We start from the raw sequence: 57,308 nt of genomic DNA, 5'->3' as shown, positions 1-57,308 counted from the left end.
AACGCGCGCTGTCGTCGCCGCGCGGCGCCGCGTAGAGCTCCTCGTCCTCGGCCGCGCCGTCGGCGTTGGTCAGCGGATCGATCGCCGCGACCCGTGCACGATCCCGTTCGGGGTCGACGGTCAGGAACATCACGACGGCGCCCACGATCGCCACCACACCGAAGATCTGGAAGGCCGTCGTATACCCGTCGACCGGATTCTGTGCCGCGTCCACGAGGTACCCGGTGAGCCAGGGAGCCAGAATTCCGGACGTCTGGAACAGCGCGACGAACACACCCAGGGTCGACGCGACCTGACGCTCCGGGCTGATGTGACTCACGGCGACGAACATCAGGGGGAAGGTGGCCACACCGACGCCGTAACCCGTGACGACCAGGACCACCGCGATCCAGGAACTGGTCACGAACGGAATCACGGCCAGGCAGGCACCGCACAACAGCAGTGCGACCGCCGACACGAGCCCGCGCGAGACACGCACCGTCGTACCCCGTCCGGCAAGTCGGTCCGTGACGAACGAACCGAGCAGCATCGCCGCCATCCCGGTCACGCTGGGCAGCGCGAAGAGGAATCCGGAGTTGACTCGGCTGTAGCCGAGCCCCTGCTCGAAGTACGACGGGAGCCAGGTCAGGATCACCGCGACCATGCCGTAGATGGCGAACATGCCGAGCACGCCGCCCCAGAAGGTCGGCAGCGCCGCGATCTCGAGGATGCTCACCCGCTTCACCCTGCCCGTGTCTCCCGACAACTTCGCGCGCTCCCGGGCCGTGTGCACCGAGTAGGGGCCGTCCTTGCCGACCACCAGCCACACCGCCGCCCACACGGCGCCGACGACCATCATCGTGAAGAACGCCGCCTTCCAGCCGTACGCGGCAACGACGAGGGTGAGCGCGGGCGCCATGAGAATCTTGGCCAACGACGTGCCGGACGTGACCACGGCGGAGGGAAGCCCGCGTTTGCTCTTCGGGAACCACCCGAACACCGCCACGTTCGAGAGCGACGAGGCCGGTCCTTCGGCGGCGCCGAGGAGGACCCGGCTGATGATCAACGCCCCGAACGTACCGACCAGCAGGATCGGGATCTGCACCAGCGACCAGAGCAGAGCCATCGCCAGAAGTACCCAGACGATCTTCACCCGATCGGCGATGAAACCTCCCAGCAGACCGGTCACGACGAACAAGACGTAGAAGAGGCTGCCGAGGAGCCCGATGTCGGCGTTCGACAGGCCCAGGTCCTCCGACAGCGGGCGGGCGACGATACCGAGCACGGCCTTGTCGGCGAAGTTCACCGTTTGCAGGATCATCACGAGAAACGTGATGCTCCACGCGGTACGTGCTGTTCGGGCTCCCACCGGATGGGTTGCCTCGGTCATCTCAACCTCGGAACTGCCCGCGCGATTCGGGCCGTTGGTGACAGTCATGAGTGGGTCTCCGTCTCGGCAGCTGTGATTGCGCTCATGAAAGTCAATTCAAATGGCATGTGTGACAGAGATCAAAGACCAGGCCCCTATTCCGACGATCGACAGATCGTATGCCTGACGCAACGCAGATCGTCTATCGAAAGATCCTCGTGTTCAACGCATCTCACGACGCAAGATCTTTCCGCTGGCGGTCTTCGGCAACTCGTCGAGCACCTCCACGGACCGGGGTGCCTTGTATGCGGCCAGACGCTCCCGGCAGAACTCCACCACCTCCTGCGGCTCGACCGCATGTCCCGGCCGCAGACTGACGAACGCGGCAACCGTTTCGCCGCGGTAGTCGTCGGGTATCCCGACGACTGCGGCCTCCCGTACCGCCGGATGCTGATACAGCACGTCCTCGACCTCACGAGGCCACACCTTGAACCCCGAAGCGTTGATCATGTCCTTCTTGCGGTCCACGACATACAACCAACCGTCCCTGTCCATGAAACCGACATCACCGGTGTACAAACGGCCGTTCGGTATCGATTGCGAGGTCGCTTTCGGCAGATTCCAGTAGGCGGGTACGACCATCGGCCCCTCGACAGTGATCTCCCCGACCTCACCGGGCCCCAGGTCACGACGATTCTCGTCCACGATCCGCACCAGCGCTGCCGGGAGCGGCACACCGACCGACAGCGTGCCCGAGTCCAGGTCGACCGGAGCTTCCCTTCCCGCCGGTACAGCGGCGGTCCCCGCGGACGATTCGGTGAGGCCGTAGCCGTTGCGAAGGTACAGCCCGGTCGCGTCCCGGAACCGCTCCACCACCGCGTGGGGCAACGGAGCACCACCAGACGCAACGGTCCGGAACGAACCGAAAGCGTCCCTGGAGAAATCTGGATGGGACATCAGTGCCATGTATGCAGTGGACGGTCCCACCATGAAGGCGGGACGCGCACGCCGCAGGACGTCGAGCACCACACCCGGTTCGAAGCGGTACGCCAGCACGAGCGGGCTCACCAAATCGACCGCGTTGAGCAATTGGCCGACCATGCCGGTGATGTGGAACAGCGGAGCCAAGGCGAATACCGGTGAACCGGAGGGGACACGCGACAGCAGACGCAGGTTGGAGCTGTTGGCACAAAGATTCCCATGCGTGTTGGTGGCGCCCTTGGACCGTCCGCTCGTCCCGGAGGTGTACGACACGAGCGCAATGCTGTCGGGACGCAATTCCGGGTCCGGTGCCGTACGGCCGGCCCGCGACCTCGCGACCTCCAGCAAATCCTCGACACCCCGGCTCCGAATGCGCTCACGGCCCGCGAACAGACGCCGGTCGTTCGATACCTGCAGATCGAGCTCGCTTGCGGTGAGAACGATCCGAATGCCGGCTTCTCCTGCGCGTGACGCAACATGGTCCGCCCACTCGCTCTCACCGCAGACCAGTGCCGTCACCTCAGCGTCCGCGAAGATGTGGACGAGTTCGTCCCGATACATCGGGTTGAGCGGGACCACGACTCCGCCGGCTTTCCACGCCCCGAACAGGGCGAGCACGAACTGCGGGACGTTCTGCAGGTACAGGCCCAGCCGGTCGCCGGGACGGAACCCCTGCTCACGGAGGTAGTCGGCGACGCCGTCGCTGAGTTCGTCGACATCTCGGTAGGTCAGCGTCGCCCCGAGATAGCTCACCGCCGGACCGTCCGGCGACGACGCCACCGCCTCCGCGAGCATCGCGGTCGTCGTTCGCGACGCCGACGACGACGTGGTCTTCGCGATGTCGTCGTAGTGCGCCAGCCACGGCCTGTCGTCATACCAGCTCATCGCCTCGTGCCTGTTCTCTCGATCGATACTCTCGATTGTGCCCGCATGCGGCCGGACGGAACCGGCCGGAACGGTCACCTCGCGCCGCTGACTCCCCCGTCGACGGGAATCACGGCTCCGGTCAGAAAGGCCCCCGCGCGGGACGACAGGAAGATCGCCGCTCCCGCGACGTCTTCCTCGCTCCCGACCCGACCTAGCGGCACCCGGTCGAGAACCTGACGGTGCCGCTCCTCGTCGTCGAATGCATGAGCGGTCATCTTGCTCGGGAACGGCCCCGGCGCGATGGCGTTGACGGTGATCTGGTCGGGTGCCAGCGTCGCAGCCAGCTTGCGGGTGAGCATGTGCACGGCGGCCTTGCTCGCCCCATACGAGAAATTGTCGGTCCGTGAGATCACGAGACCGTCGACCGAGCCGATGTTGATCACGCGGGCGGGATCGGCGTCCGTCGCCGCGGCCCGCAGCCGCGGCAACAGTGCCTGGGTGAGTGCGAATACGCCCTTGACGTTGATGTCGAAAATCTTGTCGAAACCGGACGCGGGGAACTCGTCGACCGGCGCACCCCAGGCCGCCCCGGCATTGTTGACCAGAACATCCACGCCGGGCGCCACGTCGGCCATCCGGGCGGTCAGACTGTCGATTCCCTCCGCAGTCGACAGATCTGCCGGATGCGCCAGGCACGTCCCCGGTCCCAACGCCGACAACTCCACTGCCGTGTCCACACACGGCCCCGCTTTACGGGCGCAGATCACCACCGTCGCATCGGCCTCGACGAAGCCCTGGGCGATCATCCGACCGATGCCGCGCGAGCCTCCGGTAACGACGACGGTCTTGCCCCGCACGTCGAACAATGCATTCGCGTCCACACACACTCCTTGTCGAGTTTTCACCCTGTGAACGGGGAACGAGCGCAGAGACTCGTCAGCCACTCACAGGGGCATGCCGGAAGTCCTTGCCTGGTCGCCGCGCCACGCCGCATTCAACGTGAGCAGGCGGGCGGTATCCCCGTGACTCGGAGCGAACGTCGCGCCGACCACCCACCGCGGCTGTGACCGTGCGGGTGGTCGCCACTCCCCGAGTAGCAGCGGGACGGCAGTATCAGTTCGAGGCGGTCGTCGTCACCGCGGCAACCCCAGGACGCGCTCACCGATGATGTTGCGTTGAATCTGATTCGACCCTCGGGCAATCCGGCGGCCACGGCTCTCGAGAAACACGCGTTGCAGCGCATCCAGCGGATAGCCGTCGCCCTCGGGACGAATCAGCGCGGACGCGCCGATGAGGTCGAGTGCCGTCGAACCGAAGATGCAGTGATACTCCGACCAGTTGACTTTGTCGATCGCCAGCAACTCGTCCACCGGTTGCCCCGCCGCGACTCGGGCGCCGATCACGGAACCGACGACGCGCATGAGTTCGACCTCGACCGCGAGTTCCGCGAGCCGCTGCCGGACGATCGCGTCGCCCAGCCCGCCGACCTTTTCGAGTCTCTCCACCAGCACACCCAGTTCGTGGCGATAGCCGACATACTGCGTTGCCGCCAGGCCCGCCCGTTCGGCACCGAGCGTCGTCATCGCGACCTTCCAGCCGTTGCCGAGCCCGCCCACCACGTCGGTCAGTGGGGCGCGGGCGTCGGTGATTCGTTCCTGTGCGAATCCACTGTCCCCCGAGGGCCTCCGGATGGGATCGACATCGATACCGTTGTCCGCCATGGAAACGAGTACGTAGGAGATACCCCGGTGTCTCGGCGCTTCGCGGTCGGTGCGGCACAGCAGGAACATCATGTTTGCCTGGTCCCCGTGACTGGTCCAGATCTTGTCTCCGGTGATCCGTACTTCATCGCCGTCCACGGTTCCGACGGTTCGCAGCGAGGCGAGGTCGGATCCGGTCTCGGGCTCGGAGAATCCCTGACACCAGATGTCCTCGCCCGACAGAATGCGCGGCAGGAACCGCCGTTTCTGGTCCTCCGTCCCGTGTGCCAGCAGCGCCGGCGCGAGCAGGCTCTCACCCATGCCGAGTTGCGGGCGTCGGAGGCGTGCGTGGGCGAATTCTTCCTCGACCACCAAGTTCTCGACAGGTCCCAGCCCCCGGCCGCCGTGTTCCACCGGCCACGACAGGCACAGCCAACGGCCCTCTCGCAGCAGATCGATCCAGCGCTTCTCCGCGTCGGAGTCTTCGTGGCCGAATGGTTCCTGCGCATATTCGAGGGGCATCCCCTCCGCGCGGTGGTCGGCGAGCCAGGCGCGGACCTCGGCCCGCAGTTCCGCCAGTGGTGCAGGCTCGTCGGCACGAACCAGTGCGTCCGGCATGGCGCCGGCGGTCGCCAGAACTCCATCGAGCAGACGCTCGCGGTGCCACGTCGAGGATCCGAACATCAGTTGGTCAGTCTTGGCCCTCTTGAGATGCAGGTGGGCCTCGTGCTCCCACGTGAAGCCGATTGCACCGTGTAATTGAATCGATTCGCCGGCGATCTGCAGGTATCGCTCACTCCCCGCGACGCTGAGCAGGCTCACGAGTGCCGGCAGTTCCGGGGCGTGGGTATCGGCCGCATGCGCTGCGACATCGACGGCGGCGGCAATCGGCTCGAGCACGCGGACCAGGTCTGCCAGTCCGTGCTTGACCGCCTGGTTCGCACCGATCGGGCGGCCGAACTGGCTACGCGTCTTCGCATAGTCGGTCGTCAGATGGACACACCGGCGAGCTCCGCCGACCCTCTCGGCCGCCTGCACGACCAGTGACTTGTCGAAGGCTCCGGACAGAGCCTCGGATACGTCGGCGTCACCACTGATCCTCTGCGCCGCCGCGCTGTCGAAGGTGAAGGTCGTGAGCGGGCGCGTCAGGTCCAGCACCGGTTGCCGATCCCGCCGAACACCGCGGTCGACCGGATCGGTGAGAAACAGTCCGATTCCGTCGTCGGTACGGGCCGCCACCACGACGAGGTCGGCGCAGTGACCGAAGATCACCTGATGCGCTCGACCGTCCAGCCGCCAGCCGGCACCGTCCCGGCGAGCACGCACAGGCTCCGAGCCCTCGGTCCACCACCCATCGACGTCTGCAAACGCCAAGCACCCGATGCGCGTGCCCGCGGCGAGGCCGGGTAGAAGTTCACTGCGCCAATGTTCCTGAGCGCAGTCCGCAATCGCCGAAGTGGTCAGTACAGAACTGGAAAAGAAGGGACTGCACGCCGCGAAACGTCCGAATTCTTCCGCCACCACAACGAGATCGCCGATACCCGCGCCCGAACCGCCGTACTGCTCGTCGACGAGCATCCCTTGCAGTTCGAGCTGCTCGGCCATCGTGGCCCACATCTCGGTCCGGTATCCAAGTTCGGTCTCCTGGACGGCCAGCACTTCCGCGGGTTCGCTGGTCTCGGCGAGGAACTCTCGAACCGCCTCGCGAAGCGCACGATGTTCCGCGGTGTTCGTCAAACCCATATCATCTTCTCCTTCGAGTCTCGGTCGTAGCGCAGCATCGTTCAGGACACCCGCACAACCAATCGGCCCACGACCGTTCGTTCACCGAGTTCGCACACCGCCTTCGGAACCGCGTCGAAGTCGACCGTGTCCACCAGAGGTGACACCAGTCCACGCGAATGGAACTCGCACAGCGCGTCGTGCACCTCCCGGACATAGACCGGATCGTCGCGGAACGGGCGCGTGCGGAAACCGACCACCGAATAATTTTTCAACAAAGCATGATTCACGGAGAACTGCGGAATCGTCCCGCCCGCGAACCCGACCACGAGCAGCCTGCCCTCGACCGCGATGCACCGACGGGATCGGTCGAAGACGTCTCCACCCACCGAGTCGTAGATCACGTCGGCGCCGCGGCCATCGGTCAGATCCTTCACGACCGCGACGAAATCTTCCTCCCTGTGGTCGATGACCTCGTCCGCGCCGAGGCGGCGGCATACCTCGGCCTTTGCGGGACCGCCGGCGACGGCGATCACCCGCGCTCCCACGGCCTTACCCAACTGCACCGCGGCGCTGCCGATTCCGCCCGATGCGCCGTGGACCAGCAGGGTCTCGCCGCTACGCAACCCACCTCGACGGAACAGCGCCATGTACGAGGTCTGGTACGCGACGAAGAATGCCGCCGCCTGATCGAGCGGCATCCCCTCCGGTGCCGGGAGTATTCGATCAGCCGGAACAACGAGCCGATCGGCCAGCGCGCCGCCGACAGTCGTCCCGGCCGTGACGATCACCCGGTCGCCCACATCCCTGCCGTCCACACCCGGGCCGACCTCGATGACAGTGCCCGCCGCTTCACCGCCGATGGTGAAGGGCAACTCCGGCTTGTCGTGGTAATCCCCGCGGCACAACAGCAAGTCGGGAAACCCCAACGCGGCAGCAGCGACCCGAACCGCGACCTCACCAGGCCCCGGCGCGATATCGGGCGACTCGACGAGTTCGAGGGCATCGTCGGGTTGCCCCAGTCGGGTGATCTGCCATGCTCGCATCTGTGCTCCTCTGACATCGGAAGTGGAGAGATAGTCCACCAATTCAAGGGGCATCGGCCGCGTACTGTCCAAGACGCCTTGTCGTAGGTTGAAATAGGTCGTGAATATGGGCGGACCTTCCACACGTGCCCGCCGCCGTGAACGACATCGCCCAACGCGTGGCTGCGACCTGCGGTGATTATCGGGACCTATCCGATCCGTAAGGCAACGCGTCTTTGACCTCGTCCGCTGGCGCGACGATCGTTCGACTCATTCGTCAAGCATCCTGACAAGACAAGGAAGTGTCGTGGACCTGACCCTGTCATCCCGTGCGCAAGACACCCTCGAACTGGTGGACGCCTTCATGGAGGAGTTCATCCTTCCGAACGAAGAGGTCTACCACCGGCAACGCGCCGAACTCGGCTACGACAACCACGACGTGCCCACCATCGTCGAGGAATTGAAGATCGAGGCCAGAAAACGCGACCTGTGGAACCTGTGGCTGCCCGCGGTCTCGGGTTTCACCAACGTCGAGTACGCGCAGATGTGCGAGTCGATGGGCCGCTCCCTCCGATTCGCCCCGGTGGTGTTCAACTGCGCCGCACCCGATACCGGCAACATGGAACTACTGCACATGTTCGGCACCGAAAAGCAGAAGTCGCAGTGGCTTCGGCCGCTGCTCGACGGCGAGATCCGTTCCTCGTTCGCAATGACCGAACGCAACGTCGCCTCATCGGACGCCACCAATATCGAGACCCGGATCGAACGGGACGGTGACGACTACGTCATCAACGGCCACAAGTGGTTCATCTCCGGCGCCGCCTCACCCGAGTGCAAGGTATTGGTGCTCATGGGCAAGACCGATCCCGACGCCGATCGGCACCGTCAGCAGTCGATGATTCTCGTCCCCATGGACACTCCCGGTGTCACTGTTGTTCGCCCGCTTCCGGTTTTCGGATTCCAGGATCAGCACGGCCACTGCGAAATCGTTCTCGAGAACGTGCGTGTTCCCGCCACGAACCTTCTCTCGGAAGAGGGCAGCGGCTTCACGCTCTCTCAGGCGCGCCTGGGTCCCGGCCGAATCCACCACTGCATGCGCCTGATCGGCTCCGCCGAGCGTGCACTGGAACTGGCGTGCCGTCGCGCACAGTCCCGTATCGCCTTCGGGAGGCCGATCGCCGAACAGGGCACCGTTCGCGCCGACATCGCGAACTCGCGTATCGACATCGATTCGAACCGGTTGCTGGTACTGCAGACTGCGCATCTGATCGACACCGTGGGGGCGAAGCGTGCGCGGCACCAGATCTCGGCGATCAAGGTGGCGACCGCGAACATGGCCTGCCAGGTGATCGACCGCGCCATTCAGATCCACGGCTCCTCCGGCGTTTCCGATGCCACGCCGCTCGCGGACCTGTATGCCCACGCCCGGGGCATCCGCATCGCCGACGGCCCCGACGAGGTCCACCGGCAGGTCGTCGCGCGCCACGAGTTCGCCAAGTACCGGTCGGAGAAGTCATGACCTCCCCGAATCCGGTCGCATTGGTCACGGGCCGTGTCGGCGGAGTCGGGCAGGCCGTGGGGCACAGACTTCGCTCACAGGGGTACCAGGTGGTGTTCGGCGTCATCGCCGCCGCCCCCGCCCGGGCCCGATCCCGGGGCGGTGCGGTGTGAGGTAACCGATACCGTCCGAAGAGTCTGTCGCGCCGACTCTTCGGACGGACATCCCGACAGATCGGTCAGAGCAGCGGTGGGATCACGGCCTCGATGAGGTGTGGGCCGGGCTCGGCGAGCGCGGCGGAGAACTGCGCCGCCAATTCCTCTGCGGTGGTGGCACGCGAGGCCGGGACACCGAACCCCTCGGCTATCTTGACGTAGTCCATGTTCGGCGAAGACAGATCGAGCATCGAATTCGCCGCAGCACCTGCGCCTACCGCCCCGACCCGTTGCAGTTCCATTCTCAGGATCGCGTACGCGCGATTGTTCAGCAGGACCGTGGTGACGTCGAGGTTCTCACGTGCCTGCGTCCACAACGCACTGATGGTGTATATCGCACTTCCGTCGGCCTGCAGGTTGACGACCGGGCGGTGCGGCGCCGCGACAGCGGCACCGGTGGCCACGGGTATTCCCTGCCCGATCGCGCCACCGGTGAGCATCAACACGTCGTGCCGCGGCGCACCGGACATCGCCGCCGGAATTCCACCGCCGGAGGTGTTCGCTTCCTCCGAGACGATCGCGTTCTCCGGAAGCAGCGCGCCGATCACATCAGCCCAGTTACGAACAGACAGTGGGCCACTCGGCAGCGGTGGGCGACGTTCAGCCTGAACTGTCGGCTCCACGCCCGGCGCGACAGTGTCCGCAACCGCCTCGAGCGCGCCCGTCACGTCGTCCCCGACCTCCGCGAGAGTCGTGACGGTGACACCCTCGGGCACCAGGTCGCCGGGCCTTCCCGGGTACGCGAAAAATGACACCGGGGATACGACTCCGGCCAGGATCAGGCCGGACGCCCCTTCCAGTTGCCGTGTGGCCTGCTCGGCAAGATAGCCCAGCCTGTCGAACGCGGGCAGTCCGGCACCGCGCTCGAGTCGGGCCGGAAACGTCTCGACCAGTACCTGGGCACCCGTTGCGGCGGCAATTCTGGCGGCGGCCCGCAGCCCACGCTCGCGGCACGCCTCGCCACCGAGCAGAATGGTGGTTCGCCCGTCCGCGGTTACCTGCGCCGCCGCCGCGCGCACCGCCGCAGATGGGACGGGCCGACGGCCGGCAGGAGTCACCGGCGGTGCGGGTACACCACCGTCGCCCCACGACACATCGGCGGGAAGGATCAAAGTTGCGCATCGCCCCGGCGAATCCAATGCCGCCGCAACAGTATCTGCCGTATCCTTGCCCGCCGATTCGGTGTTGTCCGCGCGACGCGACCAGCCTTCGAGCCAGCCGGCGAGCGCATCGATGTCCGATTCGAGGGGCGCGTCGAGCCGATGGTGGTACGTGGCGTGGTCGCCGACGACGTTCACGATCGGCGTGTGCGCGCGACGTGCGTTGTGCAGGTTCGCCAACCCGTTGGCCATCCCCGGCCCGAGGTGCAGCAGCGTCGCCGCGGGCTTACCGGCGATGCGCGCGTAACCGTCCGCGGCACCGGTCACGGTGCCTTCGGACAGCCCCAGAACACCCCGCATCGCGGGAACCGAATCGAGGGCGGCCACGAAATGCATCTCGGAGGTGCCGGGGTTGCCGAAACACACCTCCACCCCCGAGTCGACGAGGGTGCGGATTATCGACTGTGCACCGTTCATGTGCAGGTCACCTTTCGTCGCTGCCGATCACCCTCCGGCCATTCACCTTCGCATGAATCCGGCGAAAGCCGCTTGTGCTTCCGCGGATTGCCGCCTCTTCCCGAAGTGTACGGACTCGACGTCCAGTGTCTGGAGCACCGCGTCACGGATCGGCCGGCGCAGCAGCAACTTCGTCGCCTCCACCGATTCGGCGGGCGCAGCGGCAAGCCGCTCCGCTCGCTCGAGCGCGACCGCGAGCGCGTCACCATCCGGCACGGCACGGTTGATCAACCCGGCCTCCGCTGCATCGTCGGCGTCGAACTGATCGCCCAGCATCAGCAACTCGGTGGCCCGCTTCAGTCCCGCGACCTGCGGCAGGAGGTAGCTCGACCCGCCCTCGGGGCACAGCCCCAACGGGACGAAGGGAACCCGGAACCGAGTGGCCCGGCCGGCGAAGGCGAAGTCGCAATGCAGAAGCATCGTGGTTCCGATACCGATCGCGAATCCCTCTACCGCGGCGATGATCGGCTTACGCGCACACACCAGTGCACGGAGCAGAACCATCCCGGCACCGGCGCCCTCGGTCTGGACGTCTTGAAAGCTCGCGATGTCGTTTCCGCTGGTGAATACACCGCCGGCCCCGGTGAGCACAGATACGCGCACATCGGGATCGCTGTCGGCACCCTCGATCGCTGTAGCGAGTGCCTGATAGTCGGCGGGATCGAGCGCATTGCGGCGATGCGGGCGATCCATCGTCAGGAGGCGGACGCCGTCTCGAATGGTTTCGGTTCGAATGGTCATGTATACCTTCGTTGTCGTGCGGAACAATGCCGGTTTCGGTGGTGGGAGTACACAGGGACGATCGTCATGACGCGCCGGCGAGGATGTGCCCCAGAGGCGGGCGCCGCAACACGAACCGGCGCCCGTCGGCTGCAGTGATCAGGTCGATTCCGTCATCGCCCTGCCGTCCGTCCGTTGTGTCTTCTGCTGTCATCGTGTCGTCACCCACTCGGGTGTCGCCGGTACAAATCTCAGACGTGCAAGGTGTCGTGCGACAGGATCGCTCGCTTCATGGCGGCGGCGCCGCCGCCGGGGTAGGCCGCCATCTTCTCGGCGAGTTCCGTCGCCCGGCTCAGAACCTCCTCGTCCGGCGTCACCGCGTACGCGAATCCGCGGCGCAACAGGTCCGGACCGTATTGACGTTCACACGCCAACGTGAGCTGTAGCGCCTGGTTCACGTCATACTTCGCCAGCAGCCATCGCAGGTTGTTCGGAGCGGCGACACCCATCTCCGCCTCGCTGACCACGAGGAATGACTTCTCGCCCACTATCAGCACGTCGCAGGCGAGAGCGATCGCCGCCGCACCGTTGACTGCAGCCTTCTCGAGCGCCCCGACCAAGGGCTTCTCGAGACCTGCCAGGCGCACGTGCAACTCGGCGATCGCGGCCGAGATCGCCGGCTCGCCCGGGCGGACCTCGGCGAGATCCAGTCCGGAGCTGAAACATCCGTCTGCGCCGTGCAACAGTACGGCGGTGACGGTGTCGTCGCCCTGGGCGGCGGCGAGAGCTTTCGCGAGCTGGGTCACCATCGGGATCGTCAGGGCGTTCTTCCGGCCCGGGCGGTTCAATTCGATGTCCATGCGGCCACTCTCGTGGCGTCGGACGAGCACGACATCTGCGTCGGGGTGACTCACAGCGCCCTCCTCGCGAGGCTGAAGACCTGACCGGTGGGTCCCGACGACGGCCGCGTGGCCAGCCACAACACCAGCTCAGCCACCTCGTCCGGCGCCTTCACTCGTTCCATCTTCGACATCGCGGGCGCCTCGCCCAAAGTGAAGTTGTCTTTCGTCAGCTCGGTAGCTACCGGCCCCGGCACAATCTCGTTGACGTCGATGCCGTCCCGCCACACCTCCTGTGCCAGCACCTGGACCAACTGCGATACACCGGCTTTCGCCGCGGCATACGCGGACGACCCGGGCGTGGGCGCGTGTCCGGTGCCGGACCCCATCACGAGGATTTTGCCGCTCTGCTGCCCGGACATCACAGGGAGGGCGGCCTGGGCACAGTGGAACACGCTATTGAGGTTGAGCGAGATGGTGTTCGTCCACTCGTCCGCATTACTGTCGCCCAGGCGCCCGGAAGTGAGCCCCCCACCCGCATTACACAGCATCAGGTGTAGGCCACCGAACTCTGCCACCGTCTGCTTGACCATCGCCTGCACCTGGTCTGCGGCCGTCACATCCACCTGCAACGCCAGTGCCCGATCCCCTTCGGCCCTGATCTCTTCCGCCACGGCCTCGACCTGGTCGATGCTGCGGGCGGCCACGACAACCGCGGCACCCGCACGGGCGAGCGCGAGTGCGCTCGCCCGGCCGATTCCGCGTCCGCCACCCGTCACCAGGCTCACGGTGCCTTCCAATGGAGATGATGCGCTCATCGAATCCCTTCCACAATCGGTGTCTACGGTGCTGTCGGCTCAGGACCCGCGGTTCAGACCCTCCCGCTACCCGGCTGGTGCGCCGAACCGATGCGTGTTCGATCATCGCCCCGCTCTTCGGCCGGGACCACGACGAAGTCACGATTCGATCCTTAGGAAAAAGCGATGGCAGACGGCGGCAACCTCGTCCGGCGTCGTGGCATGGGAACGGTGCCGCGTGACGGCGGCGGTCACCTCCGCGAGGATCACATGAGGATGAAGGTGGCGGCACTGCCGCTCAACAACAGGACGCTCAGCGTCAGCAGCAAGTTGGCCGTCAACGCCGGTGGGGCGGTGCCCGCGGAGAATCTCTCGACCCTGCGAGCGTGCTGGGCGCCGGCCGTCGACAACGCCACGACGCCGAAAAGCAGGCACAACCCTCCCACCGCGAGCACCGCCGGCGCCGGTCCCGGCGAGATCCGCGCGAAAAGGATCGCGTCGGCACCGAACACGATCAGGGTGCGAATCCACGAGAGTGTGGTCCGTTCCGGTTGGAGTCCGGGATCGTCGTGCACGGCGACCGGGGCAGCGCTCACGACAGCAGGACGGACACGAAGGTCGCGCACGCGGCTACGACGAATACCGTGACCACCACGAAGATCCCCGGGAGGGGCAGGCTGCCGCCCGTTCTCATCGCGATCTCGATGCGGAGCCAGCGCAGGAGGGCCACCACCACGAGCACCGCGGCGAACACGAGCAGCGCCACCGCCACGATGCCGCGCAGCGAGGCCGGCAACATGTCACCACTGAACGCCTCGATCGCCAGCGCCGCCGCTACGATGCCGAGGGCCGTGCGTACCCACGCCAGGAAGGTGCGCTCGTTGGCCAGGGTGAATCGCGGATCCGGATCGGAACCGCGCCGCAGTGACCGGGTCAACCGGTTCGTTCGGGTGTCGCCGAGGCTGCGCATCAGAAATAGACTCTGCTCACGCTCTCGGCCACGAGAGCCGGCTTGCTCGCCCCGTCGGCCTCGACCGTGTGCGTCACCACCATCTGCACCACGTCGTCCGACACTGCCGTCGCCTCCGTGAGTACCGCTGTTGACCGGACCTTGGAGCCCACTGGTACCGGGGTGGGGAATCGAACCTTGTTGGACCCGTAGTTGACGCCCATCTTCGCATTCGCCACGCGATAGATCTGCTTTCCGAACATCGGCACGAGCGACAAGGTCAGGTAGCCGTGCGCGACCGGGCCGCCGAACGGACTCTCCCGGGTCGCACGTTCTACGTCGATGTGTATCCACTGACGATCGCCGGTGGCGTCGGCGAACTTGTCGACCTGGTCCTGGGTGACTGTCGTCCAGTCGCTGGTGCCGAGCGTCTCACCCACCGACCCCAGGATGTCGTCCGTGTTCTCGAAGACGCGCATGATGTCACTCCTGTCTCTGGATACTCGAATCGAGGAAACCGCATTTCGGAGCCGACGTCCAAGACGAGTTACCGTGCGCTCCGATAGGGATTACCTCACGATCGAGCCACCCCCGTCCGGCACCGGTGACTACCGGTGCCGGAGGCGGCATGGAGCCCTACCTGCCCGGCGCTGCCGTCAACAGCTCGTCGACCTCAGCCTGTGTCGCCGGTATCGACTCGTCGACCCATTCGCTCTGCGGGGGCATCGGTGCGTTGCGGATGTCGCCCATGATGTGCATCCACGTTCGGGCGCTGTCTTCGGAGAACTCGACGTGGTAGAGCGGGACCGATCGCCGCACGAAGTCGGCGAACGCACCGTCGGCGAGCGTGTTCACGTGATACGGCGACGCCGCCATGATGGAGACCAGTTCGTCGCCGTTGGCGGGATCGCGCATCCAGGCAACCGCCTTCGCGAACGCGCGGCGTAGACCATTCACCTTCTGCGGATTCTGTTGCGCCCACTCGCTTCGCGACCAGTACTGCAAGTAGGAGAAGTCGCCCGTCACGGCGCGCACCTCCTCCGGGTACGCGTCGAGCGGGTCCTTAGGGTTCACGAAGTCGAACAGCACCGGGAAGCCCTCGGCAGACAGCGAAGCCGTGGGGACGTCGCTCACACAGCCCGCATCGACGTTCCCCGTGGACAGGGCGGCGCCGGTACCCTGACCGGAACCGGTCGCCACGAAGGTGACATCGTCCTTGTCGACGCCGGCACCGCGCAGCGCGATCTCGCACATGGTCTGATCCGCGCCACCCAACGCGAGGACACCGACGCTCTTGCCCTTCAACTGTTCCAGCGAGCGCGGCCACCCGGTCTGGGTCAACTCCTTCGATCCGACGATCGAGGGGTACGGACCCTTCTGTCCACTGATCAATTCGAGTTTCTGTCCCTGGCTCAGAAGTGGTTCGACCAAGAACGGATTGAGCAATGCAGCGTCGAGAGAGCCGGAGAGAAGAGCATTCGCAGCCTGCGGTCCCGTCGACACGTCGACGATCTCGACATCGAGACCTTCGTTCGCGAAGAAGCCGAGCTGCTTCGTCAGATACGCGAGATAGGTGGATCCGCCGGCGTAATTCTGGAGGCGCACCGTGGTACCGCCGTCTGCGCCGGATCCTGCGGAGGGCGAACCACAAGCCGTCACCACGGAGAGCGCCACGGCGACAATCGCCACCATACCCTTCGCCGCTCTTCTACTCGATCGTGTTTCAACAGACATACGTGTCCTTCATTGGCGCGGAACCGCTCCTGGTCCGCGAAGATTGAGCAATGCAACTGCACAGAGACGCCGCGGTCACAGGCCTTGCAACTCGTAGCTCTTCCAGTGCAGCTGCCTGCGTTCGATGATGCGCATGACGCCCGAGAAGGTGGTGGCCACGATGACCAGCAGAATCAGGGCAGCGAAGAAGTCCGCGGTCCGGTACGACGTCAACGACAGCTGCATCGACGCACCCAGCCCCGTCGATCCCGACAACATCTCACCGACGACGGCGGAGAGGAAGGCGTAGGTCAACGCCAGCTGCAGGCCGGCGAAGATCGTCGGAACAGCGGAGGGAAGAACGAACTTGCGGAACAGGATCATCCGGCGCGCACCGAGGGTCTTCGCCAGCAACAGGTGATCACGGTTCGCATTCTGCAGTCCGGCGTAGGTGTTGAACATGACGATGAAGAAGCACAGCGAGAGAACCAGAACGACCTTCGACGCCGATCCCAGACCGAACCACAGCACGAACAACGGCGCCAAGGCCAGCCGGGGCAGGTTGTTGAACGCGGTGAAGAAGGGCCGAAAAACCGCGTTCAGCAGCGGAAGCTGAGACAGAATCAATCCGACGGCGATGCCCGCGACCGTGGCCAGAACGAACCCCACCAACGTCTCGTACAGGGTTACCTTCAGATCGGTCAGCAGTGCCCCCGAGACGATGCCGTCGCGAAAGGCGGTCGCGATGGCAGACGGTTTCGACACGTACAGTTCCTGCATCGCACCGGCATCGACCACCACTTCCCAGGCCGCGACGATCAGAATGAGGACGCAGGCCTGCAAAGGCCACACGACACACCGCCGTTCGTGGGCACGGCGGCGCGTCCGGGTGAGCAGGCCGTCGAGCTTCGATGCAGCCGGCTCGCGGTCTCCTGCGGACGAGGGCTCCCCCAACTCCGGCCCTGAACTTTCGGTAGCACTTCGGGTTTCGATCGACATGTCAGGCCACCTTCGCTTTCCCCCGGAACGAGGCGTCGTCGACGACCTCTTCCCGTAGGTCGTGCCAGATCGTCTCGAATATCTGATGGAACCGGTCGTTGCCCTGCAGGTTGATCATCGAACGCGGCCTGGGCAGATCCACTTCGTGGATCGATTTGATCCGCCCCGGGCGTCTGGTCATGATGACCACCCGGTCGGCCAGGCCCACCGCCTCCGTCAGGTCGTGCGTAATCAAGGCGACCGTCATCCTGTTGCGCTCCCAGGCGGCGAGGAACGCGTCGTGCACGTTGATCCGGGTCTGCGCGTCCAGTGCGGAGAACGGTTCGTCCATCAACAGGATTCGCGGCCTCGCGGCAAACGACCGCGCCAACGCCACTCGCTGGCGCATGCCGTGGGAGAGTTGCGCCGCGTAGGCATCGGCGAAATCGCCCAGTCCCATGACACCCAGCGCCTCCCTGGCGCGCTCCTCACGTTCGGCTACCGGCACACCCTGCAGTTCCAGTGCGAGAGCCGCATTACCCAGCGTGGTTCGCCACGGCAGCAGCGAATCTCGGGCCAGCACGTAGCCGACCTCGGGATCGCCCGCCCGCGGCACTCGCCCCGCCACCGTCACCTCACCCACCAGGGGCGTGTCGAGACCGGCCATGGCATTGAGCAAGGTCGTCTTGCCGCAACCCGAGGGACCCACGATCGCCACGAACTCACCGTCCGCAATATCCAGATCGATCTCCTCGAGCGCGTGCACCACTCCGTTACCGGGAGTCGCGAACGCATGCGACACCCCTGACACTCTGATCATCGACACCGTTGCACTTCTCCTCGTCGAGTAATTCCGAAACCCGCCCACACAACCGATCTGTGTTGTGGATCACAGGCATGGATAGCCTGCTGGACCCCCTCGGTGTCGTCCAAGACGAAGCGGCACTGTCGTTCATAGGCCCCGCTGATACTCCGGTGCCATATCCGCGGCCTATCGGACATCGTGCGGAGCACGTCTTGGACAGACGGGAGTCTCGACCCTTTGAATCGACGCAGGTAGATCCGAAGGTGAGAGGTGAAAGTATGACAAGTTCCGATGACACCGTGAGATCTGTGAATCTCACTCCGTCGCCACGTGCCCAGGAGCTACTCGGCGCACTGACGTCGTTCATGGACGAATGCGTGTACCCGGCCGAGGCCGAGGTGACGAAGCAGCGCGCAGCCGGGCTTCCCGCGGGACACGAACCGGCGGTGCTGGATTCGCTGCGCGAGGAGGCCAAGCGGCGCGGGCTGTGGAACCTGTGCGTTCCCGGGTTGTCCGGCCTCGGCTACCTCGACTACGCCTACATCGCCGAGATCACCGGGCGGAGCCCCGACCTTGCACCCAAGTCCATCAACGGTGGCGCACCCGACTCCGTGAACATGGTGATGCTCGACGCCGTCGCCACAGCGGATCAGCGCACCCGATTTCTCGATCCGCTGCTCGACGCCAGGTCCGGTTCCGCGTTCGCCATGACCGAGCCGGCGGTGGCGAGTAGCGACGCGTCCAACATCGCCACCACCGTTCGCCGAGACGGTGACGAGTACGTCGTCGATGGCCACAAGTGGTACATCAGCGGTGCTGCAAACCCCCGGTGCAGCGTACTTTTCGTGGTCGGGATGAGCGACCCCACAGCGTCCGCTCACCGTAGACACAGCGTTGTCGCGGTCCCGGCCGATGCTCCCGGCGTCACCATTCACCGTGCGATGTCGGTCTTCGGGTACGACGACGATTCCGCCGAGATCAGTTTCGACAGCGTCCGCGTCCCCGTCGCGAACAGACTCGGCGAGGAGGGCCACGGCTTCGCCGTCGGGCAGGTGCGCCTCGCCGCCGCACGGCTGCAGCACTGCATGCGCATGGTCGGCCTCGCCGAGCGGGCGTTGGAACTGACCTGCCGCAGGGCCGAAGAGCGCGTGGCTTTCGGTGGGACCCTCAGCCAGAAGGGGCAACTCGCCGCGCAGGTCGCCGAATCTCGGATCGCGCTCGATCAGACCCGGTTGTTCGTCCTTCACGCCGCGGCGCTCGTCGACTCGCTCGGTTCCCGCGTCGCCCAGAGCCAGATCTCGGCGGCCAAGGTACTCGCCATGCGGACCGCGGTCACGGTGCTCGACCGCGCCGTCGGCGTGCACGGCGCGATGGGTGTGTCGGCAGACAGCCCACTCGCACGATGGTGGGCACTGGCGCGGGGCCTGCACATTGCCGACGGCCCCGAAGAAGTGCACCTGGAAGTTCTGGCCCGCAACGAACTTGCCGCACAGGAGGCCCTCGCTCGCTAACGGACACAGCCCGAACCGATCGCCCGACCACAGTGATCACAGACGACACCGGGAGGAGCCGCACTGGCTCCTCCCGGTGTCGTCTTCACGTGTTCTGCGTCGGTCAGGAGCCGGCGAGGACGGCGTCACTCCCCGCGCACAGACCGGCAAGGCGGCCCTGGATCAGGTCCTCGGCCTCCGCGACGATGCGCGTGACCAGCTCGGCAACGGTGGGGATGTCGTGAATCAGGCCCTGCGACATACCCGCTGCCCAGACACCGGCCTCCGGATCGCCGAGTTCGTACACCGTCCGGCCACGCGCACCGGCGACCAGGTCACGAACATCGTCGAACACTCCCCCCGCGGAGAGTACGCTGACCACCTCACGGCTGACCGAATTGCTGGCGACGCGCGAGGTATTGCGCAGTTGCCGGAAGATCAGCTCGGTATCGAGTTCGGACGAGTCGACGATCTGCTGTTTGACCGTCTCGTGGATCGGCGATTCGGCCGTGCACATGAACCGGGTGCCCATGTTGACCCCCTCGGCGCCCAGTGCCAACGCTGCCGCCAGCCCACGCCCGTCCGCGAATCCGCCGGACGCGATGAAGGGAATCTTCAGTGCCCGTGCCGCCGCGGGGATCAGGATGAGTCCCGGAACGTCGTCCTCGCCGGGGTGTCCTGCGCATTCGAATCCGTCGATGCTCAGCGCGTCGACGCCCAGCGCCTCCGCTTTCAACGCGTGCCGGACGCTGGTGCACTTGTGCACCACCTTTACACCCGCCGCACGGAAGGCCGGCATGTGCGGCTCCGGGTTGTTTCCGGCCGTCTCGACGATCTTCACCCCCGACTCGATGATCGCATCGCGATACTCGGCGTACGGCGGCGGGCTGATTGACGGCAGGGTGGTGAGGTTGACGCCGAACGGCTTGTCCGTCATTTCACGGCAACGCGCGATCTCCACCGCCAGCGCGTCCGGGCTCGGTTGGGTCAACGCGGTGATGAATCCGAGCGCACCCGAGTTCGCCACCGCGGCCACGAGGTCGGCCCGCCCCACCCACTGCATTCCACCCTGGACGACGGGGTGCGTGACCCCGAACAGCTCGGTGAATCGTGTCTTCAACATCGGTTCTCCTACAGACCCAGCGACTTGCTGACGATCGACTTACACACCTCGGTCGTCCCCGCAAAGATGCGTGTGACACGGGCATCCGCGTACATCCGGGCGATCGGGTACTCCATCATGAACCCGTAGCCGCCGTGCAACTGCAGGCAGCGGTCGATCACTCGGGCCTGCAACTCGGTGCTGTACACCTTGACCTTCGCCGCGTCCGCGGCGGTGAGCGTGCCCTCGTCGAGTTCCTCGAGTGCGCGGTCCACCATCGTGCGGCCCGCCTCGATCTCGATCGCGCACGAGGCGAGCTCGAACTTGGTGTTCTGGAAGCTGCTGATGGTGGTGCCGAACGCCTTGCGTTCCTTGACGTACTCGACGGTCATGTCCAATGCGGCCTCCGCGCTGGCCTGCGCGTTGACCGCGGTGGCGAGGCGCTCCTGCGGGAGGTTGAACCCCAGGTACCCGAAGGCCTTGCCCTCCTCGCCCAGCAGGTTCTCCACCGGCACCCGGACGTCGGTGAACGACAACTCGGCGGTGTCCTGCGCCTTCAGACCCAGCTTCTTCAGGTTGCGACCGCGCTCGAAGCCCGGCATACCGTCCTCGACAACCAACAGCGACAGCCCGTCCCGCCGGTTCTCCCCCTTGCTGGTGCGTGCGACCACCACGACGAGGTCACAGTTGATGCCGCCGGTGATGAAGGTCTTGGCGCCGTTGAGGACGTAGTGATCGCCGTCGCGCACCGCGGTGGTCGCCATACCCGCCAAGTCGGATCCGGTACCAGGCTCAGTCATCGCGATCGACCCGACGATGTGTCCCGTCGCCATGCCCGGGAACCACCGCTGACGCTGCTCCTCGGTCGCGTACTCGAGGAAGTACGGGAGCAGGACGTTGGTGTGCAGCATCAGGCCGCCCAGGCTTGCGTTGGAGCGCACCAACTCCTCGGCGACGACCGCGCTGAACTTGAAGCTCGTGATGCCCGCCCCACCGTACTCCTCGGGGATCTGCAGGCCGGTGATGCCGATCTCGCCGGCCTTGTGGAACACCGTCTTGTCCACCACGCCGGTCTCGGCCCATTCCTCGTAGTGGGGTGCGACGTCGCGGGCCAGGAACTCCCGCACGACCTTGCGGAAGGTCTCGTGGTCCTCGTTGTACACAGTGCGCTTCATGTCATAATTCCTTCTGTTCGGTAGTGGTCAGAGCAGTTCGAGGATGGTGGCGTTGGCCATGCCGCCGCCCTCACACATCGTCTGCAGTCCGTATCGAATCCCGTTGTCCCGCATGTGATGCACCAGTCGTGTCATCAGAACGGCACCGGAACCACCGAGGGGATGGCCGACCGCGATCGCACCGCCCAGTGGGTTCACCAGGGCCGGGTCGGCCCCCGTCTCCGCGAGCCATGCCAGCGGCACCGACGCGAACGCCTCGTTGACTTCGAATGCGCCGATGTCGGCGATCGACAGCCCGGAGCGCTCGAGTGCCTTCGCGGTCGCCGGGATGGGTCCGGTCAGCATGATCACCGGGTCGTCGCCGGCCATCACGGCGGTGTGGATCCGGGCGATCGGCTTCAGCCCGAGCTGACGCGCCTTCTCACTGGTGGTCACCAGCAGCGCACCGGAACCGTCGGAAATCTGTGAGGCGTTGCCGGCGTGAATGACGCCGTCCTCCTTGAACGAGGTCTTCAGTCCGGCCAGCTTGTCGACGGTGGTCCCGCGCCGAATTCCCTCGTCCAGGTCCAGGACACCGGGCAGCGATGCGACCTGGGCAGTCAATGCACCGGAATCGATCGCGGCGGCGGCCTTCTCGTGCGAACTGACCGCGAAGTCGTCGAGCTGTCGACGGGTGAACGCCCACTTCTCGGCAATCATCTCCGCCCCGACACCCTGGTTGAACGTCTCGACCCCGAAGCGGTCCAGAACCGTGTGTCCGAAAGGATGCCCCGATTGGCGACTCGATCCCATCGGCACACGCGACATCGACTCCACTCCGCCGGCAACCGCCACGTCGTACTGACCTGCAATGACCCCTGCGGCCGCGAAGTGCAACGCCTGCTGACTCGAACCGCACTGCCGATCCACGGTCGTCGCCGGCACCGACGTCGGCCAACCTGCGGCGAGCACGCCGCTCCGACCGATGTTGTTCGCCTGATCCCCGACCTGACCGACACAGCCCCATACGACGTCGTCGACGACTGCCGGATCGATTCCGGTCCGCTCCGCCAGTGCCTTCAACACGTGGGCGGACAAGTCCGCCGGATGTATCTCTGCCAAGGATCCGTTGCGTCTGCCGACCGGAGTTCGTACCGCATCGACGATGACTGCATCCCGCATTTGTGGCTCCTTCGCGCCTCGGTTCAATTCACACTCAAATCAATCAGCCTGCGTCGTAACGCACAAAGACGCGAATACGAACAGAGCGATCGGATGGTGCTATGGGTGTCCGCACCGCCGAACGCGGCGCCCGCCCAAGGGACGGGTCAGACTGCGAAGTCTCGGACTGCATCCGGCTGCGCGACAATCCCGGCCTCTATCAACGCGTCGATCTCGGCAATATCCACACCGACGTCCCTCAGCACGGCACCAGAATGCTCACCCAGTTCCGGCGCCGGATCCGTGGACGAACGCGGCACTCCGCCAATGCGGTACGGCAGGCCCACGTATTTCCCGCCGTTCTCATGTGTGTCCGTGCGGAAGATTCCACTCGCGTGCACGTCGCCGGATTCGAGGACCTGCGCGTACCGGCGGACCGCACCCACGACGATGCCGTTGTCCGACAGCCACTTCACACAACGCTCGGTGCTCATGGCGGACAGAGCGTCAGAGAGAATCTGCAGCAGCATCGAGCGATGTCGGACCCGAAGCGGATTCGAGGCGAATCGTGGATCGGTGAGCAGATCGGTGCGGTCGATGAGTCGGCAAAGTGTGCCCCAGTGTTCATCCGTGTACGCGGACATCACAATGTGCCCGTCCGTCGTGCGGATCACATCGGCCGCCGGCGCCACCGTCGGCTGACCATTGCCCATCCGGGTCGGTTCGCGACCGGTGTCGAAGAATTCTTCCCAGTTGGCTGCCTGGAGGTGAATCGCGACCTCCAGCAACGAGATTTCGATCTCGGCGCCTTCGCCGGTGCGTTCACGACGAAACAACGCGGCCAGAATGGCCTGAGCGAGCGAACTTGCCGTCGAGGCATCTACGACGGGCAGTCCCACCCGGAGGGGGTCGCCGCCCGCTTCACCGGTCACGGACATGATCCCGCTTTCCGCCTGTGCCGCGATGTCGAGTCCCGGACGGTTGCGTGACGGACCGTGCATTCCGAAGCCGGTAACCGACGCATAGATCGCTCGCGGATTCAATTCCCGCACAGCTGCCGGACCCAGACCCAGCCGCTCCATCGCACCGGGACGCATGTTCTGCACCACCACATCTGCGTCGGCGACCAACTGCAGAGCCAGCTTCCTGCCGCGCTCGTCGCGCAGGTCGACGGCGAGCGATCGCTTGCCTCGGTTGTATGCCCGGATCATCGCGTCACCGAACGCCCCGATCCGGCGGGCCTGGTCGCCGTACAGCGGCTCGACCTTGACGACCTCGGCACCCAGTTCGGCGAGGACGGCGGTCGCAGCCGGTGCCGCGATGTACTGACCGAAGTCGATCACCTTGACACCCGAGAGCGGGCCGCATTCCTCGGTCGCATGTCGCGTCGGTCGGATCTCCATGCTGTCTTGTCTCCTCGCTGCCGGGCTGCCGCGGGTCCGTCATGGAATCCGCGCCCTCGATCGTCCTTCGCGGATGGCCACAGTGGAAGGTTCCATTTGCGATGGCAGCAATAGGTTTCGCCGATCAGTCGACAGGCGTTCGCTCTGATGGGGTGGTGTGGTCCGCGAAATGCAGGTGATCGTGATCGTCCCGCTGATCTCCGCCGAAACGGCCGCCGCGGGCTGGGACTGTATCGCGAGCACCGCCGGGAGCGGCCGGTGACCGTGGTGATCTTCTCGCACTGCCACATCGATCATTTCGGTGGGCACGAACTGCGCAACGGTCCGGTCGGAACACCGACCGTGACCGCCGCCCCGGACATCATGGGCGCACTGACGGAACTGGCCGGCTATCTGGATGCACCGGACCCGGATTTCGCCATCGTGACGCCGTGACACCGGATCGCCGTCACCACGATCCTGCAGGTCGGCGTAGAGCTTCGCTGCGACAGGGAAGCCGGCAAGGCCAAGCTGTACGCGTCCGAGGTGGCGATGGACATCGCCCACAACGCCACCCGCATCCTCGGTGCTACGACGCGCCTCCGCCACCGACGTCCAGACCGCCTTCGGGCGGAGCTGCGGCCCGCACGTTGAGCGAGGACGTCGAGTTCAGGTTCACGCTCCCGGCGTCGGCCACCGCGACGAGTGCGGTCAACTTCTTGACCCACCCACCTCCCCGGTCTCATCGCCGTCCCGCACTATCAGCACGCGACATATGACAGCGAGGCCGATCACGAGGAAGATTGTCAATGCCCGGCGAGGAAGTTGATCGCCGTGGTGCTCGCGACTTCGCGTTCTTCCTCGAAGTAGGCGTGCCGTGCGCCGGGGAGCAATTGCACGCGCGCGTCCGGGATCCGTTCGGCGAGTAGTGGCGCGTTGTCGACCGGGGAGAGCAGGTCGTCGGTCCCGTGCAGGACGAGGGTCGGCGCGCTGATCGACGGCAGCGCGTCCCACGCGTCGTGCCCGTTGCTTGCCCGCAGGTGTGCGAGCCGGGCGTGCGCGGGCATGTCGGCATCCCCGAGGGTGTTGTAGGGTCCGGGGTTTCGATCGAGCCACTCCCGGGTGTACATCAACTCCAGCAGCGCGCTGCGCGACCGTTCGGGATCGGGGTGCGCCAGGTTCGCGCGCACTTCGCGGCTTCGCTCCACCGCATGGGTTCCGCCCGGGGAGGTGCAGCCGAGGATCAGGGCGCGAACACGCCGGGGATGACGCGCCGCGACCCATTGCGCCACCCGGCCTCCCATCGAGGTGCCGTAGACGTGCGCCGTCTCGATGCCGAGCGCGTCCAGCACGCGCATCGCGTCCTCGGCGAACAGTTCTGTGCTGTAGTCGGTCTCGGGTTTTCCGCTGGATCCGGTTCCGCGGTAGTCGATCGTGACGGTGTGGAATTTCTTGTCGAAGTCCGTGCGAACGCGATCCCACCAGTGATGGTTGTTGCCTTGACCGGCGAGCAGCAGCAGCGACGGTCCGGTGCCGGACTCCTGGTATGCGATCGGCGTTCCGTCGGACGCCACGGCATGGGGCACTGCGGCGTGGGGCACTGCGGGCCTCAGACCGTGTCTGCCGTGCGGAGTTCGGAGATCGCGGCATCGGTGTAGCCGAGTTCCCCCAGGATGGCATCGGTATGCGCGCCCAGGGCCGGGACCGGATCGAATCGCGGCTCCACACCGCTGAGGTTCGCAGGCGGCAGCAGCGCCCGCGCCGGGCCGCCCGGGGTCTGCACCTCCCGCCAACGATCCCGGCCGGCCAGGGACGGGTGCGACAGGAAGTCCGATACGGTGCCCAGCCGCCCGTTGGCGATCGACACCTTGTCGAGCAGCGCGAGGGCGTCGTCGGTGCTGAGCAGACGCGTCCGCTCGGAGATCATCGCGTTGCACTCCTCGCGGTGCTCCACCCGCGAGGAGTTGCGGCAGAAGCGCGGGTCGGTGGCGATCGACGCGTCGCCGAGCACCTCCGCGCAGAACGCGGACCATTCGCGGTCGTTCTGGATCGACAGCAGGACCGTGCCGTCGGCGGTGGGGAACGGACCGTACGGGGCGATCGTCGCGTGTTCCGCTCCGACGCGGCTCGGCTGCCGGCCCCCGTATTCGGTGTAGTAGGCGGGCGAGCCCATCCATTCGCCGAGCGCCTCGAACAAGGCGACCTCGACGGCGCGGGCCGTGCCGGTGGTGGCGCGCGTGTACAGCGCGGACAGGATCCCGCTGTACGCGTACATCCCGGCTGCGATGTCGGCGATCGACACTCCGGCCTTGGACGGGCACTCGTCGGGGCCGGTCAGCGACATCAGTCCGGATTCGCCCTGGACGAGCATGTCGTAGGCCTTGCGCTCGGACCAGGGGCCGGTGTTGCCGTAGCCGGACACGTCGCACGGAATCAGCGTGGGGTACCGCTGCTGGAGCGACTGCGCGTCGAGGTTCATCCGGGCCGCGGCGCCGGGGGCCAGATTCTGCACGAAGACGTCCGCTGTGGACAACAGCTTTTCGAGGATGTCGCGGCCCTCGTCGGATTTCAGGTCCAGCGTCAGGGACTCCTTGGAGCGGTTGAGCCAGACGAAATAGCTCGATTCGCCGTGCACGGTCTCGTCGTACCGCCGTGCGAAGTCGCCGGTGTCGGGACGTTCCACCTTGATCACCCGGGCACCGAGGTCGGCCAGTTGCCGGGTCGCGAAGGGCGCGGCGACGGCTTGTTCGATGCTCACGACGGTGATCCCTGCGAGCGGTAGGGCGGTCTGCGATGCCATGAAGCCAGCCTTCCTCGAAATGTACGGCCATTTTGCAGCCGGACACGGGCAGTAGTCAACCGGGTGGACCCGAGGTTTTACATGCAGTTGAGGTTGGCGGCGGTGACGATCCGCGACCGCCGGACGTTATGGCCGTACATGACGGCCGTCAGCCGTGGTGGCGCCGGTATGCCGCGACCGCTCCCGGGTGACGCGGGACCCCCGCCGTCTGGATCAGCGACCGGACGTCGAGGAACTGGGCTCCGACGGTGTCGGGAGGAATCAGGTCCTGCGCCCGGTCGACGAGAAGATCCACGAGCGCACCGGCAACGGCGTCCGGCAGCTGCGGCGAGGCGACGAGCAGGCTGGGTACGCCCACCGTCGCGGTCTCGGCAGTGTCACCGTACGTCCGGGCCGGCACCGAAACCGGTTCGTACATCGGCCCGTAGACCCTGCGCATCTCCACGTACTCAGCGGACAGGTCGAGTAGCCGAATCCCCCCGTCCGGACCGTGCCCGGGCCGCGGCACCGCCGCCGGAGTCGGCACGCCCCCGGCCCACAGCGCGGCCGCGACGGTGCCGTCGGCGAGAGAATCGAGGACGGTGGTGAGCGAGACCGGGCGCACGGTCACATCGTCGACGGTCAGCCCGCTCGCCTCGAGCACCCGCCGCCCGGTCTGCGCGGTCCCCGAGCCCGGGGAGCCGAGGCTGATCGTCTGCCCGCGAAGATCTTTCATCGACCGGATCGGTGAGCGCGCGGGCACCGCGCACTGGAGATAGTTTTCGTACACCCGGCCGATGGCCAGCATCGGGGTGTCCGACAGCACGGCCGAATCGGCCAATGTGAGCCCGATCAGAGCCTCCCCCGACGCCAGCAGCGACAGATTCTCCAGCGAACCGGTGGTGTACCGCACCGACAAGCGCAGATCCCCACTCCCGGTGGCCGCGGTGTCCGCGAGCAACTCCGCGAATTCGGACTGGAATCCGTCGCGCTCACCGGACGCGATTTCGTACGTCCCCGACGGCTGGGTCCGGGCACACCCGGACAGTGCGACCGCCGCGGCCACACCGCCGAGGAACTGTCGCCGGTTAATCATTTTCGGGTGTCTCCACGTGCGGTTCGAGCCACAAGCGTACGCGTAGACCACCCGCGGGGGCCTCGTCGATGGCGAGTCGGCCACCGTACGCGGCGGCGACCACCTCGACGATGGACAGGCCGAGTCCCGTTCCGGCCTGGTCGCTGGCCCGGAAGAAGCGATCGGTGAGTTTGGCGCGCAGTTCCGCCGGGACGCCCGGGCCGTCGTCGGCCACCCACACGCACACCTGCGTGTGGTCCTGTGAGCGCTCCACGCCGACGCCGATCTCGATGGTGGGGTGGGGGCCCGCGTATCGGGAGGCGTTGTCGATCAGCACGTCGAGCACCTGGGACAGATCGTTCTCGGCAATCGCGACCGGAACACGGTCGACGCCGGGTGCCGCGACGGTCGTCAGGCGCGCACCGCGTTCCCGGGCCGTCACCGACCAGAAGTCGACCCGGTCGGCGACCACCGACAGGGCGTCGCAGGCCGTCTCGGCTCCGAAGCGCGGCGTTTCGGCGGAGGCGAGGGAGAGCAGGCTGTCGAGGATCGTCTGCAAACGTTTGGCCTCCTCGGTGACGAGGTGATAGTCCTCGCGCGCGTCGTCCGGTATCCCGTCGTCGAGGAGGTCGAGACGAAACTGCAACGCCGCGAGCGGATTCCGCAGCTGGTGCGCGGTGTCGGCGATCAGACGCTGCTGCGCGTCCGCGGCCCGCAACACCGCCGAGGACATCACGTCGAACGAATGCGCAAGCCGGCGCACCTCGGGAGGTCCACCCGCGGCGGTGACGGGCAAGACGGACGGCGGAGGCTCGGACGCCGGCGGCGTCCTCGCGTCGGGCATGCGGCGGATGAGTTGCACGATTCCGGTGGAGAGGTTCGCGAGCGGTCCGAGCACCCACCGGCTCAAACCGATTGCGAGAACACCGAACGCGACCAGCGCGAGTACTGCGCCGGCCGCGATGACGGCCCACTGCCGGAGGATGTCGGTGCGGGCCTCGGCGGTCGAGGCGCGCAGCACGATGGTGCCGTTCACCTGAGCGCCCGACCCCACCGGTTTGACGAAGAGGGCGTCGTCGTCGCTCCACGGGTACAGCCGGTCGACGGTGGAGACCCGCTCGTTGCGCAGTCCGCTGCGTATCGCGGCGTCGATGCCGGGTTCGCTGCCGTCGAGGCCCACACCCAGGGTGGGCACACCGCGGGTGGAGACCACGAGAACGCCCTCGCCGTACACGTCGTCGTACGCGTCCACCTCGCCTTCGATTCTGGCGGGGTCGCCGGTCCGGACGTATTCCTCGGCGAGGACGGCGAACCGTTGGATGTCGCCCTCGCGACCGAGGGTGAACTCCTGTGTCCGTGAGTCGGCGGTCGCAATCGCGAGGGGGATCGCGAAACTCGCGACCGCGCAGGATCCGAGGATCGCGAGGATGAGCAGTAGCCGTCGGCGCATATCGTTTCGACCTCCGGTCAGCACACCCAGCGGTAGCCGAAACCACGGATGGTGCTGATCAGCCCGGGCCGGTCCAGCTTGGCCCGCAGTGTGCCGATGTGGACGTCGAGCGAGCGTGAGACCGCGACGAACGCGTCACCCCAGACCCGATCCATCAATTGCTGACGGCTGACCGCGGCACCCGGGTTCTCGAGCAGAATCTCCAGCAGGGAGAACTCCTTCGACGTCAGGTCCACGTCGGTGCCCGCCACGGTGACGGTGCGGGAATCGAGGTCGACGCGCACATCCCCGGTGACCACTTCCCGCGGCACGCCGCCTTCGACGGCCAGGCTTCGTCGGCGCACCACCTCGATGCGCGCGAAGAGCTCCGACATCCGGGCCGGCTTGACCAGGTAGTCGTCGGCGCCGCCGCGCAGCCCGCGCACCACCGACCGCTCGTCGTCGCGGGCGGTGAGGATGATGACGGGGACGCCGCTGACCTGGCGCAGCTGACGCAGCACCTCGAGTCCGTCGCGGTCCGGTAACCCGAGATCGAGCAGGACGAAGTCCACCTCGCCGTGGTGCAGCAGCAGCTCCGACCCGAACCTCATCCGCACAGGCTGGTGCGCCTGCCGGGTCAGCCCCGCGACGAGTGCGTTGCCGACGCCGTCGTCGTCCTCGACCACCGCGATGCGCATAACCGGCATTGTCCCCCGGCCACGGTGGGCCGGGGGAACAATGCCGGGGGCGGCGGGATCAGACACGCTCGAGTTCGCGGCCGTCACGGTCGTCCTCGCGCCCGTCGCGAGCGGGGCCGTCCGTCGCGGGATCGAGGGTGGTGCCGCCCTTGCCCTTGGGCATGAACAGTGCCGCGACGAGGGTCAGCGCGGAGCAGCCGACGACGTAGTAGAAGAAGACCGATTCGTGTCCGGCCTGCTTCAGGGCCAGTGCGAGCGGTTCGGCGGTACCGCTGAACAGGGCTGCGGTGATCGCGTGCGGCAGGCCGACACCGAGTGCACGCACCTTCGTCGGGAACAGTTCCGCCTTGACGATCGCGCTCAGCGCGCTGTAGGCGGTGACGATGACCAGTCCGGTCATCATCAGCCCGAACGCGACGAACGCGTTGGTGGTGTTGCCGAGGACGGTGAGGATCGGCACGGTCAGCGCGGTCGAGCCGATACCGAAGAACAGCATGACCTTGCGGCGGCCGATGCGGTCGGAGATGAGGCCGGCCACGGGCTGCATCAGCATGTAGACGAACAGTGCGGCGAAGTTGATCCACGCCACCGTTTCCGGGGCGATGCCCGAGGTGTTGATCATGTACTTCTGCAGGTACGTGGTGTACGTGTAAAACGCGACCGTGCCGCCGATCGCGAGGCCGAAGACCATGGCGAGTTGCTTCGGGTACTGCAGCAGCAGACGGAGCGTGCCACGCTTGGCCGACGGCGTCGTGCCGGACGCCTTCTCGGCCGCGATCCGCGCGGCCTCGTCCTTGTACTGGTCCGACTCGTCCATTCCGCGGCGGAAGAGCATCACGGTCACGGCGGCGATTGCGCCGATCACGAACGGAATACGCCAGCCCCACGCCTGCATCTGGTCGAGGGTGAGGATCTGCAGCAGGATGATCTGGACGCCGAGCGCGGCGAGCTGACCGAGGATGATCGACACATACTGGAAGCTCGAGTAGAAGCCGCGTCGGCCGGGCGTCGCGACCTCGGACAAGTACGTGGCGCTGGAGGCGAATTCGCCTCCCACGGACAGGCCTTGGACCAGTCGCGCCGTCACCAGCAGTGCCGGGGCGAGCATCCCGATCGCCTCGAAACTCGGTGTCGCAGCGATGATCAGCGAGCCTGCGGCCATCATCAGCACCGACAACGTCAGCGCGTTCTTGCGCCCGTAGCGGTCCGCGTACCGACCCAGGATGTAGCCACCGATCGGGCGCATGAGGAATCCGACGGCGAAAACCAGTGCCGTGGAGAGCAGCTGGGCGGTCGTGCTGCTCTTCGGAAAGAAGGACGCCGCGAAGAACACACTGAACGCTGCATAGACGAACCAGTCGTACCACTCGACGAGATTGCCGATGCAGCCGCGAACCACGTTCGCAACAACCCGCCTCTCGCCGGTCGACGACGCTGGGTTCGAAGTCGTGTGTCGCATGATGTTCCTTCCTCGACTGCTGTGATCGTGCGTAGCCACTGGAACCAATGTGGCCGCCACCACAGCGCGAGGGAAGGGATGAGCACCTTTCCTTACAGTCGCTTTAGACGACACCGCGGCGCGTGCCGCGGAACGGTGCCCGCGCGGTGCTCGTCTGGATCAACACCGGTGCCCCGTCCGGCAACCCGTTCGTCATGCGCTGACGTCGACCGGCAGATGCGCTTCCGCACAGGGGGTGGGTAATGCGCACCCTTGGGTGGCTGTCGACCGGGTCCTTCCGGGGGCAGTGTTGGTGTGGCCAAGGAACACTCGCCCCCACACCAGCAAGGACTCCGCATGTTTCGCCACACCGCCATTCGCGCCGGCCTGATGTTCGCCGCAGTCGCATTCTCCGTCACCGGCGCGGCCGGAATCGCGCACGCCATGCCCGCCTCGACGGGCGGTGACGTCGCCGTCACCTCGCAGTCCGACCGTGACAACCGCGACCGCGATCGGCGCGACCGTTTCGACGACGACGCACAGGGCGCTATGTGCGAGGGCCAGGCCATCGTCGACCACCCCAGCTGCTCCTCGCTGCCGTACTGACCCCCGATCGAGGTGACACGACGCCGCTGCCGCATTCACTGCGGCAGCGGCGTATCGTCTACGCAAGGTAACCCCACGGCACTACCGGTTGTGCAGGGCCACCGATTCGGTACCGTTCGTCTCGACCCGCGACCGCGGGTCATGAGATCGGCACACATCCGAACTGTGGGAGGTTTTTCGTGGCTGGTGGACTCGTCGCCCTGTTGGACGACGTCGCGGCACTCGCGAAAGCGGCCGCGGCATCCATCGACGACATCGGAGCCGCGGCCGGCAAGGCCAGCGTCAAGGCAGCGGGAGTGGTCGTCGACGACACCGCCGTCACCCCCCGCTACGTGCACGGGTTCTCTCCCAATCGCGAACTGCCCATCATCCGCAAAATCGCAGTCGGGTCGATCCGCAACAAACTCCTGATCATCCTGCCGGTGGCGATGATCCTGAGCGAGTTCCTGCCCCAGGCGCTGCCGTACCTGCTGATCGCCGGTGGTCTGTTCCTGTGCTTCGAAGGAGCCGAGAAGGTCTACGAAGCACTCACCGGCAACCATCACGAGGCCGCGGGCGCAACCGAAGGGCAGAGTGGACCCGAATTCGAGAAGACCATGGTCAGCGGCGCAATCCGCACCGACCTGATCCTGTCCGCCGAGATCATGGTGATCTCACTGTCCTCGGTCGAGGACGAACCGTTCCTCACCCGGCTGCTGGTGCTCGTCGTCGTCGCGATCCTCATCACCGTCCTGGTGTACGGAGTGGTCGCCCTGATCGTGAAGATGGACGACGTAGGCCTGGCGCTCGCCCAACGTAAGTCCTCGTTCAGTCAGCGGATCGGTCGAGGACTCGTCGCGGCGATGCCGAAGGTGATGGCCGTGCTCACCGTGGTCGGGATCGCCGCGATGCTCTGGGTCGGCGGCCACATCCTGCTCGTCAACATCGGCGAGGCCGGATTCCACTGGCCGGCCGATCGCCTCCACGATCTCGAACACTGGTTCGGCGATCTCGTCGATGGCGGCGTCGGCGGCGTTCTGTCCTGGACTGGCGGGACCGTCGTGTCCGCGCTCGTCGGGCTCGTCGTCGGCGCGATCGTCGTCCTGATCATGCACCTGATCCCGAAGCGGAAGAAACGCGCAGACTGACCGAGGTGGCCGACACCGCCCCAGTTGCTCCGACCGACAACGACGCACACCCGAACCCGGCTCGCAGCAGACACTGACGGTCTTCGTCGACGACGAACCCGTCCCCGCGCACCGTCTCTGGCACCCCGGTGACACCGTGACCACCACACTCTCGTGGCTCGACGAGCAGCATCTTCCCGCCGAGATCCGATCACTAGCCGAAGAGCGACCGGACGGCTCCGGCAGCGGAGCGTTCTACCTCGACAGGTACCCGGGGTCATCGACCGCGCACGTCGTGTCCGTGCGCGGAGTGGTCGCGTCGATCGAGGTCGTCGCGAACCTCGCACTGAGCACCGACGACGGCTGGAAATTGTTACCCGGCACCGTGCAGATGTGGTGCGTGCCCGACACGGGCACGTGGCGCTTGCCGAATCTGCAGTGTTCGGTACCCGGCACCACCGGCGACCTCAGGTTCATCGAACACCACGAATTCTCCGAGCGCTACGGTGTCGCCACACCGACCTTCCGTCGGGATTCCCGGTACTTCCGGGTGGTTCTCTACCTCGCCCAGTGAGCGCCACCGCCTACCGAAGGTCGAGTCGCACGTCCCGGAACTCGAAGATGTCGACGACCCAGTCGAACGCCGTGGGACCGTCCTTCCGCAGAGCGCGTTCGAGATCGGCGCGCACCCTGTCCCGGTTCGTCGGGTGGCACTGCGCGAGCCGTCGCTCGAGTTGCCGCGCAGTCTCCGTGTAACCGAGTGCCTCGCGGGATTCACTGCTGTTCTCCCACACGAAGTAGAAACGGCCGTCCTCGGGTGTGCCGTATCCGCCCGTGAGACAGTCGGCGAAGGCATCCAGGTTGCGCCCGAAATAGCCGCCTTCGCCGCGCACCGCTTCTCCCGCCAACGTGAAGACGTCGTCGAGCGTGCGAATGCGTGCACCGTCGATCACGTACGTCACGGGTTCTCCGGTCATGGTTCGATCATTCCCCACCGGTGGATCCACTTTGATATCTATTGACAATGACTGCGCCGATTCCTCCTGGCTGGCACCCTTATCCGCAGGGCTCCGAGAACCGGGTCCGTTGCACGATGCGCTGAGCGGGTACGAGTCCGTGGACGACGAACGGGTTTTCGGTGAGGACTTGCCGGACCGTGGCGGCGGTGTCGGCGGTGTCGGCGGTGTCGGCGTCGACGATGATGAAGGCACCGGAGTCGTCGCCGTAGGGTGCGCAGGTGATCACGGTGCTTGTCGACGAGATCGCCAAGTACTATCGCCGGCCCACCGGCGTGATCGATCAGACACCGTCCCATTCGAGGTCGAGCAGCCGCGTCACTTTCTGCCGTTCAAGGTCAGCGGCTACGACGGGCGTCGTTTGGAGTGCTGCGAGGCGGGTTCGGCGGACGCAGGGGCGTTCGTGAGTCGCCCACGGCCGTAACTGTCACCGTGCTGCCGGGAGTCGTATTCCACACCGCGAACCGGTTGGCTCCCGACCGCCGCGCCTCGCTCGTCGCGCAGTCGGCGAGGGAGCACCGTCGGCGAGCCTACGGCAGCATTCCCGGAATTTTCATTCGCAAAACGAACAAGTTTTCGAAAGAACTTATATTTGACTGAAGTCTTGTGACCAAACCCACAGGATGCATATAGTCGTACTTAACTTCTTGCATCGCGGCGTGACCGGAGCGGCAATGCTCAACCGAGGAGAACCTAGTCATGACTCAGCCCGACGACGTGCTGGATCGGCTGACCCTACGGACGACGTGAGTCACAGGCGCTGACCCTCGAGTCGCCGCGATTGATGAAGTGCCACTACGCGAGTGCTTCGTATCGAAGTGCGCTCCCCCAACCTCACCAGCGGTTGCCGCGAAGGCAATAAGGCCCGACGGAAGGAACCCCATTGACGACAATTGACGGTAGCGACGTCTACCAGGCCAGGTGGCGAATGCTCGCCTTGCTTGCGCTCGGGTACGTGAGTCTGACGCTGAACTGGTTCAACATCGCTTCGGCGTTCACGCCCATCAGTGACGACCTCGGCGTGACGTTCGCGCAGCTCGCGATGCTGATCGCGCTGTTCGTCCTCGGCTACGGCGTCGCCCACGTGCCGGGCGGGATCCTGGCCGCCCGCTACGGGATGAAGCGGACACTCGTCGCCGGCATGCTGCTACAGGGCGTGGGCGCAATACTGTCCGGTTTTGCGATCGGCTTCATCGACCTTGCCCTGTACCGAGTGATCGCCGGTGTCGGCGCTTCGATCGTCATTGCCGTGGGCGTCGGGGCCGTGAGCGTGTGGTTCCGCGATCGGGAGATCAATCTCGCTCTGGGCGTCACCAGCGGTGCTGCGTTCAGTACCGGTGTGATCCTGGGCCTGTACGCGTGCATCTACCTGACCGAGGCCGCCGGATGGCGAGGAATGCTCATCATCTGCGGTGTCCTCAATATTGTGCTGGCGGCGGCGGTGGCATCGTGGTTCAGGACCCCTCCGGGGGTGGGCGGGTTGGCCGGCGGAAAGATCAGCCGAGCCGGGCTCGTCCAGGCGTTGGTCGACAAGCAGTTGTGGATCTATGGAATCGCCATGGTCGGTGTCTACGGTGCCTATTTCACCGCGTCGCAGCTGCTGGGGACGTATGCGGTCGAACAGCGCGGGTTCACGGCCGGTGAAGGCGGAATGCTGGGTGCAGTGTTTGCTTTCGCCGGAATTCCGGGAGCCCTTATCGGAGGCAAGATTTCGGACCTGATTCGGAACTACCGGGTGGTGATCGTCGTTCCGCTGTTGGCAATGGGCGGCCTGCTCGCCGCGATCCCCGTCGCACCCGACTGGGTGTTGTGGGGAGTCTCCTTCGCGGTCGGTTTCCTCTTCTGCTTCAGCTTCCCGGCCTGGGTGTGCGTGCCGGCGGCCGTGTCGAAGGTCGATCCGGAGCAGGTCGGAACCGCTGTCGGTGTGATGCTGACACTCGCCGCGGTGGGCGGATTCGTCGTCCCGGTCGTATTCGGGTACGTGGTGCCGGAGTTCGGGTTCGGGGTCGGATGGACTGCTGTCGCCGCGATCTCGTTGCTCACCGGCGTCGTCGGACTCGTGGGAAAGAAGCGGGCTGATCATCCCGTGCTCATCGAGACGGTCGCAGCCAGCTGACCGACGACTACCATCGAAGGACTAGGAAAGAACGCCAGATGAGCACAAGCAACGACCTCGTTCATTTCGTCTACGGCGAGCCTCGACCGCTCGATACCGACGGCAAGTTCGCACGCTACTTCGCCGGTCGCACCGCGATCGTGTCCATCGACATGCACGACGGACACCTCTCCGAGGATCCGGACTGTCCATGCCCGGCGCCGCGCGGCCGGGACATCATCGACAGCGTCGACGAGTTTCATCGCGCCGCACGCGCGGCCGGGATTCCGGTCATCCACGTGCGCTCGGAACTTCGGCCATCAGGTGCCGACGACCTGCGGGGACAGAGCCCGAGCGCATGGCGCCTGACCTTCACCGAACACGTCGGCGAGATCCCCGGGGTAGCCGAGCATGCACTCTCCGGGAGCAGGTGGACCACCCTCTCCACCCAGGTCGAGCCCACTGACGAGATCGTCACCGGCAAGAAACGCCTCTCCGCCTTTTACCCCACCGACCTGGACTTCTTGCTTCGGCAGATGAGTGTCACCACAGTCGTGCTGGACGGCATCATGGCTGATTGCTGTGTCCTCAACACCGCCTTCGACGCCTCCAACCTGGGCTACCGGGTCATTGTGGCCCGCGACTTGGTCCGTGGGACCGACCAGAAACTCGAGCGCGCCGCTCTCGACATCATGTCGCTGCACCTCGGCCTGGTGATGGATGCGGCGGACCTCCGCAGTATTTGGGCGGACACCGAACCGTCATCAGGTGCCGCGGCGGCGGCCCGTGACCGACTGCAGCCGCTGGCCCCGCGGAGATGAGTCGTTGACGACGAACTCATCCACGCCGCCGTGATGATGCGGGTACCGATCGGATACGTCCATGCCAGGCCGGAACCAGCGGTGTCCCCGGAATCGGAACCTCACCGCGGCGTGCTCCCTGGCCGGCAGTAGCGACACGGCCACGGAGATGTCGCTCGTTTCATCACCGAGACCGGGTTGTCGACATGGCCCGCCAATGACATGAGGCGGCGATTCCGCTGGTTGGGGCGCTTCGTCGTGCTTCGCCGAAACATTTACGCTCGCTGTCGAATTGATAGGCCCCGCCGATGACGTCTTCCACAGAAAGAATTGGCCGCGACCGAGGCGCCCATGCAAAAATTCAGTCCACAGGTTCGAGATCGCTTCCCGGACAATGACTCGGAGATCTTCCCTTCGTGGCAGATCCTGGTCCGCTGGACCCGGGAAGCGGGAATCAATTACTGGGCCTTGGTCGCTCGAAGATCCTGACCGTGGGCATCACTCCGCCGGAGAACCCGCCCGCGGAACCTAGAGGAGAAGGAAAAGAAATGGCAAAAGTACTCTGCGTCCTGTACGACGACCCGGTCGACGGCTACCCGAAGACGTATGCGCGGGACGACCTGCCGATCGTCGAAAAGTACGGCGACGGGCAGACCTTGCCGACACCGACCGGTATCGACTTCGTCCCCGGCACCCTGCTCGGCAGTGTGTCCGGTGAGCTGGGTCTGCGCAAGTACCTCGAAGCCAACGGCCACACCCTGGTGGTGACCTCCGACAAGGACGGCCCCGATTCGGTCTTCGAGCGCGAGCTGGCCGACGCGGACGTCGTCATCTCCCAGCCGTTCTGGCCGGCCTACCTGACCGCCGAGCGTATCGCCAAGGCCCCGAACCTGAAGCTGGCGCTGACAGCCGGGATCGGTTCGGACCACGTCGATCTGCAGGCCGCGATGGACCGCGGTGTCACCGTCGCCGAGGTCACCTACTGCAACTCGATCAGCGTGGCCGAGCACGTGGTCATGATGGTCCTCGGCCTGGTCCGCAACTACCTGCCGTCCCACGACTGGGTGCGCAAGGGTGGCTGGAACATCGCCGATTGCGTGACCCGCTCCTACGACGTCGAGGGCATGCATGTCGGCACGGTCGCCGCGGGCCGGATCGGGCTCGCGGTGCTGCGCCGGCTCAAGCCGTTCGGTATGCACCTGCACTACACGGACCGGCACCGCCTGCCGGAGTCGGTGGAGAAGGAACTGGGCCTGACCTGGCATCCCACTCCGGAGGACATGTACCCGGACTGCGACGTCGTGACGCTGAACTGCCCGCTGCACCCGGAGACCGAGCACATGGTCAACGACGACACGCTGAAGCTGTTCAAGCGCGGCACGTACCTGGTCAACACCGCGCGCGGCAAGCTCTGCGACCGCGATGCCATCGTCCGGGCACTCGAGAACGGCCAGCTCGCGGGCTACGCCGGGGATGTCTGGTTCCCGCAGCCGGCCCCGCAGGATCACCCGTGGCGGACCATGCCGCACCACGGCATGACCCCGCACATCTCCGGCACGTCGTTGTCGGCGCAAACCCGCTACGCCGCGGGCACCCGCGAGATCCTCGAGTGCTTCTTCGAGGGCCGGCCGATCCGCGACGAGTACCTCATCGTCGACGGCGGGGCGCTGGCCGGTGTGGGCGCGCACTCCTACAGCGCGGGCAACGCCACCGGCGGCTCGGAAGAGGCGGCGAAGTTCAAGCAGGGCTGATCAGCCCGCAGTAGAGACTGCAGGCGGTGCCCGGGCGCCCGGGTGATGCGTCCGGGCACCGCCTCCGGCGGTCGCGAAGGAGACTGGAATGACAGACGTTCAGCCGACGACCGTGGCGACGGTCGGGCGGGCACAGGCAGGATGGGCGAGGCTCGGCATCCCGCTGGTCGCGGGGGCGGGGGGCTTCGGTGCGATCTTCTTGTTGGCGCAGACGGAGGCGAGCCTGCACACCCTGCTCCTCGTTGCCCCGTTCGGCGCAACCTGTGTGCTCCTCTTCGCGCTCCCGCAGAGCCCGCTGGCGCGTCCGCGCAACGTCATCGGGGGCCACCTGCTGTCCTCGCTGATCGGCGTCGCCATCCTCGCCGCGTTCGGCCCGGGTCCACTGTCGCTGGGCACGGGTGTCGGTATCGCGATCGTGGTGATGATGTTGACCGACACGGTGCACCCACCCGCCGGTGCCGACCCGATCCTGATCATCGCCGCCGGTGCCTCGTGGTCGTATCTGCTGGCTCCGATCCTCGCCGGGTCGGTCGTGCTCGTCGCCCTGGCGTGGTGCTATCACCGTGTCGTCTCCCGGCGGGAGTATCCCGTGCGGGGTTAGAACGACAGCCGAAATATGGGGTCGTGCAATGTAATGGGGCTGGAGGCGGTCTCGGGAACCTCGGTTTCCGGGGCCGCCTTTGCGCGTGGGTCGAGGTCAGCTGTCGGCCGGCAGGGATTGGCCGTCGAGCAGGTCCCCGATGCGGGCGTTCTGCGCAGTCGTCAGCACCGCGCGTGTCAGCACCGAGCCTGGCTCGACGGCACTGGTCACGAGCGCGATCCGAGCGGTGACGGACGGGCCGTCCAGGCGCAGCGTCCGTGCACCGGCCGGTGGGCGCAGGGTGCGGAGCCAGGTCTGCGGAACGATGGTCGCCCACCGGCCGGTCCCGACGTGCGCGAGCAGCGCGACGATGGAGTCGGTCTCGACCTGCGGTGTCACCGTGAGGTTCTGGGTGGCCAGCGCATCGTCGATGAGTTGACGGCCGCGCATACCGCCGTTGAGCAGGCACATCGGAAGTTGGAGTGCATCCGACCAGCTGATGGTGCCCGAGTGTCCGCTCAGTAATTCACGGCCGGCGATGAGGACCTGCTGCTCCTCGTACAGCGGGGTGACCACCAGGTCGGCGGTGTCGTGTTGATCGGGGTAGATGATCCCGGCGTCCAGCTCGAATCGGCGGATCCTTTCGACGATGTCGGCCGATCGTAGACTCGCTTCGAGCTGTACCCGCACCAACGGGTGCTCGGCGCACAGCGGGTCTGTCAGTAGGGCAACGGTGCTCGCAGCAGCCGGGATCACGCCGAGCCGGAATACACCGGTCAGGCCGGTCTGCAGGGCCGTGACCTCCTGCTTGAGTGCGTCGCGATCGGCCAGAATGCGCCGCGCCCACAGCACGAGCCGCTCACCCTCTGGGGTGAGACCTTCGAATTTCTGTTCCCGGCGGACCAGCGGAACCTGCAATTCGTGTTCGAGTTTGCGGATGGCCTCGGACAGCGCGGGCTGGGAGACGTAGCAGGCGCTCGCGGCGCGGGCGAAGTGACGCTCGCGCGCGAGCGCGACGAAGTACTCGAGCTGGCGGAACAGCATGACCTATTCGACCATGCCCGCACCGGCCCGAGCCCCCCGGTGGTCGATAACGCGGTCGCCGCCGGGCAGGCCGACCGGCGTCGGCGGTCAGCGGTCTCGGTCGCCTGGGTCGTCGCGCGTCGCTGCTCGGACCAGGTAGGCGCCGAGAACGGCCACCAGGGCAGTCATGGTCGCTACGACGAAGGGGGAATCATTCTGTGCGACACCGATGACAACGCCGCACACGCACGCGACCGCGATGAAGACCGCGAATGCTCGCAGATGCGTTCTGAACCGGCCCCTGTCCCTCACCGAGGCGCCACCATCGATCGCAGAGTTGATCCCCGTCCCGACTCGTGTCGGGCCGACGGGCGGGCAGTGCGATCGCACCGGCGCATGGTGTCCTCCCCTCGTATTCGGGCGTTGATCACTCCAGCGTAAAGACCCGGGGCAACCGCGGCCTTACGTACAGCTCGGCTATCAACACCGCTGCTCCCGCCAGCAGCAGATGCACCCCGATCAGTGCCGCGAAGGTACGAGTCCGGGTACTCGGGGCCCCGCCGCTCCGGTCCCCCGACATCGCTTCCGGGGACTCGCATTGCTCGCCGCCCTCCCGCCCGCTCTGCGAGCGCTCGGCGGAGGTACCACCGTCGAACTTCGCCGCGACCGCGGTCCATGCCGGGCACCCCCCACCGGCCGCGTCCACCCTTGGCAGCCAGGGCGACACCAACGCGCACAGAATCAGTATCGAGCTGCCGACGACTACGGCCAGCGAGGTCCAGACGACCCATCCGCGTCGCTCGTGCATGTCCGTGGTCATCGGATCATCTCGAGACGGACTCGATGATGCAGTCATGGGCGTGTGATCCTTACCATAGTTACCGCGGTCCTCCGAAAAGTGTGTTGTTGCAACGGTGACGAGAGTGTTTGTCCGACCGGCGTTCTAGACGACCCTGGCGCGGAGCTCGGATGGCCGAGCTGCCCCGGCACGGTCAGTCGGGAATCGGCTGGAACAGGGGGCGGTGTTCGCGAAGACCCGTCAGCTGGTCGGCGTCGAGCAGCCGGGCGATGGCGGACGCGACCTGGGGGCCGGCGTCGGCCAGTAGTCGGACCAGTCCCAGCGAGGCGCATCTTTCCGCGGCCGGGACGAGGATCTCTTCCGCCTCGCCGTGCCGGCCGCTCTGGATCAGGCACGCCGAGAGCAGCAGACGCGCTTGCAGTGACGCCCGCGGTCTGTCGTGCGTGTCGATGACCTCAACGAGCGCGTGGGCTCGACCGCAGGCGGCATCGAGGTGGGCCTGATCGTGTGTGCGCAGCAGCTGCCGTATCGCGATGGCTTCGACCGTCTGTGCCGTGATCGTCTCGATTCCTACGCCGTGCAGGGACTGGGCAGCGGCGGGTATCGAGGCCGGTATCCGATCGGTGCCGCCGGAGCCGGAGAGGCGGTATCGGGCCCGTTCGTCATCGATGCGGGCGGCCAGGCGTGGGAGGTTCATGGTGTGGGCGATCTTGGCGCCCTCGTCCAAGAGTGTGGCCGCCGCGCCGACTCCTACGGTGACGGCCTTGAGGCGAGCTCCGGTGGCGTAGATGGCGATCATGAAATCCACCTGCCCGATCTCCGATCCCATTGCGTGGCTTTCGTCGAGGAGTCGTTCCGCCTCCTCGATCCGGTTCTGCTCGTACCGCAACTCCCCGAGCAGTGAGCTGGCCATTCTCGCTGCGTGCGAGTGCGGTCCCATCGACTCGCGGGCGGTTCCCAAGGCCTTCACGAAGCTTCGTTCGGCGGCGTCGACGTCGAGTTGTTCGGTGGCGGCCAGGCCGGCGTAGCAGTACCCGTAGACCTGGGTGAATGTGCCTTCGGCGCGGAGGTGGTAGTCGATCGCCCAATCCTGCAGATCCCGTGCGGCAGCGAACTCGAACCGGCAGGTCCTCACGAAGGACTTGATGTTCGCGGCCAGTGAGACCAGCCAGGCGCTGTGTGCGTCAGGGTCGTCCAGACAGCGCGACACGAGCGTGTCGACATTGTCGATGCGATCCATCGTGACGTCGAGGACGCCCTGCACCACATCAGCCAGCACCGACAGCGCCGGATCCGGTGTTCGGGTGAGGAGACTGTAGGCGCGGTCCAGTGCCGATCTGGCTGCTGCCGAGCGGTGCAGGGAGAGATTTGCTTGGGCGATCACGATTTGCAGTCGAGGACGCCTGCCGACCTCCGACGGGGGAAGTTTCTCGACGAGTCCGAGCAGTGAGGCCATCTGACCTCGGGTGACCAAGTTCAGCCCATAGTTTTCGACGAGCGTGACCGCCTGCTCGTTCTCGCCCGCTGCCAGGGCGTGGTCGACCGCTTCGCGCAGCAGGCGGTGGTCGGCGAACCAGCGAAAGGCGAGACGATGAAGCTCGATCTTCCGTTCGGGTTGGTCGCGTTCGAGTCGAGCGCGCAGGAACTCGGTGAAGACGCTGCTGAAGCGGTACCAGTCCCCGTCGTCGTCCGTCCGGTACAGAAACAGGTCGCTTCGTTCCACGTGCTCGAGCAGTGTTCCACCGTATTTGCCCTGGGTGAGGAACTTGGCCAGGTCTGCGCAGATCCGGTCGGTGACACAGATCGACAGGAGGAATTCGAGCAGGGTGGGCTCGAGCGAATCGAGGACGTTCTCGGCGAGGTAGTCGCCGATCGCGCGGTGCCGTCCCGTCATGGCGCCGATGAATGCGGTGACATCGTCGCGGCCGCGCAACGACAACATCGCGAGTTGAAGTGCCGCGGGCCAGCCGTCCGTGGAGCGGACGATCTGCGCGATGTCGGCGGCCGATACCGCCAGTCCTCCCAGTCCGGACAGCAGGTTCTGCGACTCGTCGAAGTCGAATCTGAGTGCACCGGGGTCGATTTCGACGAGTTCGTCGTGGACTCGTGTCCGGCTGAGGGGGAGTCCGGATCGGCTTCTGCTGGTCACGATCAGCTGCAGGTGGTGGCACCCGTTGTCGATGAGGTATTCCAGTGCCGTGATGGCCGCGGTGTCGGTTACCTTGTGCCAGTCGTCGATCACCAGTGCCAGTCGTTCACCACCGGCATGGACTTCGTCGATCAGCGAGGTCATGACGAATCGCTCGGCGTCGTCGGCGTGTTCCTCCAGTGCGCGTACCGATTCTTCGGCGAGGGCCGGCCGTACCTGTCTGATGGCCTCGATGACGTGGGCGAGGAACCAGACCACGTTGTTGTCGTCGCGATCGACCACCAGCCAGGCAACGGGGGTGCCCTGTGCGGTCAGGTGGTTGCTCCATTGCAGCGCCAACGTGCTCTTCCCGAAGCCGGCGGGGCCATGGATCACGACCAACCGGCGGTCCCCTCCGGTGTTCAGAAGATCGATGAGCCGCTGGCGTTCGACCAGACGGCGGAGCGTCTTGGGTGGTCGGTATTTGGTCACGGGTCCGAGGGGCATCGATATCGGACCCGATGGTCCTCGCATGCCTTGGTGGGGCGCCGGGTGTTCCTCGTCGGAGAGAATGTCGTCGATCTTGCGGTCGTCGTCTTCACGCGGGGCGGGCAATGCCATCACCGTGGCCGGGAGCGAGTGTCGGCGCTGGACGAGGCGGAGTTCCTCCCCGAGCTCGAAGGCGGTTTGCGGGCGATCTGCCGGATTGCGAGCGACCGCGCGTTCGATTGCGCTGCAGAGATCGTCGGGAATGTCGCTCCCCCGGAGGCTGGGCACGGGTCCCTGCATGATTCTGAGAAGTTGGGCGACGGCCTGTTCCCCGGATCGGCGTTCGAAGGCAGCGTGTCCGGTGAGCGTGCTGTACAGCGTCGCACCCAGTGCGTAGACATCGGATGCGGCGGTGGGGCTTTGCCCCTCGAGGATTTCCGGTGAGGTGTAGGCAGGTGTCCCGGTAATGATGCTTGCGGAGGTTTCGAAGCCGCCCTCGATCCGCGCGATCCCGAAGTCGGTGAGCGCCGGCTCCCCGTAGTCGGTCAACAGGATGTTCGAGGGCTTGACGTCACGGTGCAGGATGGATGCTCGGTGCGCTGTCTCCAGTGCGCCTGCGATTCGGATTCCCATCCGGAGCGTTGCCTTCCATCCGATCGGACCATTTCGGCGGATCCGCGCGTCCAACGAGCCTCGCTCGTAGAACGGCATGACCAAGTAGGGGTGGCCGCCGTTGGTGATGCCGGCCTGGAGGATCGCCACGATATTCGGGTGTTCCGATAACGCCCCCATTGCTTGCTGTTCGCGCAGGAATCGGGCCCGGCTGTCCCGCCCGATGCCCGATTGGAGGACCTTGATCGCCACGGTGCGCCGGAGTTCAGGCTGGTCGAGCCGATAGACCGTACCGAATCCGCCGTACCCCACGACCTCGGCGTGCTCGAAACCTTCGGCCTCCAACTCCGCCGCGATGCCTCCGATGATGTCCCGTTCGGTTCCGGCCTGATCGGACTCGTCCATGACCGGCCTCAAGCCCCGACTCGACTGCCCCGTCCGACCCCACGGGTGGGCGTGGCGGTGAGGCGATCCGCGCCGATCCTGGCAGGCAGGAATCGAAGACACTCGCACATACGATCACCTCGTCAGGCAGCACGAATAGCTTAGTACCCGGTGAACCGGGATACCACCGTTCACGCGTACTGCCAGGCATGCTGCACGTCGGTGGCCGGACACCGACCAACCCATCAGGCATCGCTCGACCGGGCACACCACCCCTCACTCGCCCACGGATCTCGGGTGAGTGCCACCGAAGTTCCCTGGTGGTGTGCAGTGGCGGATCACAACCCCGCTCTGGGCGCGTTTCTGCTGCCGGCGGCACCCCGCCCGGCGGGCAGCCCGCGCCGCTAGGACGCGGGCTGCGGCAGCGGGCGGGTCTGGTGCGGCGGCGGCGCCGAGACCTCGGCCCAGTACTCGACATTGACGTGGGCGTAGGCGGCCGCGGCCTGACGTGCGATTCCGCGGACGTGCTGCACCAGTGTCGTTCTCGCCGGTGCCTGCGCGCCTCGTCGACCCGCCGCGTCTGCTGAGAGACCGAGAACCGTGCGGATGTCAGGCACTGCGGGCTCCGTGGTCCTGAGCGGGGACGTTGTGCCTGATCTCCGTCCGCACGATGGCGGGCCATCGCGAGCGCATCGCCAGCGTCCGATAATCGGGATGTGTCCGGTTTCGACGGCGCGCGAGAGCCTCACAGACGCGGAATTCGTAGCGTGGCAGTGTCATTCCGAAGGTGATGAGAACTTCCCCGGCGGGCGGGCCACCGTACGGCGCCCATCGCGCGGCGAACCTCAGCAGTTGGTCTTCTTCCTTCGCCAACTCGAACGCGTCTTTCTCGGTGAGCCGGTATTCTTGCTTCCCGGCCAGTGCGTGGTGCATGTTTTCCCTCATCGTTGACTCCTGACTGATGCGAAATTTGTGTTGTAGTGGGCGATTCCGGCTCTTACTCCGATTGCGCCCGCCTCGCTGCGATTGGTGACGTCCAGTTTCTTGAGCAGACTCGCGACGTGGAACTTGACCGTGCTTTCGCTGATCCCGAGGTCGTCGGCGATGGCCCGGTTCCGTTTTCCCCCTGCCAGGTGCGCGAGAACCTCACGTTCGCGCGGATTCAGGGCGGACAGGAGGTGCTCGTCGGGGCGGGCGGCGGGCGGGTCGAGCGGGATGGACAGAAAGACCCGGCTCCCCCAGGAGACGATGGACTCGATGTCGACCCGCCCACCGAGGGTGTGCAGCCGCCCGGACAGTTGCCGGGTGATCGCGTTGCGATCGATGGTGCCCGGGCCCGCGTCGCGTACCTCGATCAACACGTTCTCGCCATCGCAATGCCATGCGATTCGCAGGCGGGTCAGCACCGGTTGCGCCCCGAATGCGAGCACGACCGATCGCACCATTGCCCGTGCCGCGTGCGCGATCTCCCCGGGAAGCGGTCGCCCATCTGCTGGAGGTTCGACGTAGTCGACCTCGACGTCGCGGTGCCGCAACAGCGGGCGCAGTTCGCCCTTCAGTCGCGCGAACGCTGTCGTCACCGCTTCCTCGGACAGCGCCTGGTTCGTGGGCCCGACGGACTGCAGTGCCAGCAGGGCGGCGACGGCGGTCTCGCTGGCGATGATGCGGGAGCGACGGTCGTCGAGGTCGTTGGACCGCAGGGTTCCCAGGATCGATGACAACGTCGCCTCGTGCAGTTCGGTCAATTCCGCGATCGTGCGTGCTCGTTCGCTCGACGCTGCACGGGACTCGGCGAGATAGTCCGGGCTCGCCTGTACCACCTGTTGCCGAATGGACTCTGCGACGATCCCGAAGGTCGCGGCGATCTCGTCGTGCGGTGACCGGTCGGATTGGGGGGACTTCGGAACCAGGACCAGCAGCATGTCGACCTGGTCCCGCACCGCGAGAATTCGGCGAGTGTCGCCGCCGAACCGGGCGGTGGCCTCGCGGACTCCGCCGATGACGATCGAGTTCTTGATCTCTTCGAGTTCCTCGATCGTCACCCGTCCGACGATGTCGGGATCTCCGGCGACTTTCCTTGGGCGACCCGCGCATTCGAGCGTGAAGATCACCAGAGCCTGGTGCGGAGACAATCGCGACAGACACCGGGAGAGACGGAGGGCGACCTCCGGGAGTGGCCCGGACATCACCGCCCTCATTTCCTTCCAAGCTTCGGCCTGGGAGGACGTTTGACCCTCGACGATTACCATCCCAGAATAATAATTCCAATGTCACTGAAAAGGAACCCGGTCGAACGGCTAATTTCCGCTAGCCGGTGAGGGAGGTAGGACGCAGGCCTCGCTCGAGCGCGCGGCCGCGGAGTCGCTGAAACATGCAGCAGTGCACGCCGAATTGACCTTCTCCGAGACAGTTGGCGGGACAGTTCGGGGACCGCCGGACCGCGCGAGGATCCGGGCCGCCCGAGTCGATGCGGCGGGCGCGACCTCACGCGGATGTCGGCGAGATTCCACGCCCCGATCACCGAGCACATACGTGCCGCGCCGTCGCGGCTGGCCGCGGCTGCGGGCGGCGGTGCACCGTGTACTGCGCGCACGTCTGCACCAGAATTCCCGCAGGTCGCGGGCCTGATCACAGAGTTCGGTTCCGGACCGGTTCTCCGGCGCCGGCCGAGGAGGCAGTGACGCCTCGACCGCCACCGTTCAGGGTGTCGTCACGGCGTGGCGCGTGGACCCCGCCCGCCGCGGCCCGCGCGGCGGCATATGAATGATCACTGCCCGTAGGACCGACGCCGACAGCGTCCCGCCGCAGCGCGGCCGGATCGGGTGGCGGCGTCCCGCCACGGCGGACTGGAGGGCAGGAGTCACACCAGGTCAAAGGCGTGAAATGTTCAGCCAGACCGCTTTCGCCGGAGTGTCTCCGGTGTTCTTCATCAGATGGCGCGACTGGGTCGAATACTGAACCGCGTCGCCCGGCGCGAGCGGGTACTCCGCTCCATCGATCTCCACCGAGATGGTGCCCGAGAGATTGATGCCGTACTCGACGCCCGGGTGCGTTGTCGCGGCACCCGCGCTCGCCGTTCCTGGCTCGAAGTCGTACACATAGAATTCGAGCCGCATATCCGGATCGGTAATGGCCAGGGTTCGACTGGCACCGCCACTGGTCAGGTCACGTCTCTGGTCTTCGTGTCTCACGACGGGATCCCCGGGACCGGCGGCTCGGAACAACGCGGTGATGCTGATATCGAGAGCCTGCGCAATCGCATGAATTGTCGCGACGCTGACTCCCGTCTGCCCACGTTCGACGGTGGAGATCATCGACGCACTCAGACCGGTGGCCGCGGCGAGATCATGGAGGGTCAGGTTGTGGAGCCTGCGGTAATGACGGACCCGCTGACCCACGCTGAGGAGCACCTCGTCGAGCGAGTCGTCTGCCGCGGCGGGCTTGACGATCCCGTCATCAAAGGTCGACCGTGTATCGGTGGCCATGCGCCTCTCCGCTCCTCGTGACGCCCGGGTGGGCCGATGGTGGATCCAGTAATTATGCACCGAGGGTGAAAGTACTACGTCTCGAGTGCACCCGCGAGGTAGGCGGGAGGTAGGCGGGAGGCGCCGCTGAGGACGGCAAACAACCCACCGTCCCGGGCTTTCTACGCTCCGACCGCCAGTTCGCAGGCCCCACCGCCCGCGGTCACCGCTCGCAGATCCGCCCGTTCCGGGGCCCGGGAGGTCTTCGCCCGGCGCCCGGAAGGTTCGGTCCCTCCCCCGTCGAGCGGTGCCGAACTGTTCACCGATCCGGAGCAGTCGACTGTGCTTGTCAGGTAACGCAACTCCGGTCGGCCTCGACGCAGATGCTCTGGCGCACAGCTTCCCTCGCCCTGACGCCGGGGACAGGGTCGGGCATGAGGCCGGCGCAGGTGCCTCTACCCCGCCGACCGGGTACGGCGGACACCCACCACGATTGCCGGCTCCCACCGATAGCGGTTCCGACTTCGTTTCTCGGGCAACATCACCGACTTGCCTGCACTGGCCGATCGGACAGCGCGCACTATCCGGCCGAGGAGGTGACCGCGAACGGTCGGAGCGGCAGCCTTGTCCTCACACCCAGAACGGCTATCACCGAGGAGGATCATGACCGTCACCGTCGAGCAGACTCGCACACGGTTCAATGACGGGCGCCGCATCGTGCTCGACGAGAACGCGCGACTGCTCAATTCCGTTGCCGGCGAACAGTGGGACCGTGCCGGCGCGTTGATCACCTCTGCTCGGGCGGTGTTCGTGATTGGCAACGGACGCAGCGGCCTGGCCGTGCAGATGGCCGCGATGCGGTTGATGCACCTCGGTCTGCGCGTCCATGTGGCCGGTGAGGTCACCGCCCCTGCCGTCGGCGCCGGGGATGTGCTGATCGCCGTGTCCGGGTCAGGCACCACTGCCTCGGTGGTCGGTGCCGCCGACACCGCGAAGAAGGTCGGCGCGTCCGTACTGGCTGTCACCACCGCCCCGGACTCGCCGCTCGCCCGGTGCGCCGACGAGGTCCTGCTCCTGCCCGCCGCCGACAAGCAGGACCACAGCGCCGCCATCACCGCGCAGTATGCGGGCAGCCTGTTCGAGCAGTCCGTCCTCCTCGCCTTCGACGCGCTGTTCCAGGCGCTGTGGCACAGCGTCGATCAGACCGCCGAGCGGCTGTGGGAACGGCACGCCAACATCGGCTGAACCTCCCGCGCCCCCAATCCCCCGAAGTTAGAACAACCAGGAGAAACACATGACGAAGCTGCAGGTAGCAGTCGACCTTCTCACCACCGCCGACGCGCTGGCCCTGACCAACAAGGTCGCCCCGTACGTCGACATCATCGAGCTCGGTACCCCGCTGATCAAGAGCGCCGGCCTCAGCGCCATCAGCGCGATCAAGGCGGCGCACCCCGACAAGGAGGTCTTCGCCGACCTCAAGACCGCCGACGCCGGCTTCCTCGAGGCCGACCTCGCGTTCGAAGCCGGCGCCGACCTGGTCACCGTCCTCGGTGCCGCCGGTGACGCCACCATCAAGGGTGCCGTCGAGGCCGGCCAGAAGCACGGCAAGAAGGTCGTCGCCGACCTGATCGGTGTCGACAACCGTGTCGAGCGCGCCCGCGAGATCGCCAAGCTCGGTGTCGCGTTCGTCGAGATCCACGCCGGACTCGACGAGCAGGCACAGCCCGGCTACTCGATCCAGAACCTCCTCGACGACGGCAAGATCGCCGGCGTGCCGTTCTCGATCGCCGGCGGCGTCAAGGTCGACACCATCAAGGCCGTCCGCGACGCGGGCGCCGACGTTGCGGTCGCCGGTGGCGCCATCTACAGCGCCGCCGACCCGGCCGCCGCGGCGAAGGCTCTCAAGGATGCCCTCACCAAGTAGCCACACCAGAACGGAAGGCCCTGAACACGAAAGTGTTCAGGGCCTTCCGTCGTCGGGGGGAGGAAGTGCATCGGTGGTGGGGTTCGGATCCTGTCCGAACCCCACCACATCAGAGTGAACGCCACGCCCTTCCGGCCTGGGCCAGAACCCGGTCGGCGGAGGCCGGCCCGGCCGAGCCGGCCACGTAGACGTCGGGGCGTCCGTGCTCGGCCCAGTGCTCGAGCAGTGGATCGATGATCCGCCAGGAGCACTCGACTTCATCTTGTCGGGGAAACAGGGTGGCGTCCCCGCGGAGCACGTCGCAGATCAGCCGCTCGTAGGCCTCCGGTGCCGGGTGGTCGAACACCGACCGGAAGTCCATCCCGAGGCTGACCGGCTGAATGTTCATGCCGCCGCCCGGACGCTTGGCGCCGATGTGCAGTTCGATGCCGTCATCGGGTTGTACCCGGAAGACCAGGACATTGGAGAATCCGGCGACGCGGGCGGCGGCTGATCCATGGGACGGGGGTGTGAACGTGACTGCGATCTCGGTAGTCCTGCGTGCCAACCGTTTTCCGGTACGGATGTAGAACGGCACCCCCGCCCACCGGCGAGTGGTGATCCCGACGGTCAGGGCGGCGAAGGTCTCGGTGGTCGAGTCGGGCGGAAATCCGATCTCGTCGGTCAGACCGGGCACCGGAAGTCCGCCGTCGACCCCGGGCCCGTACTGACCGCGCGCGGAGGTGTGCTCGAGGGGGCCGAGAAGTTCGGTGGCGGAGAGAATCTTCACCTTCTCGGCGGCGATGCCCTCGGCGTCGAAGGTGACGGGTTCTTCCATCGCGATCAACGCCAGCAGTTGCAGCAGGTGGTTCTGAATGACGTCGCGGGCGGCGCCGACACCGTCGTAGTACCCGGCTCGCCCGGTCACCCCGACGTTCTCGGCCATGGTGATCTGCACGTGGTCGATGTGCCGGTTGTTCCACAACGGCTCGAACATCCCGTTCGCGAAACGCATCGCGAGGATGTTCTGCACCGTCTCCTTGCCCAGGTAGTGGTCGATGCGGTAAATCGAGTCCGGTGAGAAGACTTGCTCGAGGGCAGCCCCGAGCGCCCGTGAGCTGGGCAGGTCGTTGCCGAACGGTTTCTCCACCACCACGCGCCGCCATCCCCGCACCGGCCGGTTCAGACCGGTCGCGGCGATCTGATCGCACACCGTGGCGAAGACCGACGGGGGCACCGACAAGTAGAAGACGTAGTTTCCGGGCTTCCCGCTGCGGCAGTCGAGATCGGCGAGCACCGCCGCCAACCGCTCGAACGCGGTGGTCTCCGCGAAAGACCCCTCCACCACGTGCAGGCGTGTCATCAGCGACTTCCACACGAGAGGATCGAATGGTGTGCGGGCATGGGCGATCACCGACTCCCGCAGCCTGTCCTCGAGGTTCGAACCGTCCCTGGCGAAACCCACCAGGTCGAAGTCCGGCGGCAACTGGCCGGTGTTGGCGAGATCGTAGATTGCCGGCACCAGTTTCTTTCGAGACAGGTCGCCGGTGATCCCGAAGATGACCAGCGATGCGGGCTCGGCGACCAAGCCCGCTTCTCCCACGAGCACCTCGCCGCCGACTCGGCCGAACGCACCGGCCAGCGGGGACCTCTCCTGCACATCAGACACGGTCACTTTTACTGCACTCCAAACTTGGCTTCGCCACAGGCGTCTTTCGACATTGCGTCGAGTATCAGTCTCAAAGATATTGAACGAGAATGCACTTGGCCGAGCGGCTAGTGCCCGCTCACCAACCGGTCAGGTGAACTACCCGGCGCCGCGCAGTAGACATAGACCCACAAGAAGATCGACGTCGAAAGTGAAGCAGACGATGAAACTGGGACTGGTCGGACTCGGCCGAATGGGATCGAACATGCGCGAACGTCTGCGCGAGAAGGGACACGATGTCATCGGTTACGACCCGAATCCCGACGTCAGTGACACCGACAGCCTCGAAGAACTGGTCGAAGCACTGCCCACACCGTGCGTCGTGTGGGTGATGGTCCCGGCCGGCGACCCGACCCGGAGGGTGATCGAGCAACTCTCCCGTCTCCTCGACCCCGGTGACCTCGTCGTCGAGGGGGGCAACTCCCGGTTCACTGACGACAAGATCCATGCCGCCCGGCTCGCCGAACACGATATTTCCTACGTCGACTGTGGCGTGTCCGGCGGCGTCTGGGGACGTCAGAACGGCTATGCGCTCATGGCCGGCGGCCACGAGGGCGATATCGCCCGGCTGATGCCGATTTTCGACGCGCTGCGCCCCGAGGGTGAGCGGGCGGACTCGTTCGTGCACGCCGGCGGCGTCGGCGCCGGACACTACGCGAAGATGGTGCACAACGGCATCGAGTACGGACTCATGCAGGCCTACGCCGAAGGCTACGAACTGCTCGCCGCCGAAGATTCGATCACCGATGTCCAGGCGGTGCTGCGGGCCTGGACACAGGGCACCGTGGTCCGCTCCTGGCTGCTCGACCTTCTGGTGCAGGCCCTCTCCGACGACCCGGACCTGGCCGCGATCTCCGGCTACACCGAGGACTCCGGAGAAGGCCGCTGGACGGTCGAGGAAGCAATCGCCCACGCCGTCCCCGCCCCGGTCATCTCCGCCGCCCTGTTCGCCCGGTTCGCCTCCCGCCAGGACGATTCCCCGGCGATGAAGGCGGTCTCCGCCCTGCGTCAGCAATTCGGGGGGCACGCGGTCCGCCACGCCGAGCCGGTCGGGATCGGCTGAGCCATGACGACATCCATCGAACCCGGGACGACTACCTGCACCGACTGGCTCAATGCTCGAACCCACTACATCGATGTGGCCGGCAGGCACCTGCGGCAGATGTTTGCCCTCGACCCAGAACGCGGCCGGGATCTGACCGTTACCGCCGGTGATCTGTTCATCGACTACAGCCTGAACCGCATCGACCGGCATGCCCTCCGGCTGTTGACCCGGCTCGCGTCCGCCGCCGACCTCGAGGACAGCCGCGACAGAATGCTGACAGGGGAACACATCAACACCACCGAGGACCGCGCCGTCCTGCATACGGCTCTGCGCCTCCCCCGCGATTCTTCCCTCGTGGTCGACGGGATCGACGTGGTCCCGGAGGTACATCGCGTACTCGACCGGATGGGCGACTTCACTGATGCTGTGCGCAGTGGTCGGTGGCGCGGGGCCACCGGGGAACGCATCACCACGGTGGTCAATATCGGCATCGGCGGCTCCGACCTCGGTCCGCGAATGGCCTGTCAGGCGTTGCGCCCCTATATCCACCCCGAGCTGCAGGTGCGGTTCGTCTCCAACGTCGACCCGGCGGATCTGCTCAGTGTCCTGCACGGTCTCGACCCAGCAAAAACCCTGTTCATCGTCGCGTCGAAGACCTTCACCACCATCGAGACGCTCACCAACGCCGCCGCCGCACGATCGTGGGTCACGGCCCAGCTCGGTGAGGATGCGGTATCGCGGCATTTCGTCGCGGTATCGACCAACACGGAGAAGGTAGCCGAGTTCGGGATCGACCCGGCGAACATGTTCGAGTTCTGGGACTGGGTCGGTGGCCGCTACTCGCTCGGCTCCGCGATCGGATTGCCGGTGATGGCCGCGATCGGCCGGGAGGCGTTCGATGACTTCCTGGCCGGCATGCACACCATCGACCAGCACTTTGCCACGGCACCACTGGACGTCAATGCACCGGTGGTCCTGGGACTACTCGGTTTCTGGTATTCGAACTTCTTCGACGCCGCGACCCGCGCCGTCCTGCCCTACGCGAACGATCTGGGTCGTCTACCTGCGTACCTGCAGCAGCTGGCGATGGAGTCCAACGGGAAATCGGTGCAGGACGACGGTGCCCCCGTCGACACCGTGTCCAGCGCAATTTGGTGGGGGGAACCGGGGACCAACGGGCAACACGCCTTCTACCAACTCCTGCACCAGGGCACCCATCTGGTCCCGGTCGACTTCATCGGGTTCGCCGAACCAGCCGCGGACCTGCTCACGGCTGACGGCGACGGCAGCATGCACGACGTGCTGATCAGCAACCTTCTCGCCCAACGCCGGGTGCTCGCATTCGGACGCACTGCCGAGGAACTCAGAGCAGATGCCGTGTCCCGGGACCTGATAGCGCACAAGACGATGCCCGGGAACCGGCCGTCGACCACCATCCTGGCCCCGAAGCTCACACCCAACATCCTGGGACAATTGATCGCACTGTACGAGCATCAGGTGTTCGTCGAAGGGGCGTTGTCGCGGATCAACTCCTTCGACCAATGGGGCGTCGAACTCGGTAAGACCCAGGCCCTCGAACTCCACAGCGCGGTCAGCGGCCGATCGGATCCGGAGGACCTGGACAGTTCCACCGATTCCCTCCTGCGCTGGTACCAGTTCATGCGTTCCGACAAACCGTGAACCTGCGTGTTCCGGTGAGTGCCGCGAAGGGGTGAACGTGCACCACCCCCCGAATCAGCCCTAAGGCGCTGTTCCGGGGGGGTGGTGCACTCTTCGTCGCCGGGCCGACGCATCGCTCCGGTGTCGGGGCGCGGCACAGCAAAATGGGTTGGTGGCCGGACGTCACCGACGACGCCCGGCCACCAACCCTCTCGAAAGCCCGTCGCTACCCGGGCTCGGCTTCGACCGGTGTGGTGCTGTCCTTCTTGCGGTGCGCCGACGCGGCACCGGAGTTCGGTTTGTTCTTCTGAGCGGTCACCATCGCGACGCCGGCGATGACCAGGATGCCGCCGACCACTCCTGCGCTGCCGGGAGGGGTTCCCATCACGGTGGCGATGATCGCGACGAACAGCGTCATCAGGTTCAAGAGCACCCCGACCTGCACCGGTGGGAGTTCCTTGGATCCGAAATTGTACAGGATGTACGCGACGATCGACGGAAAGATGGCGATGTAGGCCAGCGACCACGCGCCCGCGGACGTGTTCGGAAGCGTGATCCCACCGGTGGCGATGACGAATGGGGTCATGACGATGACCGCGAAGGCGACCTGGATGGTTGTCGCGGTCAGCGGCGGGATATCGGGAGTCCGCCGGATGATGAGCGTGTACGAGGTCCAGGCGATGACCACACCGAACATCCACAGCGCGCCGTGGCTGAATCCCTCGGTGAACATCAGGCTCAGGTGCCCGTCGTAGAGGGCGTACAGCACCCCCAGCAGGGCCAGGACGATCCCGCCGTACGACAGCCGTGTGATGCGTTCACGCAGGAGCACCGCCGCCGCCAACGCGATCAGCACCGGGTTGAAGGCGTTGATGACCGAGGCTTCGTAGCCGGAGGTGGTCATCAGGGATTCGTAGAGCATGAAGCCGTAGCCGACGATCCCGAGCATGCTGAGCACGAGAAGGAACTTCCAGTGGCGCAACACTTCCCGCCATTGAGGTCGTTCGACGAAGTGGGTGATGAGGATCAGCGGGACGACCGCGACACCCCACTTCATGAACATCAGGCTCAGGATCGGCATCGAGGTCGCCGCGGCGCCGCCGAATTCGTAATTTCCGGCCCAGAAGAAGTTCGCCGCTACGACCGCGGCGAGTGCCAGGCCGTATGTGCGGGCCATGTCATTGCTCGGGGGCGTCGTGACCCCGGCGCTCGAACAGCGGGGCGAAGAGTTCGGGCCGGTTGTAGTGTCCGGCGAAGTCCGCCACCATCTTGGGGATGACCACGTCCTCGAGGTCGATGTCGACGATGAGGAGTTCGTCATCGGATCCGGAGCCGTCGGCGACGACCTTGCCGGTCGGGTCGATGACGAGGGCGCCCTTCTTCAGGGCGCGCTCCTGGATCAAGAACTCTCGCTGTTCGTCGGTCTCGGCCACGGCATCGATGTAGTTCTCCGGGATGCGGGCCACCGAGGCCACCACAAAGGTCTTGAGCGAGTAGGCAAGTCCGGCACTCGCCGTTTGGATGGCGTGGTGCATCGGGAAGTACGGGTAGAAGTAGGCCGGCCAGGATGACACGTGGACGACCGGGTAGCTCAATGCCGCCGCATACAACCCGAGGGGGTTGGAATTCTCCCCGCAGATCAGCGCGGACACGGTTCCGAAGTCGGTCTTGAACGAGTTCAGGTATCCGGTGTTGCCGGGCGCGTGCACCTGGCGCTCGCCGGTCGTCGGTACGTACTTCTGGTGCTTGCTGACGATGACGCCTTCCCGGTTGATGTGGACGTTGGTGTTCCACATCGTTCCGGTCGCACCGTTGCGGCGCTCGTTGACACCGACCACGGCATTCACGCGTGCTCGTGCGCAGGCGGAGGCGACGGCGCTGATGTGCTCGCCGGGAATCTCCACCGAGTTCTTGAACAGTTCCCGGTCGAAATTGCGGGACTTGGGGCTTTCGCCGAGCGTTTCGTACCAGTTCGGGTAGCTCGGGATGAAGGTCTCCGGGAACCCGATCAGATCTGCGCCCTCAGCGCCTGCTCGTTCGATGAGATCGATCGCCTTGGCGGTCGACTTGTCGAGGTCGAGGAACGCGGGTTCGGCCTGGACGCCGGCCACGCGGATCTTGCGTAGGTTCAGCCGTTCCGGCGCGTCTGACTGAGTCATGACTAGGTTCTCCTCAGTTGAGCATTGCTGCGCCAATCGAGGCCGCGAAGCAAAATTTCAATGTCAGTTGCAATATTCTAGTGGGACTGTTGTCGATGTATCGCGTATTTGTCACCTCTGCGTTACCGATGTCGGCCGAGTGCCGAGGGAGAGTGCCATCGTGCCCGGCTGCAGCGGGGGCGACGATCGTGGCACCGTTTCGTGGGATCGCGGGGCCGCCGGATGCGGACGGAACCTGCCGGTGGGTTGCCTCTGCGACCAATTCTTCGTGCGTGTCCATCCTTCACGATCGCACTGTCCCGAGGTGGCCCGGGGCCGCTGCCGGGCCGGGGATGCGCACCTGTCGGCCGGGAGTCGAACCGGATCGCTACCGGCAGCGTCCTCCGGCGAGGAGGCGCTCAGACCCCGGTCACGGCGTCCGGGGGCGGAGGGGGGTTCTTGCGCCGAGAGGCCCCCCCCCCCCCCAGGGGGGGGGGTCCGGAAAAAAAAAGGGAAGAGAG

The 57,308-nt window shown here is 66.0% G+C and carries 52 protein-coding genes and 1 pseudogene (1 of these 53 running past the window's edge); 15 read left to right on the top strand and 38 right to left on the bottom strand.

All coding sequences use genetic code 11. From position 1 onward, the window contains the following. The 5 genes from ACFU5V_RS24490 to ACFU5V_RS24470 all read right to left on the bottom strand — a co-directional run. Positions 1–1,417, bottom strand: the 5' portion of a protein-coding gene (locus ACFU5V_RS24490; RefSeq protein ID WP_378702650.1) for an MFS transporter. 2 nt of this gene lie to the left of the window's left edge; the window shows 1,417 of its 1,419 coding nt (coding positions 1–1,417); its start codon is at positions 1,415–1,417; its stop codon straddles the left edge of the window (only 1 of its three bases is visible, at position 1). 153 nt (positions 1,418–1,570) lie between these two features. Then, a complete protein-coding gene (locus ACFU5V_RS24485; protein WP_378702649.1) occupies positions 1,571–3,214 on the bottom strand; it encodes an AMP-binding protein in 1,644 nt (547 codons plus the stop codon). A 74-nt stretch (positions 3,215–3,288) separates the two neighbouring features. Further along, complete coding sequence (locus ACFU5V_RS24480) at positions 3,289–4,077, bottom strand: SDR family oxidoreductase (protein ID WP_378702647.1); 789 nt, start codon at positions 4,075–4,077, stop codon at positions 3,289–3,291. A 252-nt stretch (positions 4,078–4,329) separates the two neighbouring features. Then, positions 4,330–6,639 (bottom strand): acyl-CoA dehydrogenase, encoded by a 2,310-nt coding sequence (locus ACFU5V_RS24475; protein ID WP_378702645.1) that lies wholly within the window; start codon positions 6,637–6,639, stop codon positions 4,330–4,332. A gap of 41 nt (positions 6,640–6,680) precedes the next feature. Continuing rightward, entirely contained in the window at positions 6,681–7,664 is a 984-nt protein-coding gene (locus ACFU5V_RS24470) for an NADPH:quinone oxidoreductase family protein (RefSeq protein WP_378702643.1), read from the bottom strand. Positions 7,665–7,950: 286 nt separating this feature from the next. Here ACFU5V_RS24470 and ACFU5V_RS24465 point away from each other — a divergent pair, with 286 nt between their 5' ends. Beyond that, positions 7,951–9,162, top strand: coding sequence for an acyl-CoA dehydrogenase family protein (locus ACFU5V_RS24465; RefSeq protein ID WP_378702641.1), 1,212 nt, complete (start codon positions 7,951–7,953; stop codon positions 9,160–9,162). Then, positions 9,159–9,314 (top strand): hypothetical protein, encoded by a 156-nt coding sequence (locus ACFU5V_RS24460; RefSeq protein ID WP_378702639.1) that lies wholly within the window; start codon positions 9,159–9,161, stop codon positions 9,312–9,314. The genes ACFU5V_RS24465 and ACFU5V_RS24460 overlap by 4 nt, the downstream gene beginning before the upstream one ends. A 65-nt stretch (positions 9,315–9,379) precedes the next feature. On the opposite strand, the gene ACFU5V_RS24455 is transcribed toward ACFU5V_RS24460, so the two are convergent. The 10 genes from ACFU5V_RS24455 to ACFU5V_RS24410 all read right to left on the bottom strand — a co-directional run bounded on the left by ACFU5V_RS24455 (position 9,380) and on the right by ACFU5V_RS24410 (position 17,788). Beyond that, the gene (locus ACFU5V_RS24455; RefSeq protein ID WP_378702637.1) at positions 9,380–10,933 is read right to left on the bottom strand and encodes an acetolactate synthase large subunit; all 1,554 of its coding nucleotides are present in this window, start codon (positions 10,931–10,933) and stop codon (positions 9,380–9,382) included. 42 nt (positions 10,934–10,975) lie between these two features. After that, positions 10,976–11,713 (bottom strand): enoyl-CoA hydratase-related protein, encoded by a 738-nt coding sequence (locus tag ACFU5V_RS24450; RefSeq protein ID WP_378702635.1) that lies wholly within the window; start codon positions 11,711–11,713, stop codon positions 10,976–10,978. 230 nt (positions 11,714–11,943) lie between these two features. After that, positions 11,944–12,552, bottom strand: coding sequence for an enoyl-CoA hydratase/isomerase family protein (locus ACFU5V_RS24445; RefSeq protein ID WP_378702633.1), 609 nt, complete (start codon positions 12,550–12,552; stop codon positions 11,944–11,946). Positions 12,553–12,602: 50 nt separating this feature from the next. Then, positions 12,603–13,319 carry an SDR family NAD(P)-dependent oxidoreductase gene (locus ACFU5V_RS24440; protein WP_378702631.1) on the bottom strand — a complete coding sequence of 239 codons (717 nt, stop codon included), beginning with the start codon at positions 13,317–13,319 and terminating at the stop codon, positions 12,603–12,605. Positions 13,320–13,594: 275 nt separating this feature from the next. Beyond that, positions 13,595–13,924: a DUF202 domain-containing protein gene (locus ACFU5V_RS24435; protein WP_378702629.1), complete on the bottom strand. Its 330-nt coding sequence runs from the start codon at positions 13,922–13,924 to the stop codon at positions 13,595–13,597. Continuing rightward, positions 13,921–14,298, bottom strand: a complete 378-nt coding sequence (locus tag ACFU5V_RS24430) for a YidH family protein (RefSeq protein WP_378702627.1) — start codon at positions 14,296–14,298, stop codon at positions 13,921–13,923. The genes ACFU5V_RS24435 and ACFU5V_RS24430 overlap by 4 nt, the downstream gene beginning before the upstream one ends. Then, a complete protein-coding gene (locus tag ACFU5V_RS24425) occupies positions 14,298–14,756 on the bottom strand; it encodes a MaoC family dehydratase (RefSeq protein ID WP_378702625.1) in 459 nt (152 codons plus the stop codon). The genes ACFU5V_RS24430 and ACFU5V_RS24425 overlap by 1 nt, the downstream gene beginning before the upstream one ends. Before the next feature lie 157 nt (positions 14,757–14,913). Beyond that, a complete protein-coding gene (locus ACFU5V_RS24420) occupies positions 14,914–15,969 on the bottom strand; it encodes an ABC transporter substrate-binding protein (protein WP_378702623.1) in 1,056 nt (351 codons plus the stop codon). Positions 15,970–16,086: 117 nt separating this feature from the next. Beyond that, a complete protein-coding gene (locus ACFU5V_RS24415; protein ID WP_378702621.1) occupies positions 16,087–16,989 on the bottom strand; it encodes an ABC transporter permease in 903 nt (300 codons plus the stop codon). Position 16,990: 1 nt separating this feature from the next. Then, entirely contained in the window at positions 16,991–17,788 is a 798-nt protein-coding gene (locus tag ACFU5V_RS24410) for an ABC transporter ATP-binding protein (protein WP_378702710.1), read from the bottom strand. 284 nt (positions 17,789–18,072) lie between these two features. On the opposite strand from ACFU5V_RS24410, the gene ACFU5V_RS24405 reads away from it, so the two are divergent. Continuing rightward, positions 18,073–19,284: an acyl-CoA dehydrogenase family protein gene (locus tag ACFU5V_RS24405; RefSeq protein WP_378702619.1), complete on the top strand. Its 1,212-nt coding sequence runs from the start codon at positions 18,073–18,075 to the stop codon at positions 19,282–19,284. Positions 19,285–19,387: 103 nt separating this feature from the next. Here the strand turns inward: ACFU5V_RS24405 and ACFU5V_RS24400 are convergent, their stop codons facing one another. The 4 genes from ACFU5V_RS24400 to ACFU5V_RS24385 all read right to left on the bottom strand — a co-directional run bounded on the left by ACFU5V_RS24400 (position 19,388) and on the right by ACFU5V_RS24385 (position 24,083). Continuing rightward, a complete protein-coding gene (locus ACFU5V_RS24400; RefSeq protein ID WP_378702617.1) occupies positions 19,388–20,386 on the bottom strand; it encodes an NAD(P)H-dependent flavin oxidoreductase in 999 nt (332 codons plus the stop codon). An 8-nt stretch (positions 20,387–20,394) separates the two neighbouring features. Continuing rightward, complete coding sequence (locus tag ACFU5V_RS24395; RefSeq protein ID WP_378702615.1) at positions 20,395–21,540, bottom strand: acyl-CoA dehydrogenase family protein; 1,146 nt, start codon at positions 21,538–21,540, stop codon at positions 20,395–20,397. Positions 21,541–21,567: 27 nt separating this feature from the next. Further along, entirely contained in the window at positions 21,568–22,701 is a 1,134-nt protein-coding gene (locus ACFU5V_RS24390) for a thiolase family protein (protein WP_378702613.1), read from the bottom strand. Between the two features lie 146 nt (positions 22,702–22,847). After that, positions 22,848–24,083, bottom strand: coding sequence for a CaiB/BaiF CoA transferase family protein (locus ACFU5V_RS24385; protein ID WP_378702611.1), 1,236 nt, complete (start codon positions 24,081–24,083; stop codon positions 22,848–22,850). Between the two features lie 175 nt (positions 24,084–24,258). On the opposite strand from ACFU5V_RS24385, the pseudogene ACFU5V_RS24380 reads away from it, so the two are divergent. Next, positions 24,259–24,389, top strand: a pseudogene (locus ACFU5V_RS24380) (MBL fold metallo-hydrolase); the annotation flags it as partial. Between the two features lie 262 nt (positions 24,390–24,651). Here ACFU5V_RS24380 and ACFU5V_RS24375 read toward each other — a convergent pair. The 7 genes from ACFU5V_RS24375 to ACFU5V_RS24345 all read right to left on the bottom strand — a co-directional run bounded on the left by ACFU5V_RS24375 (position 24,652) and on the right by ACFU5V_RS24345 (position 31,502). Continuing rightward, on the bottom strand, positions 24,652–24,777 hold the full coding sequence (locus tag ACFU5V_RS24375) for a hypothetical protein (protein ID WP_378702609.1): 126 nt from the start codon (positions 24,775–24,777) through the stop codon (positions 24,652–24,654). A 91-nt stretch (positions 24,778–24,868) separates the two neighbouring features. Next, on the bottom strand, positions 24,869–25,648 hold the full coding sequence (locus ACFU5V_RS24370; protein ID WP_378702708.1) for an alpha/beta fold hydrolase: 780 nt from the start codon (positions 25,646–25,648) through the stop codon (positions 24,869–24,871). A gap of 23 nt (positions 25,649–25,671) precedes the next feature. Continuing rightward, entirely contained in the window at positions 25,672–26,862 is a 1,191-nt protein-coding gene (locus ACFU5V_RS24365) for a CaiB/BaiF CoA transferase family protein (RefSeq protein ID WP_378702607.1), read from the bottom strand. Positions 26,863–27,010: 148 nt separating this feature from the next. Continuing rightward, complete coding sequence (locus tag ACFU5V_RS24360) at positions 27,011–27,937, bottom strand: TAXI family TRAP transporter solute-binding subunit (RefSeq protein WP_378702605.1); 927 nt, start codon at positions 27,935–27,937, stop codon at positions 27,011–27,013. Then, positions 27,930–29,366, bottom strand: a complete 1,437-nt coding sequence (locus ACFU5V_RS24355; RefSeq protein WP_378702603.1) for a sensor histidine kinase — start codon at positions 29,364–29,366, stop codon at positions 27,930–27,932. The genes ACFU5V_RS24360 and ACFU5V_RS24355 overlap by 8 nt, the downstream gene beginning before the upstream one ends. Before the next feature lie 17 nt (positions 29,367–29,383). Then, on the bottom strand, positions 29,384–30,043 hold the full coding sequence (locus ACFU5V_RS24350; RefSeq protein WP_378702601.1) for a response regulator transcription factor: 660 nt from the start codon (positions 30,041–30,043) through the stop codon (positions 29,384–29,386). A gap of 58 nt (positions 30,044–30,101) precedes the next feature. Beyond that, positions 30,102–31,502: an MFS transporter gene (locus ACFU5V_RS24345; RefSeq protein ID WP_378702599.1), complete on the bottom strand. Its 1,401-nt coding sequence runs from the start codon at positions 31,500–31,502 to the stop codon at positions 30,102–30,104. Positions 31,503–31,838: 336 nt separating this feature from the next. On the opposite strand from ACFU5V_RS24345, the gene ACFU5V_RS24340 reads away from it, so the two are divergent. The 3 genes from ACFU5V_RS24340 (at position 31,839) to ACFU5V_RS24330 (ending at position 33,767) form a co-directional block, all read left to right on the top strand. After that, positions 31,839–32,087 (top strand): hypothetical protein, encoded by a 249-nt coding sequence (locus ACFU5V_RS24340; RefSeq protein WP_378435617.1) that lies wholly within the window; start codon positions 31,839–31,841, stop codon positions 32,085–32,087. Between the two features lie 179 nt (positions 32,088–32,266). After that, entirely contained in the window at positions 32,267–33,214 is a 948-nt protein-coding gene (locus ACFU5V_RS24335) for a DUF808 domain-containing protein (protein ID WP_378702597.1), read from the top strand. Positions 33,215–33,350: 136 nt separating this feature from the next. Continuing rightward, positions 33,351–33,767, top strand: a complete 417-nt coding sequence (locus tag ACFU5V_RS24330; protein WP_378702595.1) for a hypothetical protein — start codon at positions 33,351–33,353, stop codon at positions 33,765–33,767. A 10-nt stretch (positions 33,768–33,777) separates the two neighbouring features. Here the strand turns inward: ACFU5V_RS24330 and ACFU5V_RS24325 are convergent, their stop codons facing one another. Both ACFU5V_RS24325 and ACFU5V_RS24320 read right to left on the bottom strand, forming a co-directional pair. After that, entirely contained in the window at positions 33,778–34,170 is a 393-nt protein-coding gene (locus ACFU5V_RS24325; protein ID WP_378702593.1) for a barstar family protein, read from the bottom strand. A 79-nt stretch (positions 34,171–34,249) separates the two neighbouring features. After that, positions 34,250–34,438, bottom strand: coding sequence for a hypothetical protein (locus ACFU5V_RS24320; RefSeq protein ID WP_378702591.1), 189 nt, complete (start codon positions 34,436–34,438; stop codon positions 34,250–34,252). A gap of 654 nt (positions 34,439–35,092) precedes the next feature. On the opposite strand from ACFU5V_RS24320, the gene ACFU5V_RS24315 reads away from it, so the two are divergent. The 4 genes from ACFU5V_RS24315 to ACFU5V_RS24300 all read left to right on the top strand — a co-directional run bounded on the left by ACFU5V_RS24315 (position 35,093) and on the right by ACFU5V_RS24300 (position 39,456). Continuing rightward, positions 35,093–36,325: a nitrate/nitrite transporter gene (locus tag ACFU5V_RS24315; protein WP_378702589.1), complete on the top strand. Its 1,233-nt coding sequence runs from the start codon at positions 35,093–35,095 to the stop codon at positions 36,323–36,325. 38 nt (positions 36,326–36,363) lie between these two features. Further along, positions 36,364–37,125, top strand: coding sequence for a cysteine hydrolase family protein (locus ACFU5V_RS24310; protein ID WP_378702587.1), 762 nt, complete (start codon positions 36,364–36,366; stop codon positions 37,123–37,125). A 527-nt stretch (positions 37,126–37,652) separates the two neighbouring features. After that, a complete protein-coding gene (locus ACFU5V_RS24305; protein ID WP_378702585.1) occupies positions 37,653–38,855 on the top strand; it encodes an NAD-dependent formate dehydrogenase in 1,203 nt (400 codons plus the stop codon). A gap of 88 nt (positions 38,856–38,943) precedes the next feature. After that, positions 38,944–39,456, top strand: coding sequence for an HPP family protein (locus ACFU5V_RS24300; protein WP_378702583.1), 513 nt, complete (start codon positions 38,944–38,946; stop codon positions 39,454–39,456). Between the two features lie 96 nt (positions 39,457–39,552). Here ACFU5V_RS24300 and ACFU5V_RS24295 read toward each other — a convergent pair whose 3' ends face one another. The 7 genes from ACFU5V_RS24295 to ACFU5V_RS24265 all read right to left on the bottom strand — a co-directional run bounded on the left by ACFU5V_RS24295 (position 39,553) and on the right by ACFU5V_RS24265 (position 48,355). Next, complete coding sequence (locus ACFU5V_RS24295) at positions 39,553–40,479, bottom strand: LysR family transcriptional regulator (RefSeq protein WP_378702581.1); 927 nt, start codon at positions 40,477–40,479, stop codon at positions 39,553–39,555. 406 nt (positions 40,480–40,885) lie between these two features. Next, on the bottom strand, positions 40,886–41,314 hold the full coding sequence (locus ACFU5V_RS24290) for a hypothetical protein (protein ID WP_378702579.1): 429 nt from the start codon (positions 41,312–41,314) through the stop codon (positions 40,886–40,888). Between the two features lie 136 nt (positions 41,315–41,450). Then, entirely contained in the window at positions 41,451–44,891 is a 3,441-nt protein-coding gene (locus tag ACFU5V_RS24285) for a protein kinase (protein WP_378702577.1), read from the bottom strand. A gap of 383 nt (positions 44,892–45,274) precedes the next feature. Further along, positions 45,275–45,487: a hypothetical protein gene (locus ACFU5V_RS24280; RefSeq protein ID WP_378702576.1), complete on the bottom strand. Its 213-nt coding sequence runs from the start codon at positions 45,485–45,487 to the stop codon at positions 45,275–45,277. Then, the gene (locus tag ACFU5V_RS24275) at positions 45,480–45,815 is read right to left on the bottom strand and encodes a hypothetical protein (RefSeq protein WP_378702575.1); all 336 of its coding nucleotides are present in this window, start codon (positions 45,813–45,815) and stop codon (positions 45,480–45,482) included. The genes ACFU5V_RS24280 and ACFU5V_RS24275 overlap by 8 nt, the downstream gene beginning before the upstream one ends. After that, positions 45,812–47,068: a LuxR C-terminal-related transcriptional regulator gene (locus ACFU5V_RS24270; RefSeq protein ID WP_378702706.1), complete on the bottom strand. Its 1,257-nt coding sequence runs from the start codon at positions 47,066–47,068 to the stop codon at positions 45,812–45,814. The genes ACFU5V_RS24275 and ACFU5V_RS24270 overlap by 4 nt, the downstream gene beginning before the upstream one ends. A gap of 672 nt (positions 47,069–47,740) precedes the next feature. Beyond that, the gene (locus tag ACFU5V_RS24265) at positions 47,741–48,355 is read right to left on the bottom strand and encodes a helix-turn-helix domain-containing protein (protein WP_378702572.1); all 615 of its coding nucleotides are present in this window, start codon (positions 48,353–48,355) and stop codon (positions 47,741–47,743) included. Between the two features lie 642 nt (positions 48,356–48,997). On the opposite strand from ACFU5V_RS24265, the gene hxlB reads away from it, so the two are divergent. Together hxlB and hxlA are read left to right on the top strand one after the other, a co-directional pair. Beyond that, positions 48,998–49,579, top strand: a complete 582-nt coding sequence (gene hxlB / locus ACFU5V_RS24260) for a 6-phospho-3-hexuloisomerase (RefSeq protein WP_378702570.1) — start codon at positions 48,998–49,000, stop codon at positions 49,577–49,579. Positions 49,580–49,628: 49 nt separating this feature from the next. Further along, on the top strand, positions 49,629–50,258 hold the full coding sequence (hxlA, locus tag ACFU5V_RS24255; RefSeq protein ID WP_378702568.1) for a 3-hexulose-6-phosphate synthase: 630 nt from the start codon (positions 49,629–49,631) through the stop codon (positions 50,256–50,258). A gap of 109 nt (positions 50,259–50,367) precedes the next feature. On the opposite strand, the gene zwf is transcribed toward hxlA, so the two are convergent. Then, positions 50,368–51,879 (bottom strand): glucose-6-phosphate dehydrogenase, encoded by a 1,512-nt coding sequence (gene zwf / locus ACFU5V_RS24250; RefSeq protein WP_378702704.1) that lies wholly within the window; start codon positions 51,877–51,879, stop codon positions 50,368–50,370. A 229-nt stretch (positions 51,880–52,108) separates the two neighbouring features. Here zwf and gnd point away from each other — a divergent pair, with 229 nt between their 5' ends. Beyond that, entirely contained in the window at positions 52,109–53,008 is a 900-nt protein-coding gene (gene gnd / locus ACFU5V_RS24245; protein WP_378702566.1) for a phosphogluconate dehydrogenase (NAD(+)-dependent, decarboxylating), read from the top strand. Positions 53,009–53,011: 3 nt separating this feature from the next. Then, positions 53,012–54,670 (top strand): glucose-6-phosphate isomerase, encoded by a 1,659-nt coding sequence (gene pgi, locus ACFU5V_RS24240; RefSeq protein WP_378702564.1) that lies wholly within the window; start codon positions 53,012–53,014, stop codon positions 54,668–54,670. Positions 54,671–54,875: 205 nt separating this feature from the next. Here the strand turns inward: pgi and ACFU5V_RS24235 are convergent, their stop codons facing one another. Both ACFU5V_RS24235 and ACFU5V_RS24230 read right to left on the bottom strand, forming a co-directional pair. Beyond that, entirely contained in the window at positions 54,876–55,826 is a 951-nt protein-coding gene (locus ACFU5V_RS24235; protein ID WP_378702562.1) for a DMT family transporter, read from the bottom strand. A gap of 1 nt (position 55,827) precedes the next feature. Continuing rightward, positions 55,828–56,808 carry a nitrilase-related carbon-nitrogen hydrolase gene (locus tag ACFU5V_RS24230; RefSeq protein WP_378702560.1) on the bottom strand — a complete coding sequence of 327 codons (981 nt, stop codon included), beginning with the start codon at positions 56,806–56,808 and terminating at the stop codon, positions 55,828–55,830. Positions 56,809–57,308: the final 500 nt, after the last annotated feature.

The sequence above is a fragment of the Rhodococcus sp. NPDC057529 genome, assembly GCF_042802055.1.
Classification (GTDB): domain Bacteria; phylum Actinomycetota; class Actinomycetes; order Mycobacteriales; family Mycobacteriaceae; genus Rhodococcus_F.
Note: the sequence above shows the minus strand (reverse complement) of the source record. Positions and strands in the feature narration are given on the sequence as shown.

Bases quoted from the DNA above. Each gene is read 5' to 3' on its own strand.
- ACFU5V_RS24345 (WP_378702599.1), bottom strand. From the start codon at position 31,502: ATGCGACACACGACTTCGAACCCAGCGTCGTCGACCGGCGAGAGGCGG.
- ACFU5V_RS24340 (WP_378435617.1), top strand. From the start codon at position 31,839: ATGTTTCGCCACACCGCCATTCGCGCCGGCCTGATGTTCGCCGCAGTC.
- ACFU5V_RS24305 (WP_378702585.1), top strand. From the start codon at position 37,653: ATGGCAAAAGTACTCTGCGTCCTGTACGACGACCCGGTCGACGGCTAC.
- ACFU5V_RS24395 (WP_378702615.1), bottom strand. From the start codon at position 21,540: ATGAAGCGCACTGTGTACAACGAGGACCACGAGACCTTCCGCAAGGTC.
- ACFU5V_RS24460 (WP_378702639.1), top strand. From the start codon at position 9,159: ATGACCTCCCCGAATCCGGTCGCATTGGTCACGGGCCGTGTCGGCGGA.
- ACFU5V_RS24265 (WP_378702572.1), bottom strand. From the start codon at position 48,355: ATGGCCACCGATACACGGTCGACCTTTGATGACGGGATCGTCAAGCCC.
- ACFU5V_RS24310 (WP_378702587.1), top strand. From the start codon at position 36,364: ATGAGCACAAGCAACGACCTCGTTCATTTCGTCTACGGCGAGCCTCGA.
- pgi (WP_378702564.1), top strand. From the start codon at position 53,012: ATGACGACATCCATCGAACCCGGGACGACTACCTGCACCGACTGGCTC.
- ACFU5V_RS24475 (WP_378702645.1), bottom strand. From the start codon at position 6,639: ATGGGTTTGACGAACACCGCGGAACATCGTGCGCTTCGCGAGGCGGTT.
- ACFU5V_RS24270 (WP_378702706.1), bottom strand. From the start codon at position 47,068: ATGAGGGCGGTGATGTCCGGGCCACTCCCGGAGGTCGCCCTCCGTCTC.
- ACFU5V_RS24365 (WP_378702607.1), bottom strand. From the start codon at position 26,862: ATGGCATCGCAGACCGCCCTACCGCTCGCAGGGATCACCGTCGTGAGC.
- ACFU5V_RS24470 (WP_378702643.1), bottom strand. From the start codon at position 7,664: ATGCGAGCATGGCAGATCACCCGACTGGGGCAACCCGACGATGCCCTC.
- ACFU5V_RS24430 (WP_378702627.1), bottom strand. From the start codon at position 14,298: ATGCGCAGCCTCGGCGACACCCGAACGAACCGGTTGACCCGGTCACTG.
- ACFU5V_RS24295 (WP_378702581.1), bottom strand. From the start codon at position 40,479: ATGCTGTTCCGCCAGCTCGAGTACTTCGTCGCGCTCGCGCGCGAGCGT.
- ACFU5V_RS24410 (WP_378702710.1), bottom strand. From the start codon at position 17,788: ATGATCAGAGTGTCAGGGGTGTCGCATGCGTTCGCGACTCCCGGTAAC.
- hxlA (WP_378702568.1), top strand. From the start codon at position 49,629: ATGACGAAGCTGCAGGTAGCAGTCGACCTTCTCACCACCGCCGACGCG.
- ACFU5V_RS24445 (WP_378702633.1), bottom strand. From the start codon at position 12,552: ATGGACATCGAATTGAACCGCCCGGGCCGGAAGAACGCCCTGACGATC.
- ACFU5V_RS24230 (WP_378702560.1), bottom strand. From the start codon at position 56,808: ATGACTCAGTCAGACGCGCCGGAACGGCTGAACCTACGCAAGATCCGC.
- ACFU5V_RS24235 (WP_378702562.1), bottom strand. From the start codon at position 55,826: ATGGCCCGCACATACGGCCTGGCACTCGCCGCGGTCGTAGCGGCGAAC.
- ACFU5V_RS24425 (WP_378702625.1), bottom strand. From the start codon at position 14,756: ATGCGCGTCTTCGAGAACACGGACGACATCCTGGGGTCGGTGGGTGAG.
- ACFU5V_RS24455 (WP_378702637.1), bottom strand. From the start codon at position 10,933: ATGAACGGTGCACAGTCGATAATCCGCACCCTCGTCGACTCGGGGGTG.
- ACFU5V_RS24350 (WP_378702601.1), bottom strand. From the start codon at position 30,043: ATGCGCATCGCGGTGGTCGAGGACGACGACGGCGTCGGCAACGCACTC.
- ACFU5V_RS24300 (WP_378702583.1), top strand. From the start codon at position 38,944: ATGACAGACGTTCAGCCGACGACCGTGGCGACGGTCGGGCGGGCACAG.
- ACFU5V_RS24420 (WP_378702623.1), bottom strand. From the start codon at position 15,969: ATGGTGGCGATTGTCGCCGTGGCGCTCTCCGTGGTGACGGCTTGTGGT.
- ACFU5V_RS24390 (WP_378702613.1), bottom strand. From the start codon at position 22,701: ATGCGGGATGCAGTCATCGTCGATGCGGTACGAACTCCGGTCGGCAGA.
- ACFU5V_RS24450 (WP_378702635.1), bottom strand. From the start codon at position 11,713: ATGACCATTCGAACCGAAACCATTCGAGACGGCGTCCGCCTCCTGACG.
- ACFU5V_RS24400 (WP_378702617.1), bottom strand. From the start codon at position 20,386: ATGTTGAAGACACGATTCACCGAGCTGTTCGGGGTCACGCACCCCGTC.
- ACFU5V_RS24355 (WP_378702603.1), bottom strand. From the start codon at position 29,366: ATGCGCCGACGGCTACTGCTCATCCTCGCGATCCTCGGATCCTGCGCG.
- ACFU5V_RS24290 (WP_378702579.1), bottom strand. From the start codon at position 41,314: ATGACTGCATCATCGAGTCCGTCTCGAGATGATCCGATGACCACGGAC.
- ACFU5V_RS24285 (WP_378702577.1), bottom strand. From the start codon at position 44,891: ATGGACGAGTCCGATCAGGCCGGAACCGAACGGGACATCATCGGAGGC.
- ACFU5V_RS24385 (WP_378702611.1), bottom strand. From the start codon at position 24,083: ATGGAGATCCGACCGACGCGACATGCGACCGAGGAATGCGGCCCGCTC.
- ACFU5V_RS24360 (WP_378702605.1), bottom strand. From the start codon at position 27,937: ATGATTAACCGGCGACAGTTCCTCGGCGGTGTGGCCGCGGCGGTCGCA.
- ACFU5V_RS24325 (WP_378702593.1), bottom strand. From the start codon at position 34,170: ATGACCGGAGAACCCGTGACGTACGTGATCGACGGTGCACGCATTCGC.
- ACFU5V_RS24415 (WP_378702621.1), bottom strand. From the start codon at position 16,989: ATGTCGATCGAAACCCGAAGTGCTACCGAAAGTTCAGGGCCGGAGTTG.
- gnd (WP_378702566.1), top strand. From the start codon at position 52,109: ATGAAACTGGGACTGGTCGGACTCGGCCGAATGGGATCGAACATGCGC.
- hxlB (WP_378702570.1), top strand. From the start codon at position 48,998: ATGACCGTCACCGTCGAGCAGACTCGCACACGGTTCAATGACGGGCGC.
- ACFU5V_RS24275 (WP_378702575.1), bottom strand. From the start codon at position 45,815: ATGAGGGAAAACATGCACCACGCACTGGCCGGGAAGCAAGAATACCGG.
- ACFU5V_RS24485 (WP_378702649.1), bottom strand. From the start codon at position 3,214: ATGAGCTGGTATGACGACAGGCCGTGGCTGGCGCACTACGACGACATC.